This window comes from Petralouisia sp. (genome assembly GCF_056822245.1).
In genome coordinates, this window is record NZ_JBQIOP010000021.1 from 1 (window position 1) to 57671 (window position 57671).

At 41.7% G+C, this 57671-nt stretch carries 52 protein-coding genes and 2 pseudogenes (1 of these 54 running past the window's edge); 1 reads left to right on the plus strand and 53 read right to left on the minus strand.

Annotated elements, in window-relative coordinates; translation table 11 throughout:
- The first annotated feature begins 280 nt into the window (after window positions 1–280).
- On the plus strand, window positions 281–1579 hold the full coding sequence (gene fliD / locus ACTO17_RS09925) for a flagellar filament capping protein FliD (RefSeq protein WP_482557815.1): 1299 nt from the start codon (window positions 281–283) through the stop codon (window positions 1577–1579).
- A 105-nt stretch (window positions 1580–1684) separates the two neighbouring features.
- Here fliD (ACTO17_RS09925) and ACTO17_RS09930 read toward each other — a convergent pair whose 3' ends face one another.
- From ACTO17_RS09930 to ACTO17_RS10190, 53 genes and pseudogenes are all read right to left on the minus strand, one after another.
- A complete protein-coding gene (locus ACTO17_RS09930; protein ID WP_482557816.1) occupies window positions 1685–2497 on the minus strand; it encodes a flagellin in 813 nt (270 codons plus the stop codon).
- 177 nt (window positions 2498–2674) lie between these two features.
- On the minus strand, window positions 2675–3046 hold the full coding sequence (locus ACTO17_RS09935; protein WP_482557817.1) for a DUF8042 domain-containing protein: 372 nt from the start codon (window positions 3044–3046) through the stop codon (window positions 2675–2677).
- A 32-nt stretch (window positions 3047–3078) separates the two neighbouring features.
- Window positions 3079–4245: a CgeB family protein gene (locus tag ACTO17_RS09940; protein WP_482557818.1), complete on the minus strand. Its 1167-nt coding sequence runs from the start codon at window positions 4243–4245 to the stop codon at window positions 3079–3081.
- Window positions 4242–5306 (minus strand): GT-D fold domain-containing glycosyltransferase, encoded by a 1065-nt coding sequence (locus ACTO17_RS09945; RefSeq protein WP_482557819.1) that lies wholly within the window; start codon window positions 5304–5306, stop codon window positions 4242–4244. The genes ACTO17_RS09940 and ACTO17_RS09945 overlap by 4 nt, the downstream gene beginning before the upstream one ends.
- A 99-nt stretch (window positions 5307–5405) precedes the next feature.
- Complete coding sequence (locus ACTO17_RS09950) at window positions 5406–6386, minus strand: NAD-dependent 4,6-dehydratase LegB (RefSeq protein WP_482557820.1); 981 nt, start codon at window positions 6384–6386, stop codon at window positions 5406–5408.
- 28 nt (window positions 6387–6414) lie between these two features.
- Entirely contained in the window at window positions 6415–7491 is a 1077-nt protein-coding gene (locus ACTO17_RS09955) for a nucleotidyltransferase family protein (protein ID WP_482557821.1), read from the minus strand.
- Window positions 7492–7652: 161 nt separating this feature from the next.
- On the minus strand, window positions 7653–9341 hold the full coding sequence (locus tag ACTO17_RS09960) for an AAA family ATPase (RefSeq protein ID WP_482557822.1): 1689 nt from the start codon (window positions 9339–9341) through the stop codon (window positions 7653–7655).
- A gap of 39 nt (window positions 9342–9380) precedes the next feature.
- A pseudogene (locus ACTO17_RS09965) lies at window positions 9381–10064 on the minus strand (PD-(D/E)XK nuclease domain-containing protein); the annotation flags it as partial.
- Window positions 10065–10383: 319 nt separating this feature from the next.
- Window positions 10384–10943: pseudogene (locus ACTO17_RS09970) on the minus strand (Uma2 family endonuclease).
- A gap of 232 nt (window positions 10944–11175) precedes the next feature.
- Window positions 11176–11619 (minus strand): hypothetical protein, encoded by a 444-nt coding sequence (locus ACTO17_RS09975; protein WP_172537714.1) that lies wholly within the window; start codon window positions 11617–11619, stop codon window positions 11176–11178.
- A 577-nt stretch (window positions 11620–12196) separates the two neighbouring features.
- A complete protein-coding gene (locus tag ACTO17_RS09980) occupies window positions 12197–12793 on the minus strand; it encodes a class I SAM-dependent methyltransferase (RefSeq protein WP_172537713.1) in 597 nt (198 codons plus the stop codon).
- An 11-nt stretch (window positions 12794–12804) separates the two neighbouring features.
- Entirely contained in the window at window positions 12805–13785 is a 981-nt protein-coding gene (locus ACTO17_RS09985; protein ID WP_482557823.1) for an SDR family NAD(P)-dependent oxidoreductase, read from the minus strand.
- 16 nt (window positions 13786–13801) lie between these two features.
- A complete protein-coding gene (locus ACTO17_RS09990) occupies window positions 13802–15241 on the minus strand; it encodes a glycosyltransferase (RefSeq protein ID WP_482557824.1) in 1440 nt (479 codons plus the stop codon).
- A 283-nt stretch (window positions 15242–15524) separates the two neighbouring features.
- A complete protein-coding gene (locus tag ACTO17_RS09995) occupies window positions 15525–15842 on the minus strand; it encodes a transposase (RefSeq protein WP_482557825.1) in 318 nt (105 codons plus the stop codon).
- A gap of 7 nt (window positions 15843–15849) precedes the next feature.
- The gene (locus ACTO17_RS10000; protein WP_482557826.1) at window positions 15850–16539 is read right to left on the minus strand and encodes an acylneuraminate cytidylyltransferase family protein; all 690 of its coding nucleotides are present in this window, start codon (window positions 16537–16539) and stop codon (window positions 15850–15852) included.
- Between the two features lie 178 nt (window positions 16540–16717).
- On the minus strand, window positions 16718–16948 hold the full coding sequence (locus ACTO17_RS10005) for a glycosyltransferase (RefSeq protein WP_482557827.1): 231 nt from the start codon (window positions 16946–16948) through the stop codon (window positions 16718–16720).
- A 594-nt stretch (window positions 16949–17542) separates the two neighbouring features.
- Window positions 17543–18202, minus strand: coding sequence for a class I SAM-dependent methyltransferase (locus ACTO17_RS10010; RefSeq protein ID WP_482557828.1), 660 nt, complete (start codon window positions 18200–18202; stop codon window positions 17543–17545).
- Window positions 18199–19371: a UDP-N-acetylglucosamine 2-epimerase gene (neuC, locus tag ACTO17_RS10015; protein WP_482557829.1), complete on the minus strand. Its 1173-nt coding sequence runs from the start codon at window positions 19369–19371 to the stop codon at window positions 18199–18201. The genes ACTO17_RS10010 and neuC overlap by 4 nt, the downstream gene beginning before the upstream one ends.
- A 51-nt stretch (window positions 19372–19422) precedes the next feature.
- A complete protein-coding gene (locus tag ACTO17_RS10020) occupies window positions 19423–19914 on the minus strand; it encodes a class I SAM-dependent methyltransferase (protein WP_482557830.1) in 492 nt (163 codons plus the stop codon).
- Window positions 19880–20083: a hypothetical protein gene (locus ACTO17_RS10025; protein ID WP_482557831.1), complete on the minus strand. Its 204-nt coding sequence runs from the start codon at window positions 20081–20083 to the stop codon at window positions 19880–19882. The genes ACTO17_RS10020 and ACTO17_RS10025 overlap by 35 nt, the downstream gene beginning before the upstream one ends.
- A gap of 24 nt (window positions 20084–20107) precedes the next feature.
- Complete coding sequence (neuB, locus tag ACTO17_RS10030) at window positions 20108–21109, minus strand: N-acetylneuraminate synthase (protein WP_482557832.1); 1002 nt, start codon at window positions 21107–21109, stop codon at window positions 20108–20110.
- 33 nt (window positions 21110–21142) lie between these two features.
- Complete coding sequence (locus tag ACTO17_RS10035) at window positions 21143–22195, minus strand: lipid II:glycine glycyltransferase FemX (RefSeq protein WP_482557833.1); 1053 nt, start codon at window positions 22193–22195, stop codon at window positions 21143–21145.
- A 2-nt stretch (window positions 22196–22197) separates the two neighbouring features.
- Window positions 22198–23250 carry a DegT/DnrJ/EryC1/StrS family aminotransferase gene (locus ACTO17_RS10040; RefSeq protein ID WP_482557834.1) on the minus strand — a complete coding sequence of 351 codons (1053 nt, stop codon included), beginning with the start codon at window positions 23248–23250 and terminating at the stop codon, window positions 22198–22200.
- A gap of 3 nt (window positions 23251–23253) precedes the next feature.
- On the minus strand, window positions 23254–25146 hold the full coding sequence (locus ACTO17_RS10045) for a motility associated factor glycosyltransferase family protein (protein ID WP_482557835.1): 1893 nt from the start codon (window positions 25144–25146) through the stop codon (window positions 23254–23256).
- Window positions 25133–25471 (minus strand): hypothetical protein, encoded by a 339-nt coding sequence (locus tag ACTO17_RS10050; protein ID WP_482557836.1) that lies wholly within the window; start codon window positions 25469–25471, stop codon window positions 25133–25135. The genes ACTO17_RS10045 and ACTO17_RS10050 overlap by 14 nt, the downstream gene beginning before the upstream one ends.
- A gap of 121 nt (window positions 25472–25592) precedes the next feature.
- Window positions 25593–26813, minus strand: a complete 1221-nt coding sequence (locus ACTO17_RS10055; protein ID WP_482557860.1) for a flagellin N-terminal helical domain-containing protein — start codon at window positions 26811–26813, stop codon at window positions 25593–25595.
- A 252-nt stretch (window positions 26814–27065) separates the two neighbouring features.
- Complete coding sequence (locus tag ACTO17_RS10060) at window positions 27066–27989, minus strand: NAD-dependent epimerase/dehydratase family protein (RefSeq protein ID WP_482557837.1); 924 nt, start codon at window positions 27987–27989, stop codon at window positions 27066–27068.
- A gap of 34 nt (window positions 27990–28023) precedes the next feature.
- Complete coding sequence (locus ACTO17_RS10065; RefSeq protein WP_482557838.1) at window positions 28024–29823, minus strand: thiamine pyrophosphate-binding protein; 1800 nt, start codon at window positions 29821–29823, stop codon at window positions 28024–28026.
- A 25-nt stretch (window positions 29824–29848) separates the two neighbouring features.
- Window positions 29849–31201 carry a lipopolysaccharide biosynthesis protein RfbH gene (gene rfbH, locus ACTO17_RS10070; RefSeq protein ID WP_482557861.1) on the minus strand — a complete coding sequence of 451 codons (1353 nt, stop codon included), beginning with the start codon at window positions 31199–31201 and terminating at the stop codon, window positions 29849–29851.
- A 76-nt stretch (window positions 31202–31277) separates the two neighbouring features.
- Complete coding sequence (gene rfbF, locus ACTO17_RS10075; RefSeq protein ID WP_172536078.1) at window positions 31278–32060, minus strand: glucose-1-phosphate cytidylyltransferase; 783 nt, start codon at window positions 32058–32060, stop codon at window positions 31278–31280.
- Window positions 32061–32099: 39 nt separating this feature from the next.
- Window positions 32100–33170, minus strand: coding sequence for a CDP-glucose 4,6-dehydratase (gene rfbG, locus ACTO17_RS10080; protein WP_482557839.1), 1071 nt, complete (start codon window positions 33168–33170; stop codon window positions 32100–32102).
- 24 nt (window positions 33171–33194) lie between these two features.
- Window positions 33195–34847, minus strand: coding sequence for a glycosyltransferase (locus ACTO17_RS10085; protein ID WP_482557840.1), 1653 nt, complete (start codon window positions 34845–34847; stop codon window positions 33195–33197).
- Between the two features lie 39 nt (window positions 34848–34886).
- Window positions 34887–35930 carry a 4-hydroxy-2-oxovalerate aldolase gene (dmpG, locus tag ACTO17_RS10090; protein WP_482557841.1) on the minus strand — a complete coding sequence of 348 codons (1044 nt, stop codon included), beginning with the start codon at window positions 35928–35930 and terminating at the stop codon, window positions 34887–34889.
- The gene (locus ACTO17_RS10095) at window positions 35908–36786 is read right to left on the minus strand and encodes an acetaldehyde dehydrogenase (acetylating) (protein WP_482557842.1); all 879 of its coding nucleotides are present in this window, start codon (window positions 36784–36786) and stop codon (window positions 35908–35910) included. The genes dmpG and ACTO17_RS10095 overlap by 23 nt, the downstream gene beginning before the upstream one ends.
- A 606-nt stretch (window positions 36787–37392) precedes the next feature.
- Window positions 37393–37692 (minus strand): RNA polymerase sigma factor, encoded by a 300-nt coding sequence (locus tag ACTO17_RS10100; protein ID WP_482557843.1) that lies wholly within the window; start codon window positions 37690–37692, stop codon window positions 37393–37395.
- Between the two features lie 356 nt (window positions 37693–38048).
- A complete protein-coding gene (locus ACTO17_RS10105) occupies window positions 38049–38651 on the minus strand; it encodes an RNA polymerase sigma factor (protein WP_172535181.1) in 603 nt (200 codons plus the stop codon).
- 228 nt (window positions 38652–38879) lie between these two features.
- The gene (locus ACTO17_RS10110; RefSeq protein WP_172535180.1) at window positions 38880–39464 is read right to left on the minus strand and encodes an RNA polymerase sigma factor; all 585 of its coding nucleotides are present in this window, start codon (window positions 39462–39464) and stop codon (window positions 38880–38882) included.
- 164 nt (window positions 39465–39628) lie between these two features.
- Window positions 39629–39901, minus strand: coding sequence for a type II toxin-antitoxin system YafQ family toxin (locus ACTO17_RS10115; protein WP_482557844.1), 273 nt, complete (start codon window positions 39899–39901; stop codon window positions 39629–39631).
- Window positions 39902–39904: 3 nt separating this feature from the next.
- Window positions 39905–40114, minus strand: coding sequence for a hypothetical protein (locus ACTO17_RS10120; protein ID WP_482557845.1), 210 nt, complete (start codon window positions 40112–40114; stop codon window positions 39905–39907).
- Between the two features lie 71 nt (window positions 40115–40185).
- A complete protein-coding gene (locus ACTO17_RS10125; protein ID WP_172537370.1) occupies window positions 40186–40662 on the minus strand; it encodes a flagellar protein FliT in 477 nt (158 codons plus the stop codon).
- Between the two features lies 1 nt (window position 40663).
- Window positions 40664–41050 (minus strand): flagellar export chaperone FliS, encoded by a 387-nt coding sequence (gene fliS, locus ACTO17_RS10130; RefSeq protein WP_172537371.1) that lies wholly within the window; start codon window positions 41048–41050, stop codon window positions 40664–40666.
- A 15-nt stretch (window positions 41051–41065) separates the two neighbouring features.
- Window positions 41066–42595, minus strand: a complete 1530-nt coding sequence (gene fliD / locus ACTO17_RS10135; RefSeq protein WP_482557846.1) for a flagellar filament capping protein FliD — start codon at window positions 42593–42595, stop codon at window positions 41066–41068.
- Window positions 42596–42606: 11 nt separating this feature from the next.
- Window positions 42607–43038, minus strand: a complete 432-nt coding sequence (locus tag ACTO17_RS10140) for a flagellar protein FlaG (protein WP_482557847.1) — start codon at window positions 43036–43038, stop codon at window positions 42607–42609.
- 87 nt (window positions 43039–43125) lie between these two features.
- Window positions 43126–43341, minus strand: coding sequence for a carbon storage regulator CsrA (csrA, locus tag ACTO17_RS10145; protein WP_172536012.1), 216 nt, complete (start codon window positions 43339–43341; stop codon window positions 43126–43128).
- A 2-nt stretch (window positions 43342–43343) separates the two neighbouring features.
- Complete coding sequence (gene fliW, locus ACTO17_RS10150; RefSeq protein ID WP_482557848.1) at window positions 43344–43808, minus strand: flagellar assembly protein FliW; 465 nt, start codon at window positions 43806–43808, stop codon at window positions 43344–43346.
- 11 nt (window positions 43809–43819) lie between these two features.
- Window positions 43820–45349 (minus strand): flagellar hook-associated protein FlgL, encoded by a 1530-nt coding sequence (gene flgL, locus ACTO17_RS10155; RefSeq protein WP_482557849.1) that lies wholly within the window; start codon window positions 45347–45349, stop codon window positions 43820–43822.
- 14 nt (window positions 45350–45363) lie between these two features.
- On the minus strand, window positions 45364–47205 hold the full coding sequence (gene flgK / locus ACTO17_RS10160; protein WP_482557850.1) for a flagellar hook-associated protein FlgK: 1842 nt from the start codon (window positions 47203–47205) through the stop codon (window positions 45364–45366).
- A 12-nt stretch (window positions 47206–47217) separates the two neighbouring features.
- Window positions 47218–48915, minus strand: a complete 1698-nt coding sequence (gene flgK, locus ACTO17_RS10165; protein ID WP_482557851.1) for a flagellar hook-associated protein FlgK — start codon at window positions 48913–48915, stop codon at window positions 47218–47220.
- Between the two features lie 107 nt (window positions 48916–49022).
- Window positions 49023–49511 (minus strand): flagellar protein FlgN, encoded by a 489-nt coding sequence (locus ACTO17_RS10170; protein ID WP_482557852.1) that lies wholly within the window; start codon window positions 49509–49511, stop codon window positions 49023–49025.
- Window positions 49512–49550: 39 nt separating this feature from the next.
- Window positions 49551–49826 (minus strand): flagellar biosynthesis anti-sigma factor FlgM, encoded by a 276-nt coding sequence (gene flgM, locus ACTO17_RS10175; RefSeq protein WP_482557853.1) that lies wholly within the window; start codon window positions 49824–49826, stop codon window positions 49551–49553.
- Window positions 49827–50096: 270 nt separating this feature from the next.
- Entirely contained in the window at window positions 50097–51659 is a 1563-nt protein-coding gene (locus ACTO17_RS10180) for a leucine-rich repeat domain-containing protein (protein WP_482557854.1), read from the minus strand.
- A 34-nt stretch (window positions 51660–51693) separates the two neighbouring features.
- Window positions 51694–52854 carry a class B sortase gene (srtB, locus tag ACTO17_RS10185; protein WP_482557855.1) on the minus strand — a complete coding sequence of 387 codons (1161 nt, stop codon included), beginning with the start codon at window positions 52852–52854 and terminating at the stop codon, window positions 51694–51696.
- A 48-nt stretch (window positions 52855–52902) separates the two neighbouring features.
- Window positions 52903–57671 carry the 3' portion of a fibronectin type III domain-containing protein gene (locus tag ACTO17_RS10190; protein ID WP_482557856.1) on the minus strand. Its footprint extends 2911 nt past the window's final position, so 4769 of the gene's 7680 nt are visible here — the last part of the coding sequence; the start codon falls outside the window, past its right edge; it ends in the stop codon at window positions 52903–52905.

Below are 57671 nucleotides of genomic sequence, written 5' to 3' on the forward strand. Positions count from 1 at the left end.
TTCTATATGAAATCTCTATTTTTCTGTATTCCTATTGAATTTACTTTTTCAAAGCGGAATTTAATCTTACAAAGTGGAATTTACTTTTTCAATTCACCTTTAAGTAATTGGCAAGCAATTTCTTCTATATATACGAAAAAACTGCAAAAAAGCCCCTTCACAAAACAAAAAAAGCATCCGATATAGATATTGAATTATAGATTGAACGCAAAAGGTACAAGGAGTTATTTTGCGCCCCCATGCTTCGGCATGATTTCACGGATGAAAGGAGGGGATTTTTATGGCCGGCATCGATACTGCTTATAATTACTATCTGAGCACTTATGGAAAACAATCGGCTTCCCGCTACGATTCGCACAAAAAAAGCGAATTGCGCAGTATATACAACAACATCGTAAAAATCAATAAAGACTCCCCCCTCTACAAGATTAAACACTCGGGGGATGTACAGAAGTTTGCCATTGACATCAAGGAAAGCACCAGGGTGATCAAGAATGTAATTGCTTCTCTTTCTGATGCAGAGGAGGGAATCGGCAATGCATTTCAGAAAAAGATTGCCGTATCTTCCCAGGAAGATGTTGTTTCCGCTGATTTTATTGGCGACAACAAAGAATCCGAAGAAACAGACAGTTTTCTCATTGAAGTAAAACAGCTTGCCTCTTCTCAGGTTAACCTGGGGAATTTTCTGGATAAAGACAATTTATCCTTACGGCCCGGCTCTTATTCCTTTGATTTGGAAAACACTTCGTCTGCTTTTGAATTCCAGTTTACCATCAATTCAGACGATACCAATTATACCACCCAGTTAAAGCTGTCCAATCTGATCACCAATGCAGATATCGGCTTAAAAGCATCGGTGGTGGAAGATCCAAACGGCTTAAGCGCACTGCAGATTGAATCGGTTTCCACCGGAATTGCGCCGGAGGAGAATTACCTGTTTTCCATTTATCCTCAGGGAACCCGGGATTCCATTTCTGCCATTGACGCTCTTGGCATTGACCATGTGGCTCAGGAAGCCGGCAATGCAGTTTTTTTGTTAGACGGTGTGGAACGCTCCGCTTATTCCAACACATTCACCATCAACCACGCCTTTGAACTGACCCTTCGGGGGCTCAGTGAAGAAGGAAATCCGGCTGTCATCGGTTTCAAAACCAACGCTGACGCCATGGCTGAGAATATTCAGACGCTGGTAGATTCCTACAACTCTATTCTGCATACTGCCAATAAATATTCCGATTCCCAGCATCAGAGCGTGAAGCTGTACCGGGACATGAGCAGTACTGCTTTTACGTTCCAGAACAGCCTTGAGAGCATGGGGCTTCTGGTAGATGATAAGGGTGAAATCTCCATAGACAGAGCCCTGCTGACGGAATCCGTTTCGGAAGAGAATGCAGAGGAGCATTTGTCTGTGTTAAATGAATTCAAGAATCTTCTGAATGCGAAAGCTAACAACGCTTCTTTAGATCCCATGAAATATGTGGATAAAATCATTGTCACTTATAAGAATCCAGGAAAGAATCTGGTAACCCCTTATATTACTTCCATTTACTCCGGAATGATGATGGATCGGTATTGCTGATGAAAAATATAAATGAACCTATAATAAAGGCCGCATTCAGGATTGTTCTCCCAAATGCGGCCCTTTTAGTTCTGTAAATATTCCCGGGTTACGCTTCTGTCACAATTAGAAATTCATTAACCGGTTCACGCTTCCATACTGCTCCATCTGCTTCTTCTGCATCATAATCCGGTATTCCTGCAGCAGACTGTTCTTCTTCATATCAGAAACTGCCCCTGCATAATCCAGATCTTCAATCCGGCTGCGTGACGCCGTAACATTGTAAGATGCATAGGAGTTGTAATTAATGGTGTGATCCAAACGGTTGTAGGTCGCTCCAAGTCCGCTTCTTTCCGAAGAAATCTTCTCCAATGCGCTGTCAATGGCGGAAATATCAAAATCCCCTGTCACATCATAATCAGAAAGCCCCAGAGAATCCAAAACTGCATTGGGCATATTAATGTTCATGCCGCTTCCGTCCGGGCCTGACGCCACATGGGAATTCTTCATGGAACCGTCCAAAACGTTCATGTTGTTGAACTGGGTGTTCTTAGCCGCATCAGAGATATAGCCTTTGAGCTGATCAATTTCCTGCTGAATTGCCGCTCTGTCGTCGTCTCCGTAAATTGCCGTATTAGACGCCTGAATGCTCAGCTCCCGCATCCGCTGCAGGGAATCTGAAATCTTAGACAGACCGCCTTCCGCCACATTCACCATATCCTGAGAGGTGGCGGCATTGCGCGTGCCCACGTCATAGCCGTTGCTCTGTGTCAGCATCTTTGCCGCTATTGCAAGACCTGCTGCATCGTCCGCGGCTTTATTGATCCGCCTGCCGCTGGATAACTGCTGAAAATTCTTTTGAAGATTCTGATTCTGTTTGGTGTACAAACTGCGGTTCTGGTATAAATTCCGGCTGCCGCCAATGGATGAAATACTCATAAAATAACCTCCTTCCTTTTATAGCTTTTACTTCCTTATGTCAATACCTTCTGCTGTTACAATACCCATAATCAAATGATACGTGCGTTCCTGAGTATAATTTAATTATAGCAAAGGGAAAAATATTTGCAATGGATATTTGGAAAATTTTAAAAGACGCCCTGTATACAGTTCCAATTATTTCACTTCCTCCAGAACTTCTTCAGCAGCTTTTCCGAAGTTCTCAAACACCGGAAGGGTTTCTTTCATGGAAGCGGCAATCTCGCTGTCTTTCTTTCCCTCCAGAGCCTTGCTGAGCTTCAGAATACTGCTGTTAATGTCCTCTTTGTGGATGCGCTCCCTGGTCTCATTCAAAAGCGTCATCGTGCCGTTTAAGATGCCGATTTCCCAATTGATGCCTTTGACAATCTCATCCAGAAATTTGTCTGTGTCCTCTTTCCGATCCCCTTCCAGTTCCGGAATAATGTTCTTCATGCTCTTTATCAGGCGTTTGTTATAGTCCTCCAAAACCTCCAGCGCCTCTATCTGCTGTGCGCGCATATCCTCCATGATGTGCTTCCTCCTTTTCTCTTGTAAATTTATCAGCAAACAGTCTTAAGAATCTGCCTCACCCGCAGCTCCAGAGAATACTGTTCTTTTGCTTTCCGATAGCCGCTTTCGGCAATTGCCTGCCGCTCCTTTTCATGCTCCAGATAATACCGGAGCTTTTCCATCAATTCCTCTTCGCTTGCGTAAATCTCCAAATCTTTTCCAACTTCAAAATACTCTGGGATCTCACTCTGGAAGTTCGTCAGCACAAACCCCCCGGCCCCAAGAATATCCCAAAGCCTCAGAGGGAGACCCGTCCGGATAGGCTTTGAAGTGAAATTCAGATTGATTTTTGACAAATGAAAAATTTTGGGCATCTCTGTGGTGCTTTTGGCAAGCCCCCTGTAATTTGCCCTGGGCAGAGGACTGAAATCACTTGCCGTATATAAGTCCAGGCTGTATGCTTCCGACACCCGTTTCAGCAGCCGCAGACGTTCCTGCTCGGTGACCTTGTTTCCCAGATAGAGATGGGCCATTGCTGCACGGTCATTGTGGCTGGCCTTCTCCGGAAAATGATAAAAAGGCACTTTTTCCTTAAACTGCTGCAGCACCTCATCCGTAATGCATTCTTCCAGGAAATTGTAACCGTAAACCTTGGTCTGGGCCTCAATGACCCCATCCAGATAGCCTTTCAGCCAGGATTCCTCTTTCAGATGGTTATAGGGGCATTTTTCTGTATACAGAGATCCGATAAAGGAAACATCCGCAGAATATTTCTTCCTGTCTTGTTCTGTAATTGTCTCTATCAGAGAATCCAGACGCACATAATCTGCGCCCAATGGCAGGTAAAATATCCCTTTGGGATTCTCCCCGCGGAATTCCTCATACAGCGCATAGTCAAATAAAAATATGCGGTTCCAGCTGTTTCGGATGGAATGGGAATACAATTCCATCACCGGACTGTCCACAATCCAGCATACGTATGGAATATGAAAAATATTACAGACTTCAGAAACCACCGGAAAAAAATTGATGCTGAAAACAATCTGGCTTTCCTGTTTTTTCAATTCTGCGCTGACCAGATTCATCTGACCTCTGGCGTCCAGCTCCTTGTTCCTCATTTCCTCTGTAATCTCAGTGACCGTGTGGCCCAAACGCTGCATAATGGCGATAATATCCGGTTCGCAAATGCTGTTGTAGCGATAAAATAATATGTTCATTTCTGTTCCTCAATGCGTATTTCTTCTATGTCATAAAACTCCGCGATTACCTGGCTTCGGTAAACTTCATCACGGATCGGCAATAATCTCTGCTCTTCTCCGATTTCGTTATTATATTTGCCCTCTACGGAAATTCTGCGCCCTTCTCCCTGCAAAAACCACTCATATTCCAAATCAATATGTCCAATATCAACTGCCTGATAGCCTTCTTTGCACAAGTCAGCAGCCAGAACCGTTGCAGCCGCGCCCAACGCCAACAGAAACAGTTTGTCTTTGGGCTGCTTCAGGCAGCAGTCCAAAATCTCCTGATACCGGGAAAATGCATTTTCCGCAGGGCCGATCATCCGTTTCACACTTTTGGCATTGTCAAATAAATCATTTCCGACACCAAGGCCGGTATAACATCCTTCCACAAAGATACAGTCTCTGCCTTCCCAAATTCTTTTCAAATTATCAAACCGCCGTCTCGGCTCACCGGTCTGATTATCTGCATACATCACATAGGGCCTGGTCACATAAGCGTCATAATATTCTTTTTCAGGGTTAAGAAGCTCCAGATGCTCCTTACGCACCTGGGGATTCAGGTAGCATCTTATCTCCCTTTTTGCCTGTTCCGTATATTTTTCCAGGCTTCCGTAATTATCGGCAATTCCCACCAGAAGATTTTCATCCTCTGACCGAAGGGTTTCTTTCAGTTTCCGGCTCAGCTCTTCCTCCACCTGAGTTTGAAATCTATGGCGAATCCGTCCTGCAATAGCGGCAAATTCCCCGTCTCCGAACCTGGCCATGGATTTTCCATGATTCACAATTTCATCCACCGCAAGCTCCGCACTGGAAATCTTCGGAAAAAAGCCTTCCAGGGGCTGCTTCATTCTGTCATACAGCTCATATACGGCGTTTTCCTGGAAATTCAAATGCTCCTGATGGTTCTGTTCAGACCATTCCAGCAGTTGCTTCTGCCCCCGGATCAGCAATTTATTCTCTTCTTCCAATTGATACACCCTGCGCTGTAAGCCTTCCACAATACCTAAAAGGCTCAAAAACTGTTGCTCCAACTCCATGATACCACCATCCTTTAGAACTTCTGTTTTTTATCCACTATACTATTGCAGATATCTGTTTTTATCCACTATACTATTGCAGATATCTGTTTTTATCCACTATACATTGTAGATATCTGTTTTGTATGCATTCATATTATGCCGCATCCATTCAATTGTTTCTGATATTCCTTCTGCAAACGTATACTGCTGTTTCCAATCTGTCAGCTTTCGGATCTTCTCATTGGAGCCTAACAGACGGTTCACTTCGCTCTTTTTGGGCCGCAAACGCTGCTCATCGCAGATAATCTCTGCCTTTGGATTAATCTGGGAAATGATTTCCCGGGCCAAATCTCCAATGGAAATTTCCTGCTGGGTTGCAATATTGATCTCTTCTCCGATGGTTTTCTCAGACTCCGCAATGGCAATAAATCCTGCCGCTGTATCTTTCACATAATTAAAATCCCTGGTGGGCGTCAGAGACCCTAACTGAATCTTCTCTTTTCCTGCCAAAAGCTGGGAAATGATGGTGGGTATCACTGCCCTCGCTGACTGCCGGGGCCCAAAGGTGTTAAAGGGCCGTACAATGGAAACCGGCAGCTGAAAACTTCTGTAAAAGCTCTCCGCCAACCGGTCTGCTCCGATCTTGGTGGCCGAATATGGGGACTGGCCCTGGTAGGGGTGATTCTCATCAATGGGCACATACTGGGCCGTTCCGTATACCTCAGAGGTGGAAGTCACCAGAACCCGCTCTGTCTCCAACTGACGGGCTACCTGCAGGACGTTCAGCGTCCCTTTGATATTGGTATCCACATAAGAATCCGGAGAGTGATAGCTGAACGGTATGGCAATCAGCGCCGCCAGATGAAATACCGCGTCCATCCCCTTCATGGCTTCCCGCACTCCGTTGGGATCGCGGATATCTCCGGTAAAGACTTCAATTTCTTTTAACTGTTCCTGTGAAAGACTGTCCAGCCATCCCCAGGTATTAAAGGAATTATAATAGGCAAATGCTTTGACCTCATAGCCTTTTTCCAAAAGGCTTTCTGTTAAATGGCTTCCGATAAAACCATCTGCCCCGGTTACTAATACTTTTTTCATAATGGAAAATCCTTTCTTGTGTTAAATATTACTCCGCCTTCAGGCTCAGCTTCTCTTCCATGCGGCGCATTTCTTCAAATTCACCCATATCCAGAAATGACTCCTCGCTGATGGGGTACATACCCACACCCCGTTCTTCTTTCAGCAGCTTGTCTGCCAAATCTGTCATATGGAATAGGGAGCCTTTTGGTATATCTTTCAAAAGCTCCGGATTCAGAATATACATTCCGGTATTGACGAAATAAGAAAGTTTGGGCTTCTCCTCCATGGAATGGATTCTGCCGTTTTCCGTGGAATGAACTACACCGTAGGGCACCACAATATTTTTCAGTGCGGTTACCATCGTCAGTTCATTTCCTGATTCCAGATGATACCGGTAAATATCAGCATAATCGGCATGAATCAGAATGTCGCAATTTGTCACAATAAAGGGCTTATGTAATTCTCCTCTCAGCAGCGTAAGGCTTCCTGCTGTTCCCAGTGGCTTATCTTCCTCCACATAATCCAGAGTGTATTCTGAAATATTTTCTGAAAAATAAGACTTAATCATGCTCTTTCTGTAGTTCACCGTCGCATGAAAATCCCTGACCCCGTATTTGCGGAATTCATTGACAATACGTTCCATAATGGGAATATCCCCAATGGGAATCAGGGGCTTGGGAAGAATCTTCGTATAGGGATAGAGACGGGTGCCTTTGCCGCCGGCCATAATCACAACAGGTACCTCCTGCAGCGGCATGCTGTATTCTGCATTTTCATCGCCGTCACTTTCTTCTTTGAAAATAATATCCTTGATCCGATTCTCCTTTGTCACCACCGGCAAAGCGGTGATCAGATATTTTTCCATATATTCTTTGGCGCATTTCCGCTCCCTGCAGGTGATGACTTTGGGATTCCTGTTCATGATATGACGGATTTCCCCCTGCAAATCTCCTGTTTGAATCAGCCAGCGGCGGATGTCTCCATCTGTCACAACGCCAATTAATTTTTCACTATCATCTATTACAAACAAAATTCCTTTTGCATTGGAATCAATTCTCTGCATCGCTTCCACAACTATAACTGTCTGCGGAACCAAAAACCTGCCCAGTTCTTCTCGTTTCATCCGGTGAACCTCCTGTTTGGTGCACTGCCTTCCTGGCAGCTCATAGTCTATTATAGGTATATCGGCTTTATTAGGCAAGTTCTTTAACGAATTAAAACTGGCCCCTCCTGAAACACACTTTCTTCAGCGAATCAGAACTGGCTTCCCCTGAAACAATTTCCTTAACCAATCAGTACTGTTTTCCCCTGAAATGCAAATCCATAGCAGCGTATCCGTTCCTGCGGAATGCCTTTGGCCAGAAGGCCTGCGGCGTAATTCTTCTCCTCAATTTGGGCAAGGGCTGATTTGACCGTGTCCTGCAAATCCTGTTCCTTTTTGGGCTGGAATACTTTAAACTCCAAAATAAAGGCATCCTCGCCTTCTTTCAAGGGTTCCAGCATAACATCATACCGTCCGAAACCGCTTTCCCGATTAGAAGTCAGCGCATACCTTCCGGCTAATTCCACCATCAGCCCCAGTACAAAACCGTGATAGAAACGTTCCGGTTCTGATTTCGCCGGATGTTTTCCAGTATCAAAACTGCTGAATGTCTCCAGAGCAACGCGGTTCATGTATTCATTCATCGCCTCCACATCGCCCAAAAGCAACGCTTTGACAAAATCATTATAATCAGCCTTCGCTCTCGCAAACCAGTTCCGGACCATTCTGCGCAGAACCATCCGGACCTCAAGGTTTGTCAGCTCCAGTTCATATTCGTTCTCCCATTCTCCGGTTTCATAGGTGCGAATACATGTGCTTTTCACCTTCATATAACCGCTTGCCACGAAAAGGCTCCAGACTGCATCTTCCTCATGCTCCAGCATACTAAATACTATCTGCTCATCCATCAGCGTGCGGATAGAGCCTCCCTGAAGCAGCCTTTCAAAGCATTCTTTCATATTCCCGGTTCCTTCCCGGACCAGCTTTCCAATCAGGCTGTTGGAGCTGGTATTGGCCCAGTAGGCGCCTGGTTTTCTTTCGGCCAGATAATTAATAACCGACCAGGGGTTATAAATATCCTTCTTTTTTCCGAACGTAAAACCATCATACCATGTCTTTACTTCTTCTTTCCGATCCCCCATAGAAAACTCTTCCAATGCCAAAAATACTTCTTCTTCTGTAAATCCAAAGCATTCTGCATATTGATTCGAAGTGGTTGTAACTACCTTTAAATGGTTTAAATCAGAAAATATGGACTCTTTACTAACCCGTGTAATTCCTGTCAGCACCGCCCGTTCCAAATAGGTATTTGTTTTAAAACTGGAATTGAACATGCTTCGGATTAACTCTGTCAGCTCCTGCCAATACCCATACATATAGGCCTCCTGCATAGGCGTATCATATTCATCCAACAAGATAATCACTTTTTTCCCATAATAGCGGCTCAGATATTTGGCAAGGTGATGAAGCGCCATAGTGGCCTCCGTATCTTCCATATCCACTGTAACGCGCCGGAAAAACGCCTGCTCTGCCTCTTCCAACCGGCCGCTTTTCAACAGGAATGTATGATCTGTATAGAGATCCTCCAGAAGCTGGCATATCTTTCTTCGGGCATTATAATAATTGGTTTCCTTTACATTGGCAAAAGAAAGGCTGATGACCGGATAAGTTCCCTGAAGTTCACGATATCGCTCGTCCTTCCAGACAGACAGTCCTTCAAACAATTCTTTTCTCCCGGCATAAGAAACAGAAAAAAACTGCTCCAACATACTCATATTTAAAGTTTTTCCAAACCGCCTGGGACGGGCAATTAACGTTACCAGATCTCCGCTTTCCCACCATTCCCGGATAAATTCTGTCTTGTCTATATAGAAATAATTGTTTTCAATCAATCGGCTGAAATCCTGATGGCCAATTCCTACTACCCGCATTGTTTTGCTCCTTTCCTGCTCTTTCCGCTTAAATCGATTTTACCGCTTACGCCCGCCTATCAGAACCGTCTTCCCCCGAAAGGCAAATCCATAGCTGCGTATCCGATCTCTGGAGATGCCTTTGGCCAGAAGGCCTGCAGCGTAATTCTTTTCTTCGATTTGGGCAAGGGCTGCTGTTACTGTGTCCTTTAACTCTTTTTCATCCTCTGGGTCCTGCACCTTGAATTCCAAGATTATGGCGTCGTCTTCCGGTTTTCTTGGTCCAGAACCACGTCATACCAGCCGAAGCCGCTTTCCCGGTTAGAATAATGATTCATTGCTTTGACGTCTCCTAAAAGCAGCGCTTTAATAAAATCATTGTAATCAGAATCCACGCTGGCAAACCAGTTCCGGACTATTGGCCCAGTAGACCCCCCATTTTCTCTCAGCAAGATAATTAAGCACTGACCAGGGATTGTAAATATCTGTCATGTTCCCAAAAGTAAAACCGTCGTACCATTTCTTCACTTCTCCTTTCCGGTCAGACAGACCGAATTCATCCAGCGACGCAAATACCTCTTCTATAAATCCAAAACATTTTTCATACTATTCCGATGTGGTGGTGACCGCTTTCAGATGATTCAAATCAGAGAAAATAGATTCCTTGCTGATTCTGGTAATACCCGTCAAAACAGCCCACTCCAGGCTTGGATTCGTCTTAAAGGTTGCGTTAAACAACGCCCGAAAACCGCATCAATTATAAAATTCTCCGTTCATTCTGCATATACTCTTGCGTACCTGGTCAAAGGTCGTCTCTTTTACAGCGGCAAAGCTCAAAAACATCACCGGATAGGTTCCCTGCAGATTCCGGTACTCTTCCTGCCTCCAGATGGAACGGCCTTCAAATAATTCTCCTTTTGTCTACATAAAAATTGTTGGTAAGTCTTACGGTTTCAAAGTCCTGATGGCCTAGGCCTGTTTTTCTTGGCATGGGGTTCACCTTCCTTTCGGACTGCAAATTGTACGAGGAACCGTTAGCAAATTATTTGTCTCACAAGCTCCGCTAAAAATTCAGTAAACCTGCAATATCAGAAAAATTGATAACCAAATCGTCATAGACGCCAGCCTTTACAGAATCAGCATAGGTATAATCTCTTGTATTCTCTGATTCAAAATCATAAACAAGAATACGATCTTTCTCCGGATCAATAATCCAGTATTCTCTGACGCCGGCGATGCAGTATTTGAACAGTTTTGTATAATAGTCCATCCTCCTGCTGGCCGGCGATACGATTTCAATCATCCAGTCAGGAGTGCCCAGGCAGCCGCTATCTGTGAGTTTGGAAGGATCACAAATTACGGAAATATCCGGTTCCACATAGTTTTTGTCATCTTTGTGCAGAAAAACGGCAAACAGGGCAAAAACGCTTCACAGAAGCCGCCCTTTAACTTGATATAAGAATTTATGACAGAAAACAGTTCCTGGGCAATTGTTTGATACCTGCGGCTAGGAGGCGTCATATTGTAAATTTGCCCGTCTATCAGTTCGGCTCTGTAGCCTTCCGGGTGATTGTAAATATCATCAATGGTATAATATTTTTCTTGCGCTAATGTTGGGGGCATGGTATCACTTCCTTTGTTGGTTATGTGTATGGTTATAATTGCTATATTCCTATTTTGACAACTACTACATTTACTTTTCTCTGAAAATAAATAGTGGCATCTTTAATAACAGTATAATAAAATTTGAAGGATAACACAAATAATTTCGATATGTTTTGCTACAATAATTTTCAGCCGGACAGATACCCTTCTGATACGGTATTCTGCCCGGCTGGTTTCTTTGTAATTCTTTTTATTTCCTGCCTATGTAAATGTAATGGTGGAAATACCCGTCTTTATCGTCTGCTGAAAACAAACTGAACAATTTATAACTTCCAATATGCAATGTCTGAAAAGGCTGAAAAACTACTTCTTCATTTCTCGAAAATAGAGAAAGCTTTACCGCACTTTTACATTCCTTTAGAATGTCAATTTTTTCTTCCAAGTAAGTGCTGATATCCACATAATAATTTGGCACAAATCCATGTTCCGGCACTGCATAATGTGTTTCCGATGAAATCTCCATGCACAAAAATGTCTGAACTAACTCTGATGTGTGGTACTCATCCAGGCCAGCCGGATTCAGTTCCAGATTTTCCAACTCTTCCACGTCGTATCTCGACGCTGCCCGTTCCAGTTCTCTTCGTCTCTGTAGCTCTTCTTTGGTATATCCATATTCTTCTTTGGCGTTAGCCAAATTAATCCAGTAAATTTTATTTCCATTCCTGGAATACAGCAGCAGAGTTCCTCATGCACCTAATGTTTCATCATCTACATGGTGAGAAACTAACAGCAATTTCTTCATAGATATTCTCCTTCTTCTGCGGAAAATTTGTCACATTCCAATATAAAAATTACGCCCCGATATAGGGATGGTTGAGAATCCGGATCAAATTATACACGGCCCTGCTGAGCATACACCAGTCGATGGCTCCGTCCGCTTCCCCCAGACCGTACAAAAACTTGATTTTCAGACATAAATTTAGCCCCTTTCATTCATCTGTGACATTGCTGCGAGTTTTATTTTCGTAGCAATATGCAATTTTAATTTATATTGAACGCTCGCAAGAACATATCAATTTTTATCTCATTAGATTAGAGCATCCGAGTTTTCGGACAGTCTCCCCAATTATTGGGATGTTCTACCAGTTGCAATCCTATCACGCCAAGAGACAGCATGTTTCATATTTCTTCACGAATCAACTGCGGCCAACCAAAACAATAACTCACATTCTATATAGACTATACGCATTTTCTGTCCACTCTCTCTGTTTTTATTTACCACAATATCTCTTAGGCATTTGATAATCGTTTCTTTCCGCTTTCACAAAGTTCATAATTGTGGAATCATGGATATCATACACACGATAACATTCATAACCTTCAAACACTCTAATCATATCCTCTTTCGTAAAATCCCATAAATGATATTGATTATAGTGCGTGGTTTTTTTCCTTGGAAAAGAAATAATAATTTCAGGTATCCTGCAGCGCAGAACCATTTCCTTTAAAATCATCGGATTCTGCAGATGTTCCACTGTCTCTAAAGATACCAATACATCAAACGTACTGTTTATTGTTTCAGGAGAACCCAAGACAAACTCAATATTCTCCCTTTTGAAATGCCCGTTGGCATTTGCAATGGCCTGTTCGCTTTTATCAACCGCTGTTATCTTTTTAACATCGGGATTTTTAGACATCAGATAAGAGCCATATCCTCCGCCGCATGCAATATCCAAAACATTGCCATATACAAACTGCCTGACATACATATAGCGTTCGATGCCTCTGCGGATTATTATATCCTCTTCTATGGCATCAATATTTTCTTTATCAATCACAATTCGTTCCATCTCTTTCTTCTTCATCATACTCTCCTGTGTTATGCATCTTTTCTGTTATATTCTCTGTACCAGTTATAAAACTTTTCTAACCCCTCCTTTATGCGCGTTCTAGGATAAAAATCACAGACTCTTTGAATTTCTGTAATATCTGCATAAGTTTTCTCCACATCCCCGGTTCTTTTCTCACACATAACTTTACGGGCTTCCTTTCCTATCACATCTTCAATAGTTTCAATAAATGTCAGTAATTCAACCGGATTCCCACTTCCAATATTATAGATCTCATAGGCACCCTTCTTTTTGTGTTTTTTGAAATAAGAAAACAGCCCCAGCACCCCATCTACCAAATCGTCAATATATGTAAAATCCCGATACTGTTTTCCATAATTAAATACTTCGATGGGTTCATCGCAAAGAATCTTATCTGCAAATTTCCAATATGCCATATCCGGTCTTCCCAGAGGTCCATACACCGTAAAAAAACGCATCCCCAACCCATTAATTCCGAAATTATTACAATAGGTATACACCAAAACCTCATCGCTTTTTTTGGTAGCCGCATACAGGCTGACCGGAGCATCTGTTTTTAAATCCACTCTAAGTTTTTCCTCTTCTGCCTCTCCATACACAGAACTAGAAGAAGCATACATCAAATAGCCGATCTTATGCCTACGGCATAGTTCCAGAATGCGAAATGTGCCGACAATATTCGTTTCAATATACTTTTCCGGACAAGTCAGACTATACCGTACCCCTGCCTGGGCCGCTAAATGTATCACATAATCAATCGAATGGGCATTAGCAGCCTTTTCCAACTCATCCATATCACAGATATCCGCTTCATAAAAAACAAACCTGCCATACCTTTTCAAAATATTTATACGCATTCTTTTTAGACTAATATCATAATAATCATTCAAATTATCATATCCAACTACCGCATAACCTTGTTCTAACAATGCTTTTGCAACATAGAAACCAATAAATCCAGCGCTCCCCGTAATAAACACTGTTTCCATAAATTCACTCCGTCATCTATAATATTTGATCCAGAATTTTTCTTTGAGTTCCATATAAATCACTTAGCACAGCTGCCCTCTCCAAAGCTTTCTCTTTTGCAGCCTCATAATATGCAGAATCTGTCACATAACGATGAATTCGCCCTGAAAAATCTTTATAAGCATCCACTGCAAACTCCTTTCCGCAAGTGTAATATACGTCTCCGAATTTCAATGTAACCACCGGAACTCCATGGGCCAGCGCCTCAAAACTAGAGCGTCCGCCTCCGCTCCGTTTCGGATTACAATAAACATTACACAACTTTATCACCTGTCCCGCCTCTTTCAAACTTCCGGCAAAATGCAGTTTCTCTATCTTTGTAATCCTGTTTTGAATTCTGACTTTATCATTAATTAATCCAATCATCAAAAAATGAACATCCTGCTGATTCAGAATCTCTTCCATAGATGTTATAAATTCCTCTGAAATCTCCGCATCCAGACGATTTCCAACAACAGCAACAACAAAACTGTCATCTCCGATTCCAAATTCAGAACGCTGATATTTCAAAGAACTCTCTCCCAATTGATAATTCACAACTGTTTCTATTATTTTCTGATATGGTTCCAGCCGTGCAATCTGAGCCCTATCGCTTTCCTCCAACTCCCTTCCCAGCAGAAGATATTCGCACATAGATGTTGGAATATCTGTACTGCATGGAAAACTAACTGTTTTTGTAAACATACTGCACAAATCCGCAACCAGGCAAGACGCACCCACATTGTAAACCAATCCTGGCCGTAATCGATATATCTGCTGCAGCATTTTATTGATGGCATCCAAATCAGGCATGTACTCTGCGATCTGCAAAAATGGAAATTCATAATCTTTATATCTGATGCTTCTTATGTGGTTATAATCTTTCACATAATTTGGTTTTATATTTTGCGCCAACCACGGACAGGGATAAAAATGGAAACTGGCATCATTCAGAATCATTACCTGCTTCTGCAGAAATTCTGCAAGCGTATATGCATAATCCAGAGTCCGCATTGTCGGCGCATGTCCATTTCCCAGAAACTGATTTGTTACCATAATCACCAGCTCTGTATTTGTATCATCTGTCTTTTCGTAAGTGCCTGTTAGCGAACCTTTCACTTTCTCATAAATAAAACGATACAAATCATACAGATTTCCCTCTAATTCTATCTTATAATCCACAAACAGCGCGCGGTTCAAAATCCAGTATATATTCCAAAGTTCCTCCAGTTCCAGTCTCTTCATATAAAAACAACAATGAAATAATAAATTTAGACATTTCGTTTTCAACGCTGTTTCATCACTTTGAGCAGCCGCAAGACTGAACAGCCACATAATGTTCCGGCCTTCCTCTACCGTCATTTTACCCAGATCATCCAAATGTCCCAGAAAATAATCTGCAATTTTTTCAGTCTCTTTTAACTCTTCCATATTCATAAAAACATCACCCTTCCTATAATGTCAAGCCTAAAAATTTTTGTTTTCCAGGCTTTTTCTAACTTGTCACCTCATATAAACAGAGCAAAAAATGATGAACAGTCATGATACCTCGTACTGACTTCCTTCGTTCCACCTGTTCATACACTGAATGCTAGCTAAACTTTCATACAGGGTCTATACCCTATAGCGAATATTCCTACCGGCTACAGCTCTTATTTGTCCTTGATTATTTACTGACCTGATCGTTTCCACACAACACTAATTCAATAGAGGCTCTCTTTCATTGGTCTTCTGTTGACAGGGATTGCTTGCCCTGTCTCCTTCGGATTCCTTTACGGAACCCATAGCTCACCCGCAGGAGCTTACATGTGATCACAATCAGTGACTGCATCTTCTGGATCGGATTTCCTGCTCTCGCTGTATAACGGGCAAGGCTCCGTTTATATTCTTCTCCATGCGCCACCGCCAACCGTGCTGCCTGAAACAGCCAATAACTCACCCGCTTTCGCCCCCTGTGACTGATCCTGGTCTCCCCTTTGCGTTTTCCGGAACTGCAGGACACCAACCCAAGTCCGCTCACTTTCTGGAGTTCTTTCAAAATGATTTCAAAATATTTTTTTCATAAGAATCTCTGCGATGGCGAAATCAAGTTCATCGTCAATGTCTACGGAATGTTCTTTGGACATGATGTAAGCATAGCATTTCTCTTTATAAACATTTGATGCGGAACATAAATGCTCCACTTTCAAAATATAAACAGCCCCATTCTCCCGGTAATACACCGGCAGGCTTTGCCTGGGAAGATATGCCAGTATCTCATCCTCAAAATCTTTCATAGACAAATCTTCCGGCAGCGTATTGCTCCACAACGGAGAATGTTCCATTTCACATACAGATGAAATCATATTCGCCTGCTTATCTTTGAAAAACTTGAAAGCGCCTGTAATATCTTCTGATGTCCGAAGAGGAGATGTTGGCTGTAATACTGTAATAGTATCGAAATGTTCTTTGTATTCATCATACTTGTTCAACACAAAGCGCATGGCGTCCCACATCAGGGCTGTATCAGAAGAAGTCGCCATATCTCGCAAAAACGGGATATCCGCTCCATATTGTATGCCAATTTTCGCATACTCTTCCGAATCTGTGGAAACATGTATTCTGTCAAATAATTTCGTATTTTGCGCCGCTTCTATGGCATATGCCAGTAATGGTTTGCCATTTAGCAGCTTTATATTTTTATCTTTTAATCCTTTTGAACCGCTTCTTGCGGGGATAACTGCAATGTTTGTCATGTTTTACTCCTGTTTTTAGATAGAACATAAAAATCCTAAATCCTCTGAGACAATTAATACCTTATTTTTCATCCCATCTATCTCACATATTGAATGCGCAATCTCTTCCTTTAATAACTCTTTAAGTACTCCTCCATTTTCTGATAGAACCTACTTCAAATTCTTTTCCACAAACATCTCATGCGTCCCTATACCTTGTAGTAATCACTGGAATCCCATGGTACATTGCCTCGAAAGCAGCTTTGCCGCTGCCTTTTCTATTTGGCTGAATGTACACATCGATTTCCTCCTGCATTCTATTCTCTGCTGAGACAATCAGCCATTTGATTTCCACTACTTCAAACTCTTTTCTTGTGCAAAAACGCAATGCTTTCTCATCCGGCATAATATAATTAAAGACAGATTCCACCACTTTCTGCCGAGGCTGTAATCTTTTTATCTTCTTTTTGTCTATATCTCTCAACTACCTGTTGAGCACTAAATAATCTGCCGTGCTCACTGGCATAGCAGTCGTACATGCAATTATAACATTCCTCACAAAATGCCGGCATAAATCCGAGGTAACTGAACTGCCACCCACATTCAGCACAAGCCTCGGAGACAATTTTTTGATGTTATAAATAACTTCGCTATTTCATGCTAATCCGGCATAGCATTCTTTATTTTAAAATATATAGCTGCATAAACTTCTTCCAATGTCTGTCCACACTCGTCAAAGAATCCTGATACAAAATAATTTCTCTGTAGTATCCAATATAGGGTCATTGTTCTTTTAGTGGGAAAAATCTTCTTTTGCAATACTGCACAGCAGTTCAAACACCTTAACATTCAATGTTACTTCATAAGCATCCCTTGCTAATAACAATAATGCAAATATTAACTACATCCCTTACTTCATCTGTAGAAATTTTAAATAAACTATTTTTGTCATTATAAAAAAATTTATCAATCCCTCTATCCGATCTATTTCCTCCAAACTCTATTTTTTCAAATTAAATTTCTTCTATTTCTCCGCCTGCACTAAAAATTGTTCCACAACATTTCCCCTGTCCGTAAACCTTAAAGTATCTGCCACAATATTCTGAAAACCAGTTTCTTTCAACAGATTTATTAACTCATCTTCTTCATAAAAATGTGATATGCCTCTCCCCGCCAAACCGCCTTCTGCAATATCGCAAAACGTATTTTCTTCTAATTTCGTTCCCGTTCCAAATCCTGTAGTCCCCGTTGTAAAAGATACTGAAAATAATTTCCCACCCTTTTTTAACATACGATATATCTGTTGATACATTTTTAAAATATTTTCTTTTCTATTTGCATAAACAGTTGCATTATCAATAACGCAATCGAAAAAATCATTTTCATAATCCAGTTCTAAAGCATCTCTGACCCTGAGATCCGCCTGTAATTTTTCTTCTTTCAGTCTTGTTTCCACTTTATTCACTGCACTTTTAGAGCCGTCAAACCCATATGTATCAAAGCCCTCCCTGGCTAAATACCAGGTATGGCTTCCTCCGCCGCATCCAAAATCCAATATCTTCACAGCTTTCCGAGCCTCATTATAATAATTTCTTGCAACAAAACGAATCACCGGTTCTGAAGGATATTTCCCCCATTCCTGCGCCGCATGGATTTTTTCCCAAGTTTCATCAAATGATTTCATACGAACTCTCCTTCTATATCATAAAATTTCTTTTTTAAATCTATCTTTCCGGATTGTAGAAAAGTTTTCATTGTCTTCACAATATTTTCCGATGTATTCCCATTTCCATAAGGATTTTTCGTTTCTTTCGCAATTTTCCGAAACTCTTTCGACATTGCTTTTTTTATACTCTCTTTTATCGCCTGAGCCTCCGGCTTACAGTCAATAATGCTGCTTGCACGCAGTCTTCCTTTCTGCCTGTCCCCAATATTGATCGTAGGAATTCCAAAACACGGAACTTCCACAATTCCGCTAGAAGAATTGCCTATTACAAACTCTGCATTTTTTATCAGGCTTAGATAACGCTTAATCCCTAAAGAAGCATAACAAAAAATATTCTTGCATTCTTTCATACTGTCTTGGAATATTTTATTGATGATCTGCCCCTGCAAATCTGCATTGGCTAAAGTGACTATAAAGTTTATATCAGGGAATAGTCTCAGCGCAGATATTACTTCCTCCGTTTGTCTTTGTGCTGAAGCCTTTTCCAATGTAACTGGATGAAATGTCAGACTCGCATATGGCTTTTCCAGAGAAATCCCCAAAAATTTCTCCAATTCCATTTGTGAAAGATATTCCATCTTTCTGACATTTTCTACACCCACATCCCCATAATTAAACACACGTTCCGGCGCCTCTCCCAACTGGATAATTCTTCTCCGGTATGTTTCACATGCCGGAAAATGCAAATAACTCATTTTCGTAATGCAATGACGCACTGCATCATCTATGACTCCCTCTGTTACCTCACCGCCAGAAATATGGGCAATAGGAATTCCAAATATCATTGCACTGCTGCAGATGGGAAGCAATTCATAACGATCGCCCTCTACCACTATCATATCCGGCTTTTGACGAGTATACATTTCTGCAAATAATTTTGCGGCATTCGCCATCGTATGACATATATCCATTTCTGTACCATTATCTCGCAAAATTTCAATCTGCTCCGCAATAGGAAATCCATCTTCTATGATTTCCTCCACAGTTTTCCCAAAATGTTTTGATAAATGCGTTCCTGTAACTGCAAGTATCAGCTCCATCTCATCATCTTTTATAATATTCCGAATCACGCCCCGCAAAAGGCCGTATTCCGCCCGTGTTGCAGTTACTACGCAAATCCTTTTCATCTTTAACCCTCTGCTATCTCTGTCTTATATCAGCACACACTTTTAAATTTATCATTTCTCTGCCTGTACCAAAAACTGTTCGACAATATTCTCTCTATCTGTAAATCTAAGACTGTCAATAATAATTTTTTGAAAACCAATAGTTTCTAACAAACTATTTAATTCTTCCTTTTCAAAAAAATGACATGTTCCCCTTCCTTTCAAACTCCCTTCCGAAATATCTTTAAAAGTATTCTTTTCCAATTCTATACCGGTTCCGCATCCTGTTGTTCCTGTTGTAAAAGTGATAGAATATAATTTCCCGCCCTGCTTTAAAAGGCGATAAGTTTCCTGATACATTTTCACTATATTTGCATACCTGTTTGAGACTATCGTTGCACTATCAATAATGCAATTAAAAAAATCCATTTGATAGTCTAATTCCAATGCGTCCCGAACTCTTACATCCGCCTGCAGTTCTTCCGCTTTTAATCTCTCTTTGACTTTCTCAACAGCGCTCTTAGAACCGTCAACTCCATATGTATCGAACCCTTCTCTGGCCAAATACCAGGTATGGTTTTCCCCCCCCCACTCCAAAATCTAACATCTTAATGGAATGCCGTTCTTTTCCGTAATAATTTCTTGCCACGAACCGTATTACTTGTTCTGAAGGATACTTTCCCCACTCTTGTGTTGCATGAATATTTTCCCATACTTCATCAAATGATTTCATCTTTCTTCTCCCTTTATTTATATTTTATTCCGTAATTAGTTCATCTTCTTTAAAATCTTTCACAGCAGCGGTTCCAATCATCTCATACCACCGCATAGGGCTGACGCCGTCTCCCGGGCGCTTCACGGAAAGATTGTCCGCTGTTAATTTTTCGCCTTTCTTAATATCCCGCTTCGCCACAATGCTTTTCCTTGCAATAGAAATATTCTTTTTTTCAGAGGGACTGGGCTTTTTTTCACCGCTTCCCATTGCCTTTTCAATATTTCGAATGGACGCCACCATCTGTTTTAACTCTTCTGGTTCCAGGCTTGCCTTATGATCCGGCCCTTCCATATTTTTATCCAGCGTAAAATGTTTCTCTATGACGGACGCCCCTAAAGCTGCTGCAGCTATAGGAACCTCAATTCCTGCCGTATGATCTGAATATCCCACCGGAACTTGAAACACATCTTCCATTTTTCTCATTGCATGCAAATTTACATCTTCCATTGGGGTAGGATATTCTGTATTGCAGTGGAGAAGCGTAATTTGACCCGCTCCATTTTTCCGCAAGATGGAAAGAGCGCTCTCAATTTCATCCATCGTACACATTCCTGTGGATAAAATAATATCTTTTCCTGTGCCAGCTATCTTCTCTAAATACGGAAGATTTGTAATTTCTCCTGAAGGTATTTTCCAAAATGGGATTCCAATCTCCTCCAGAAAATCAATGCTTTCCAGATCAAAAGGAGTGGATAGAAACATAATTCTTTTTTCCTTACAGTACTGTTGAATAGAACGGAACTGTTCAAAAGACAGTTCCAGTTTTTTTACCATATCAAACTGACTTTCCTCATTCCCCGTACTTTCCTTCTGATATTCCGCTTTTTGAGCAAACTTTGAAATTACATTTTCTGTCACAAACGTTTGGAATTTTACACAATCCGCCCCGGCTTCCACAGCCTTATCTACTAATTGAAGGGCCAGCTTATAATCTCCGTTATGATTATCGCCTGCTTCTGCTATGATAAATACTTTTTTTTCCATTCTCTCCTCCGCTCCGTCACTTCCTTTTGTATATTAAGCTCTGTATTTAATTAAAAACTGCTTAGCGTCATCAAAAGTCTGATCTTTTTCTCTTCTTAGGGACACTAATTCATCAAATGCCTGTGGATCAAAAATATTCCTTCCAATGCAAAAATCCAACAATCCCTTCCTGTTAAAATGCTTCTTAAAAGTCAAAAGACTGTCTTCAATTCCCACTCCGCCTCCCAAATGGAATTCCTTGATCCCCTGTTCCGCCGCCCAGTCAGCAGCCGTGCTCAGCAGCAAATTAGCCGACGCCAGTTTCCGATATTCCGGTAATGTTCCCGACAAGTGATAATGCATATATTTTTTATTATAAAAAAAGATAGAAGCACTGACAGGCATTCCCTGATAAACGGCGTAAAAGTATATTATATTCTCTTTCATGTGATGATTTATATATTCAAAATATTCCCGTTTAAAATAATAATAATCTTCTGCTTCATTATTTCTCATCGTTGCTTCATATATATTCTGAAATTCTTCTGCCCTCTCACCTTTATCTTTTACAATTTCTACTCCATATTTCAGGGCTTTACGAACCATGTTTCTATTATTGGGAGTCATATTCTTAAATATAATTTCTTTGTCTGCGGTATCCATATAAACTGTCTTTTTCATATACACAGTATCGCACACGTTCTCAATCGCTCTTTGATTCTGCAATAACGGATGAAAACGGAAAAATTGAGAAATTATTTTATGATTCCTGCACCATTCGCTCAGTTCTCTTATGAAATTTTCAACCCATTCCGTTGTTATATCACCTTCTGTCAAAGGCCCTCCATACCCGTAAGGGGTCGTCCAGTCGTAATAGGCACCTGATTTTAAATAAGGAGACAGCGGTAAAAACTTCGCAATATCCTCCTGCATCATTACATAACACAGCTTTCCCCCATTTTGCTCATGATAGATTAAAACAGGCTGTCCATCGCCATGCAACTGCAAGGAACAGGCATATTCATTAAGATAATAAATATCCCAATTCCGAAAACTCTTTATTGTGCTGTTCCATTTTTTCTTTTTCTCTATTGGAATTATTTCCATAGCTATCTCCTGATTTTTACGTAATCTCTTATTAGCTCTGTTAAATACTGAATATGTTCTGCCCCATATCTTTGATCTATCGGCAGTGATAGAATTTGCTCTGACATTTCTTTTGCATCTTTATGATCCTCCAAACCGGTTCCGGCCAATGGCCAATGTACGGCGCAATAGACCCGATGCTCCGCCAAATACTGGCGAAATTCATCCCTGCCATTCAAATAAACAGGACAGGCGAGGGGAACCATCTGCTTACCTTCCAGGGCTAATTCCATTCCGCATTTCTGCAATGCATTTCGCAGCATCCGATAATTCTTTCTTCTTTTTTCTTTCAAATCATCAATTGAAAAATACTTTAATAAGCTCCGGGATAATCCAGAAATCCTATATATTTCCTTCTGTTTGTCCAACTTCTCTTCCTCTTCTGTAAAAATCTTCCGGTACAATTCATTGCAATCTGCTTTCCCTTCAATATACAGTTTTTTCAGAATCATGGCTTCCAAAAGCACCGATGGATTTTTTGCAGATATATCCGCGAAAGAAATATCCATCCGCTCATTTTCGGAATACAATACCCCACCATCCGGAACGGGAAACCATTTGCGCAGACTGCAGACACAATAGTCTCCTATGGTTCTTCTTTTTGTAAAAATACTGTGGGTAGTATCTTCAATAATAACAAAACCATACTGTCTCCTGTTTCTATTTAACCAATTTAAAAACGTCTCATCCTGCATCTGCCCAAAATAATGCATAAGATAAACAGCGGTGACGTTCTCTGAAAGTTTACTGTCCAAATCCTCTGTATCAACAGTAAAATCTCTCTTGATTTTATAAAATACGATTGAAAAATTTTCCCGATATACCTTTACCACAGATTCGCAGATATAAGAGGGCAGCAGAATGATTCCCGAAGTTAACACTTGATTCAGGACAGCTAAAGCACTGCGCCCGCTGTCCATGTACCAAGTATGATACAACTCTAAATAACGAAATATGTTGTTTTCTGTATTATGCAAGCTGGAGATATCTAATTCAAAATTACTGCCAAGCTCCATAAATTATTCCTCATCCCTGGGCGGAGCATTTACTTCCTCCATCCCATCTGTAAAGATTTCTTCTGCAAACTCTTTAAATACCTTGGCCATCTCCGCTACATTCTTCATATAAAGAATTCCCTTTCTTGCCATTTCTTTTCCTTCTTCCCGGATAGAATCCTTTACCAAAAACTGCTCATTACTTAAAATATACTGGGCATTATTCATGGTGATCATCACCAATTGATAGGTACTTTTCTTCCCAATATCCTCCATCTTCCGCTCAATTTTCTTTAATAAATTCAAATATTCCTTTTGATCAATCATTCTCCTCTTGCATATTTTATCCAATTTTTGATATAGTTTTACTATTTTCTGCGAATTTTCTGATAGTTTCTGGAACTCTCCGCCCAAACCTTTCAGATACTTTACAGCCCACTCTTTCGCCCCCTCATCCAACATGAACGGCAGCTTTCCGAGACATTCCTGAATATTCACCTCTTTGGTACATTCTTTTTGAATTGCCTCCCGCAAAGTCATAATCTCTGTATTTTGGATCTTTGCTCCGCCTTCAGTGGCATTAATTACGCGGAAATTCTTTCTATGATTCTGGCATCCTTCTATGTACATATTGTACCAATCAATAAACACCTTAAAATCATTTCTTGTTGGAACTTTTTCCTCATAATTTCCCTCCACCATCCTAAAACGACTGGTGTTAACCTGCTCCATAACTTCATGAAAAGTTCCGTCCGCATGGGATTTATTGTCTGTATAAGCCAAATCCTGCCCTACTAGAATAACTGTATCAATTCCAATTTTATATAATAACGAAAATACGCTTGTGGCAACCGACCCGCCGCAGGATACATCCCCTATCTTCTGACCGCTTTTCAAAAATATTCTTTCTGCAAATTGGTATCCTTCATTAAAGAAGAACTTCATGCCTCTATGATACTCCAATATTTCCGGCGCCGCATTTAACGTAGTTAAAAGGGGAATTTCCCTTGACTCTTCTATATTAACAAGATCCAACGGTTTCATTGCATCAACAATTGCATACATATCCGGTTTTATCCCCGCCTGCAGCAAAGGCTTCATTGCAGTATCCACCGCAACAATAAACGCTTTCCCTTTTGCTTTCTTTAATTCCTGAATATTTTTATTGAGGGAAGGCCCAGCTGCCACCAGAATTCCCGGAATATCCCGCGGAATTGCCTCCAGAAGCTGGGTGGTTTTATAGCCGTTACATAAATGTCTCGCATTGTAAAATAAATTTTTTACCATAATAGCTGAAAAAATATTTTTAGTATTAAAATCCATTGTTTCCCTTAATGCAATATCACGGCATGTTTTCATAAACTCGACTGTTTCCTCTGGAAATAACTTCCCATAATTGGGAAGAACAATATTTTTGGAAAAACTCAGCATCTCATATATCAAAACAGTTTGCAAAATTCCTTCCATATGTTTTTTATCCATATCCTTCAAACCATCCACCCAAAACACAATCAGATGTTTTTTCATCCATGACTCTAATTCTACCATTTTTAAAAACTTCAAAAAAATCTGGATAGATGGTTCATATATAATAATTGTAATTCTGTTTTCTGTATGTTCCGCTAACTGTTTTAAATAGGACGGGTTTCCGGTTCCTACCATCAAAACCGTTGCATTAGGCTGAAGTTCTCCCAAGGTTTCCACCCAAATCTGAGCTGGTTCCACCGTATTCCGCTTACCATTTAAATAATAGGCCTTATCCTCCTTCTCTATTTTTAAAATCGTCTCCCCGCTATAAGCTGTTTCCTCTATAATTTTCAATTTTGGTTTCATTGTTTTTCTAGCTTCTTCAATCATTGTATCCATTCCCGGATAATGTTCTGCCAATACTTTCAGATTCTTTTCATAGACTGTCATCCGTTCCTTCCTCCTGCTCTTCTTCAACAAATAATTGAAGATACTCCATCAAACCGTAAGCTACCGCATCATGAAGCAATACTATATCTTCCTGTTTCATCGCCTGTAAAATATCATCTAAAATTACAATAATATTCTGGCACATTCCCTGGTATAGTCCTTCTTCTATCCCAAATCTATTTCCATCCAGAAACCATAACACAAATTCTTGTATTTCCGGTATTATTTTCTTTACTTGTTCTACGTTGCTCTGCATACGATAAATCAAATATAAAGCAGAGATATCTCTTAATTTTTGGTACAAATTTTGTATTCTCTCTTCCATGCTTTTCTCCAAGAATTTAATCATTAATTTATATTTTATGAATAAAGGAGCTGGCATTGCCAACTCCTCTATACTCTTTCATATCATAATTTAAAATTAGATCGTTTCTAATTACAGCTAATTACTGTAACAAGGATAATACACCCTGAGTAGACTGATTAGCCTGTGCCAACATGGACTGTCCAGCCTGAGCAAGAATATTGTTCTTGCTGTATTCAACCATTTCAGAAGCCATATCAAGGTCACGAATACGAGACTCTGCTGCCTGTGTATTCTCAGCAACATTATCCAAGTTTGCAATGGTATGCTCTAACCTGTTCTGAATCGCACCAAGTGCAGATCTCTGAGAAGATACCTTATTAATTGCATTCTGTACAGCAGTAATTGTCGCATTTGCAACTGCATAAGAGTCTACCTTGGGCTTATCATAAGTGAAAGAAGCGCCAGAAGCTGCAACTGTAGGTCCGTTTGCAACAACATTTGTCTTGTCAATATAATCTGCAAAGCTACCAGCCATTGCGTTGCTCATAGCTACTTTAGCTGCACTGATATCATTCGCCATAGCCCAACTAACTTTTGTGGAATAATTTGTTGTAAGAGAGATACCATTTGTGCTAAATTCACCGTAATATACATCTGTTCCGCTCATATACGGTGCATATTGATCTTCGGAAGCAGCATTTATAATTGCTGTTGAAAATGCCTGAGTTGCCAAAGCCTGATTGCTTGCTGCATCTTTAGAAGCATCCCACTGATAAGTCATTCCTTTATATGTTACAGAAAGTGGTTTGCTACCTGTCTGAGTCACACCAGATTCGAAACCTTTGATTTCTCTCAATCCCAGTGTCTCAGCATTCATATTGTCAATGCTGATCTGAATCTTCTGATTTGCATTTGCGCCAACCTGAAGATTTCTGGTTGTAAAAGTCCCATCTAACAAATTCTGCTTATTGAACTGAGTTGTGGTGGAGATTCTGTCTAATTCCTGTGTCAGCTGATCCAATTCTTCATTGATAGCTTCACGGTCAATGTTTTCATTCGTATCATTAGCACCCTGAACTGCCAGTTCATTCATTCTCTGAAGGATAGAATGAGCTTCATTTAACGCACCTTCAGCAGTCTGGATTAAGGATACGCCGTCCTGTGCATTGGTAGACGCACGGTTCAAACCGCGAACCTGGCTTCTCATTTTCTCAGAAATCTTTAAACCTGCCGCATCATCGCCTGCACGGTTAATTCTGTAGCCAGATGATAATTTTTCAGAAGATTTTGCCTGAGCACTTGTTGTAACGCCTAACTGACGGTTAGAATTGATAGCTGTAATGTTGTGTTGTACGACCATTGCCATAAGATTTTCCTCCTTGAATATACTGCAGCTTCCATGCTGCAAAATTATTATTTAATATAATCACCTCTGCATTTGCTTCAGTGTTTATATTCTGATAAAACAGTCTTTTCATATTTCCAAATAATCCCTAGGTTAATTACTTGAAAACCACAATGCAATCTTTTATATGCTGCATCTTTGACTTACATTATTTTTATCGGTTGTTTTTAAAAAGACTTTATAGTCATTTTTGAAATTATTATAAAATTATATTTTTGATTCACTATTTTTTCGCCAGCGTATGACTTTGTCACAGCCATCTTTAAAAGACACTTGCGGATGATATCCAATATCTTGAACCAGACTTTCAATATTCGCCTGCAATCCAATGATACAGTCATTATCCACTTTCCTTGCAAATTCACAATTTTCATCTGTCCCGCACAAATCCTTCAATTCCATAATAAATTCCTTCAACGGTCTGGATTCACCGCTGGCTATGCAATATACCCGATTTTCATTGACCAGTTCCCCAATCAGATAAAACATCCGGCCCGCATCATCTTCATACAGATAATCCCACATTTGCTCTGCAGAAGAAAATCTGGCCGTTTCTCCTTTCAGAAACCTGTCAATCGCATAATTAATCATAGTTTCTTCTCTGTCATAACATCCATACACACTGAAAATCCTTGCCCAAATATGCGTCAAATTATGTTGTTTACACAATTTTCCGCTCAATATTCCTGCACTATACTTCGCCATGCCGTAAGCAGTCTGAGGATTTACAGGAGTATCCGGAGCAATCACAGTATCAACCTTACCGTATTCCGCCTGTGACCCTGCACCGATGAATTTTTTGCACCCAAGCCTTTTCGCCAGATTTACCGCATCTAAAGTATACTTAATGTTTGGCTCCTGCAGCATAGGATTATCCCGTTCCTCCTTTGAGGTATGTCCCCAGGCCATATGATAAAACACATCATAGGAACCTGATATATGATCCATGGAATCCAGACGTCCCAAATCACACTCATAAACTTTCAATAGTTTTGATTCAGGCAGACGGTTCATATGAGGAGAGTGCTTCCGTACAACCGCGAGCACTTCTGTTTCTCTCTTTATAGCTTCCCGTATCAGTGCAGATCCTATCATACTGGTTGCACCGGTTACAATTATTTTTTTCATCATTATCCATTTCCTTAATACAGTTCCATTATATACCCTAAAGTTCTTCCACAGGCTCCACTATCATATGACTCTCAAATTCTTCTCTTGGCAAAAATGGATACATATCCTCAATAGGAGCGGACACTAATCTTCCATCTTCCAATTGCCTCGAACTCACAGACGGCATAACTTCCTGATCACGTATAATTTTCACTTCACATAATACTGGCCCTGCCTTTGACATAATTTCCGGAATTTTTTTCTCTATATCCTGAATTTTTTCAATTCTGAAATAGTCTATCCCATATGCAGCGGCTATTTTTTCTATATCTGGAAATGACACGCCTGACGCGCTGTCTGTACCAATAAACCTGCCATTAAAAAATTTATTTTGTGTCGCACGGATCGATAAGTAGCCATCATTATTCCATACAAACAACTTCACTGGTAATTTATAATGCACCAATGTCTGAAGCTCTTGTATATTCATTTGAAAACTTCCATCCCCTGTAATTCCCAGCACTTCCCGATTCTTTCTCGCAACACAGACCCCTATTGCTCCCGGCAGTGTGAAACCCATCTCTGCCTGAGCGCCGCTGGCAATATACCGCTGTCTCTTATCACTGGTTTTTATCCCTTGTGCAGGAACATATGCCACAGAACCTGCATCTGCAACCAATGCTGAATCCCCTTTGAAATACTTCGATAACTCTTCTACGAACAGGTACATATTGATTCCCTGAGAATCATCTTCATAATATTCTTTTAAACAAACCGGATATAAATTTTTCCATTCCAGGCATTTTTCCGCCCATTTATTATAATTACACTCCGTACACTCTAACAGCATTTTCTGCAGCACATCTTTTGCGTCTGCCTGGATCACCTGCTCAATATGAACTGTGTTTTTCAAATGCTCATATTGATCAATATCAATCGCAATTACTTTCGCCTCTCTGGCAAAATACTCATATTCCTGTCCCGTACTGCTTACACTCAGCCTGCTGCCAATCGCAATTACCAAATCAGCATTTTGCAAAGCAAAATTAGCAGAGCGCATCCCTTTATTTCCTATCCTTCCAATATTTAGCTCATCCATGGTAGGCATCACATCCATGCCAAGTCTTGAACACACAACAGGAATTCTATGCTTATGTACAAATTCTGAAAATTCCTCCACTGCGCCTGCCAACCGGATTCCATGGCCTGCAACGATAACCGGGCGTTTCGCATGTTTCAGATCATGTATTAGTCCCTCCACTTCTTTGGGATGAATCTTTTTCTTCAATGGTTTTAGTTCTTTTGGATCAAAATGGCGCAGGTTCTCTTCCTCTATCTCCGCTGACTGAATATCCATAGGTATATCAATCCAAACCGGCCCGGGTCTTCCATCCTTTGCCAAATATAACGCCTTTTCCAAATGATATAAAATATCTTCTGTATGTTCAACCATTACAGCATACTTTGTGATTGAACTGACAATCGATATGATATCTGCCTCCTGAACTCCCACCTGACGAATCGGCAGGTTGATATATCCCAACGTTTCCTTACGTTTACACTGCCCTGAAATAAACACACACGGAACATTATCCTGCCATGCGTGGAGCACTCCCGTAACCGCATTTGTACCTCCACACCCGGTTGTCACATATGCGCAGCCAATCCCTTTATATTTTGCGTAAGCAACCGCAGCCATTGCCACAGCCTGCTCATGATGACAGCATATTTTATTTAATTTCCTGTTACATGCAAGACCATCTGTAAGGAACATCACCCCTCCGCCGGAAATCATAAAAACATCTTCTATTCCGCTGTTATAAATATGGTTTGCCACCAAATCACATACTCTCATATTTACCTCCTGCCAAAAAATGTATTTACTTACAACTGTATTTATTTACCGCATCGCTAATTACCTGCGACATATCATCTATCATCTCATCCGTCATTCCCGGATAAACTCCCACCCAAAAAGTATCCCTCATGATCCGATCTGTATTTTCCAGATTGCCAACCACACGGTATCCTCTCTGTTCTTTTCGCATCTGATCAAAACAAGGATGTTTCACCAGATTTCCTGCAAACAGCATACGGGTCTGGATTCCTCTTTCCTCTAAGAAAGAAACCATTTTATTCCGGTCAACGCCCTCCCTGCAGGTAATCAAAAAGCCAAACCAACTGGGAATGGAATTTTCACAAGCCTCCGGGAGAATCAGCCATTCTTCCAAACCTGCAAGATTTGATTTCAGCCGTTCAAAATTATGAATCCGCCTTTTCACAAATCCCGGAAATTTCTTAAGCTGCGCACATCCGATCGCTGCCTGCATATCGGTAGCTTTTAAATTATATCCAAAATGGGAGTAAACATATTTATGATCATATCCTCTGGGAAGCTCCCCATACTGCCTGTCAAATCTGTGCCCGCACAGATTGTCTTTCCCGGATGGACATACGCAGTCACGCCCCCAGTCGCGGAAAGAACGTATGCATTTATGAAGCAGCGGATGATTCGTATAGACTGCCCCGCCTTCTCCCATCGTCATGTGATGAGGCGGATAAAAAGATGAAGTTCCAATATCTCCGATTGTACCTGTGAATCTCTCTTTGCCATCCAAAATATATTTACTGCCAAGGGCATCGCAGTTATCTTCAATCAGCCATAAATGATGTTTGTCACAAAACGACTTCACTGCGGACAAATCAAAGGGATTCCCCAACGTATGCGCCGCCATCACCACCTTCGTCTTATCTGAAAGAGCCTCTTCCAGCTGCGCAGTATCCAAGTTATATTGAGGAATCGTAACATCAATAAATACTGGGATCACTCCATATTGTATGGCAGGCGCAACAGTTGTTGGAAACCCTGCTGCCACTGTTATCATCTCATCCCCCGGCCGAACCTGCCGTTCTCCCAGCAAGGGCGATGTCAAGGCCATAAACGCATTTAAATTTGCAGATGAGCCGGAATTAACCAGAGAACAATACTGCACTCCGAGATATTCTGCAAAAGATTGTTCAAATTCATCTGTATACTTCCCGGCGGTCAGCCAGAATTCCAACGCTGCGTTCACCAGATTGCACATTTCTTCCTTGTCATACACTCTGGCCGCATAGGGAATTCGATCCCCGGTTTGATAGTTCTTCTTGTTATGATATGTTTTGCAATATTCTGCAACTATATCCAAAACCTCTTTTCTTGCTTCAGGTTCTGTCATACTATTGAATGCCAACATTTACCTGTTCCTCAACCTTTCTATCTGTTTCAGGAGCACTGCTCCCCTTCTGCCATGCCATCTTTTCTTCCGTTCAGTTTTTCCAAACTTTCCAAGGGGCTTGTCCCAGATCCCAAACTTTTTCTAATATGTCTTTTTCCCTCTTATTATCCATACACTGCCAAAACCCTTTATGGGTGTAAGACATCAACTGGCCTTCCGATGCCAACCGTTCAAAAGGCTCTCTTTCAAACACCGTCTGATCACCATCCAAATAGCTGAAAATTTCAGGCTGGAACACCATATATCCAGCATTAATCAATACACCGTCATTTTTATTCTTTTCACGGAAAGACCGAACTGTATTATCTCCGCCGATATCCATAATTCCCTTCTGCTGTTCAATCATAACCGCCGTTAAAGTGGCAATTTTCCCATGTGACTTATGATATTCAGATAATTTGCCTATATCAACATCGCAGACACCGTCTCCATATGTCACCATGAACGGCTCCTCCCCTATATAGGACTGAATCCGTTTAATTCTGCCGCCAGTCATGGTATTCAGCCCGGTATCCACAACGGTTACCTTCCAGGGTTCATAGAAATGATCGTGAATCGTCACATCTCTGCTTCCCTTTGTAAAATCAAATGTCACATCGCTGTTATGTAAAAAATAGTCCGAAAACCAATCTTTTACCATATGCTGCTTATATCCCGCACAAATTACAAAATCATAAAACCCATAATGCGAATAGCATTTCATAATATGCCATAAAATCGGCTTTCCCCCAATTTCAATCATGGGCTTTGGCTTTAACTGGCTTTCTTCACTGAACCGCGTTCCATATCCGCCGGCTAATATAACAACTTTCATGCATATTTCTCCTTGTAAGCTTATCCTATGTTCCTGTTTTCAGCTATTCCATATAGATGATTCTGACCAAAACTCTTTTAATTGCCTGTCCACACATTCACTGACAGATTCTTTGTTCACATAAGCTTTCGTCCACTCCACTGTTTTTTCCACAGCTTTCTCAATATTCCATATTGGGCTCCAGTGAAATCTGCTCTTTATTTTGGAACAATCTAACTTCAAAAATCCCGCCTCATGTGGGCCATCCAGTAATTGGGATTCCCAGGAGATCTCAGACCCCCACTTTTCACAAAATAGCTGCACCAGCTCTCCTGTGGTGATACAATCCTTTTCCTCCGGCCCTACATTATAGCAGCCTGCATATTCCGGATGAATGGCCTGCTGCCATGCCACCATCAAATAAGCGTGCAATGGCTCCAGTACATGCTGATAGGGCCTGATGGAATACGGGTTACGGACAATAATCTTTTCCTGCCTCTGCACGGCCCTCACACAGTCAGGTATAATGCGATCTTTTGAAAAATCTCCTCCTCCAATCACATTGCCGGCGCGCATGGTAGAAACCGCTACTCCCTGTTCTTTGAAAAATGATCGAATATAACTATGTGTTGCCAACTCTGAACAGGATTTGGAATTGGAATAGGGATCGTATCCATCTAACCGATCATTTTCCCGGTAGCCCCATTCCCATTCCTGGTTATCATATACTTTGTCTGTTGTAACATTCACCACAGATCTTACGCTTTCGGACTGCCGTACGCATTCTAACAGGTTTACCGTACCCTGCACATTTATTTCGTAAGTTTCTTTGGGATTGATGTAGGATTCCCGGACAATTGGCTGCGCCGCTAAATGAAACACAATTTCTGGCTTCTCCTGAATGAAAATTTGTTTTAAATGAGTATAGTCCCGTATGTCGCCTATAATAGAACGTCCTCTCTTCTCAAATTCTGCTGAATCCAAAAGGGGAACATGTGTCGGATGTAAGGAATATCCAATCACTTCTGCACCCATACTGCTAAGTATTCTGCTAAGCCAGCTTCCCTTAAAACCAGTATGTCCTGTCACTAATACTCGCTTTCCATGAAAAAACTTCGCATCTTTTGCCATATATTTTCTTACCTTCCAAAATAATCATCCTTTTATTTTTTCTCGAAATTCTAAAAATACTTCATTAATTTTACGCTGAAGATCTTCTCTCTCTTCTGATGTAGTATACCGCTCCAACAAGTCAATGTTTTTTTCAACCCGTCTCTTTGCATCTTCTAAAACTTCTTCCTTAGCAGCATAATTTTCATTAAAATAACCAGGATAATAAATCAGCGCAAGATCCAGCAAATGAAAAAACTTCCAACACCGTTCTATGTATAAAATGCAAAGCATACTGCCAGTAATTCCGCTTTCAATATACAATTTCACAGTATCCACATACTGCCGTTCCCTGGAATCGAGCGTCATGTAAGGTTTTAAGCCTTCATCTTTTTCTCCTTCCCCTTCAAGCCATAGCGGAGGCTGTCCACACTCTAATAAGTCACTGACTAAAGCCAATTTAAAATTCAGTATACAATGTGGATAAAAATCAACCATTATATTTAATGCATGCTGCCGCATATATTCCAAGAGAGCCCTGCAACGAATCATTTCCATGTTATATCCAATTCCAGTCATATAATTTTGGTTTATTCCTGCCAAAATTGCCTTAAAACCATGATATTGTACGTTTTCTTTCTCAAGCGGAGCAAAATTATTCATTCCAATCCCCCCTGTAAAGAAAACTCCGCATTCTTGATTTTTTTTGAATATGTTCAGATAATGCGGCAGATTCTTAACCAACATCATATCCTCATCACTGCTCAAAACAGCATATTTTCCTTTTGCCGCCTCCAATGCTCTGATAACATTCTCTAAAAACCCCCTATTACAATGATTGCGCTGATACCTTACTCTCGTATCACGCATTTGCTGAATCGTCTGATACTCCTCCTTATACAGTTCTGAACCATTATCAGAGATAATAATCTCTATCTCGCTGTCATAATTAGATCGACAAATCTCTTCTACCGCAGACAATGCTTTTCCTCCGCGATTATAACTTGGGATAAGAATAGAAAGAAATACGTTTTCTCTCTTTTGCAATGAATACTTAATCCGTTTTCTATGTATATGATTTAAAATATAATCATACTGCTCATCAGGCGCCAATACTTTTTTAGGCAGATAAAAATCTGAATACTCCTCGAAAAATAATTTCATGGTTTCTGTTTTATCAAAAATTACTGCATTCTTCATATAAAGCTCATGGAACCGAGGCAGCTTAAAAAATGAAGCAAGCCTTGGTGCCTGCTCATTTAATATAATATACACTGTATCCCAGGTTCTTTCTTTCATAAAAGGCAATATCTGCCTGAAGTCCCAATAATCTGCAATCAAAATACTTTCAAAATCAATCTCTTCTGACATAATAGATGTGTCATCCAGTTGGAAAAAACCAATAAATTCTTCTGAAGGACGATGGAATAAATAATATTTTGAATCTGATACAGGAATAAAATCAATTTCTAATTCTTCATAGGGTACCGTTAATAAATTTTCCCTATTTTCCTCATAATTTTTTCTAAATTCTGTTTCATTCGGCATAATAAAACAGGCATATAAGTGATCCAGAATTTCCTTTCGATATACTCCATATGCATATGCTTTTATGAAACTTTCAACAGCCTTTTCATATTGCTGGCTTTCAAAATATGCTGTCGCCGCCTGGTAATAGGCATCTCCTATTTCATTCATATTATCGTTTCCTCCAATTTTTAATCCATTTGCTTTTTCCTATTTATAAAACAACTTTTTCCGTTTCAGTTTCTCCGCAACCTCTAAAATAACATCATCTTCTCCTGCTACCACATTCCGTTTCCCCAGTTCTAAAAATATATCTCTCCCAGAAACATGGTACTCCTGCGCTATTTTTAATACCTTATGTTTTACGGTAGACACCACTCCCGCATAGCCGCTTACAATGCTGATATCATTTACAGGCGTTTTATACTCCCACATCGGCTGCACGATCTTTTCACTTATTTCTAATATTTTGTTTAAATTTACACCAGTCTCAATTCCTTCCTTCTCAAACAATGCAGCCAAAGCTTCCAACTGGCAGTTTCCCGCTCCAGAACCAAATCCCCGTAACGTACCATCCACAATATCCGCACCCGACTGATAAGCCACATAGGACAGTGCAACTGCCATCCCAAAATTATTGTGAGAATGAAATCCTACCGTAATATTCAAGTTAGATGATATATACTCTACCACCTCTCTTACCTGTTCTAATGTAGAGGTTCCTGCAGAATCCATTAAAATAATGCCTTTTGCGCCATAACTTTCAACCTTCCTGGCCTCTTCTAACAGTTTCTCTTTAGATGCCATATGATACATCATCAAAACACCATAACTTTCGATCTCTCTTGATGCCAAATATGAAATGTGAGGTTTGGTTGTATCCGCTTCCGTACAATGGCATGCCACACAAAATATTTTTGCTCCAGCTTCTATCGCTGGAATAATCTGATTTTTAATTGTTCCAAATCCAACTGTAATAAATGCTCCTAAAGAAGTTTTCTTTAGTTCTTCTCCTGCAATTTTCAGCATATCTATTTCATCTAACTTACTTAATCCCATTTGAATAGAAGATGCTCCCAAACCGTTTCCATGGCCAATCATGCATACATAATTTCCGCATCCATCAATCGCCTTGCAATAATCTCTAATCTGTTTTTCTGTCAAATTTTGTTTCACAGCATGGGAACCATCCCGTAACGTAGAGTCAAAAAATAATGGTTTTCTCAAAATTTTACCGCTCCTTAACCAAAACATTATTGTAGTATCTTTCTGCCATTTCTATGGCCGCACAAGTGATAATATCAAGGTTCCCCGCATATTCGGGGAGAAAATCCCCATTCCCGGAAACCTCAACCGTAATTGCCAATATATGATCTATAAATGAAGGTTCCACAATTATTTTATATCCCGGAACATATTTCTTTACCTGCTGCTCTGTCCTTTTTACAACCTCGCATATCGTACTGAGTTCTCCCTGTTCCACTTCAAAATAAATTGTATTTCTCATATTTACCGGAGGTTCATTGGGATTGATAATCATAATAGATTTCGTTTTATTAATACCGGTAAAAGTTTTCATTGCACCAGATGTTGTCTCTATAAATTCATCTATATTCTCTCTGGTGGCTCTGCCTGCTGATTTCGCTGATATGGTTGATACCGTTTCAATATACGACACTCTGCAGCCTGATTGTACAATCGCGTATGCTAACGGGATTGTGGCTTGTCCCCCGCAAGTTATCATATTTACTTCTCTGCACTGCACGCATTCTTCCCCATTGATATATGGAACACATCTTTTCCCGGTCTCAGTAGGCGTTAAATTAATAACATATTTATTCATTCCCTCCAACAATTTAAAATGATTCATATGCGCTTTCGCACTGGTAGCATCAATAATAATATCAATGTTATTTTGATTGCCTGCTAATGCCTCAATTCCATCAACTGAAGTACAAATCCCCAAATCAGAGGCCGTTTTAATATTTAATGAATCTGGATTGTGACCGGCAAAGACAGTGCATTCCAGTGATTTTGTCTTCAAAATTTTCATTAATAAATCTGTTCCTATATTACCTGTTCCGAGTATTCCTATTCTCGCCTTTTTCACAACTAATACCTCAAACTATTATTTTCATATTCTATTTTCTTATCGTTTATCTAATAGGTAATCAAAGATATAAATCAGAAATGCCCGTTTTTTGAATAAAAAAAGAGAAACAGACGCTAATCCATTCCTCTTACCCTCAATGGTATGTCGCCTCCATGCGTTCTGATGATTTCCTATCTTCATTCTATATCGGTAAAACCTAATTAATATCTTAGCAAAATAAAAAAATAACTTCTCCCAGATTTACAGAGCTTCACATTTTTTTCTATTTTTTCCAAAATATCCCCAAAAAGTGTCATATTTCGCCCTTCTCGTTTGTTATTATATGTGTGGCGGGTATTTATATAAGTTTTTTCCGGGGAGCTGGAAAAAACAATGAAGAGCCAGAACAGATTCTCTCACCAGCTCTGGCTCTTCGCTCCTTTTTGCCCCTGCCATCTAAGAAACTGTTAAAGAATAACTACTGTACCTGGCTTGTATAAGTACCCATCTTTGCAAGTTATTTTTTAACAGTTCTTGACAATAATTCCTGACAGGTACTCCCCCACCTCCTGTCAGGATTATTTTACTTTTACAATGTAATTCAGAAGGTTTTATCTTTTAGGCTCAGCTCTCTTCCATGCTGAGAATGCCCTGCATCTCACGCTGTTTCAGCAGATTACGCGATTTATTCTTCACCACGGTATCCATATAAAACCAGACTTTGCCGGGTTCTGAATTGGGCATTCTATCTGCGTTCCGGGCCAGTGATAAAAATGTCTCCTGCACCATATCCTCGGCGTCTTGCGTATTATGCAGGATCATGTATGCTTTATGGTATATCTCATTTCTATGGGTCTGATAAAATTTTGCAAAAACCTCTCTCCCATGCTCTGTTTCCAACAGTGTCAGATATTGTGTCAGCATTATTCCCGTTCCTCTTTCTTTCTCTTTTGTATCCCGTGTGATTGTTCTGGTTGCCAGACGATTTGCAAGCAGATGCTCACTTTTTTCGTTACATTTTTATTTTACACATGATTTTTACGACTTTCAATCCTATATGGGAAAATCCGCAAAATGCGTTTTTTATTTATTATAAACAAGTGAAAATGGCAGTTATTAATTATTCGATGTACCAGATATTGCAGAATGCCCGAAAGCCAGGCTCCATTTAGGACAAAGCAAAACTGCCGGGAAAAAGGTTCGTTCCCGGATATACTGTGACTCTTTCCAACTCGCAGCATTCCATGACAGACAACCTTTCTTTCCCGGCAGCTTCACGCCTATTTCTTGCTTCGTTTCTTCCTGTTTTTCGTTCCCTGACTCCCTTTTTCATTCCAGAGGCCGTTTTCTTCCAGTATGGACTGCAGTTTGTCCTTGGCGCGCTTGGAAATATGTCTCACATTGTCCGCCGTCAGCTCCAATTCCACTGCAATCTCTTTCGGCTTCATCTGATAATAGTACTGCAGAATCAGCACTTCCCTGTGAGGATGCTTCAGCCTTTTCAGCAAACCGGCCACTGCCTCATGAACTTCAAATTCTTCCATCAGTATATCAGGGCCTTTTTCCATGATTTCATCCTGCATCCAGGTCTCGTCCAGGCCGGGCGTTTCCTGTATTTTCCGCCGTTTCAGCAGATTCAGCGACCGGTTTTTCACGATGGTCTCCATATAGAACCAGACCTTGTGAGGTTTCTCGTTAATCACTTTATCCACATTCCGAATCAGCGACAAAAACGTCTCCTGCACCATATCCTCCGCATCTTCTGCATTGTGCACGATATTATATGCCTTAAAATACAGCTCTGTGCGGTGCTTCTTATAAATATCCGTGAAAAAATCCTTTTCATGATCCGATTCTAACAGCGCCAGATATTGTAGCAGCATGTTCCCCCTTCATCTTCCTTTCTCTTTTGTAAGTCTGTAATAACCGTGTACTGACAGACAGTACCGTTATGTGATCGCCTGTTACATCTTAAATTTTACACAGGATTTCCATGACTTTCAATCCCATAACGAGAGAATCCGCAAAATGCGTTTTCTGTTCACGATAGAATTTTTTCCTCTTGTATCATGAGAGATTTATTGCTTTTTCCCTCCTGTATCGGGGGAACTTTACTGCTTATCCTTATCATCCTTGTCATTTTTCTCATTCCACAACCCATTTTCTTCCAATATGGACTGCAGCTTTTTCTTAGCTCTCATTGAAATATGCCTGACGTTGTCCGGTGTTGTTTCCATCTCTTCTGCAATTTCCTGAACGCTCAGCTCATGGTAATACTGCAGAGCCAATACCTGCTGATAAGGACGTTTTAATTTTTTCAGGAGTCCGGTCATCGCTTCCTGAAGCTCAAATTCCTCTATCAAATCATCTGGTCCCTTCTCTATCACTTCTCCCTGCATCCACTCTTCATCCAGACCAGGGTCCTCCTGAATCTTCCTTCGCTTCAGAAGGTTAAAAGATTTATTTTTTACTGTAGTATCAATGTAATGCCATATTTTATGGGGTTCATTGTCGATCAATTTATCCACATGCTTAATCAGCGTCAAAAATGATTCATGTACAATGTCTTCTGCATCTGAAGAATCATGCACAATATTATAGGATGTAAAAAACATCGCATTTCTGTGTTCTTTATAAATTTTTGTGAAAAAATCTTTTTGCTTCTCTGTTTTCAGCAGTACTAAATATTGAAACATAATCCCTCCGCTATCCTTCTCCTTTGTATCGTTGCCTGTATCTTACTAGATTTTACACATTGCTTCAGGTATTTTCAATCCCGATACAGGCAATTTTTATTTTAAAATTCCTGGATTCCGAGAATTTCTGCATATGGATCAGGGCAGTACTGTATTTTCATAAATTACATACGGAACAAATCTGCGCGGGTTCCCATTCTGTACAATAAAAGTTCCTTCCCATCCCTGCGGTAAATGAGCAGCCAATCCGAGTCTATGCGGCATTCCCGATATCCTGCATAGTCCCCTGTCAGATTGTGATCTGCATTTTTAGAAGGCAGCATACCCGGTATTCTGAGAACTTCAATAATCTGCTGCAATATAGTCATTTTACACCGCCGTTTTACGCGTCTCCTGAAATCCTGCTTAAATTTCGAGGAATATCTAACATCAAGCATCCATTAATCCTCCATCAATACTGCAAAAAGGTCCTCGGTTGTACCGCTGAATTTATAACCGCCGCCTCTTTCCAGCTCCGCAAATGCCTGACGGGTATCTGCATTGGGGATTTCATCCGGCACCGACGCTCCCTGCAAATAGGAAATCACATAGGGTAAACGGCTTTCCGGTATTCTGTCGATCAATTTTTTTGCCAGTTCTCTGTTGTTCATAATACCCCCCATCAGACGCAGACAGCAGTTAAAACCCCTCTGCCGGATATTCTCCGGAAAAGGGGTTGCTTTTATTTCTTACTGTCCATAAACTGGGCATCAATATAATTTAGTTTTGCCATATTCTTATAGTACTGATTCGCCGCAGCAGAAGTGTTCTTTCTGCTTCTGACTTTCCTACGCTCCTGAGCGAAACGGGATTCCACCAATCTGCGGTTACGAATTTCTGCACTTTGTATGCTTACAGACTTCTCCGTTATTTCTGTAATCAGCTGCTTCATAAGCTGAATCTCTTCCTTATGTTTCTGCTTCTCTGTCTCAATTGCAGTTTTCACTCTGCCGTACAATTCTTCAAAGCCCTGATCCAGAAAATCAATCTGTTCTACCAGTTCACTTTTGGACTTAACATTTTCCTCAAAGGCATCTGCATCCAGTTCTTCCTGCTCTAATATCTTCTGCTGTTCTTTATTCTTCTCGATAATTCCGTCCAGAATCCTCACTTTTTTCTGAAGGCTCTGAATCATCATATCCAAATAATTATTATCCATACTAATTAGCCTTTGCAATCTTGTTCTGTTCCATAACTTCCTTCCAGGTATCCCGCATGGTACGAAGATGCGTCAGAACTTCTTCGAGAATCTCTTTGTCTTTCTTCAAATTCGCTTCCAACAATCGCTCCATCAGATAGTTATAAACATTTTCAAAATCCTGGGCCACCGGATACTTGTGATCCAACGTTGACAGAAACTCAGCAATAATATTTTCTACCTTGGTTATGTTATTATGGGCTTTCTCGATATCTTTTTCTTCAATAGCGGCAATTGCAATATTGCAGAACTTAATCGCTCCTTCATAAAGCATCAATGTCAGCTCCGCCGGAGAAGCTGTTAAAATCTTGTTCTTCGCATAGGCATCATACCCTCTGTTTGCTATCACCTCATGTCCTCCTTATCAGCCACCTAACAGTGAAGAAAGTGAATTTGTCTGAGATTGCAGTTTTGCTAATGCAGTCTCCATAGCTGAGAATTTCTTATAGTAGTAATCTTCCATGTCCTTCAGTTTATCTTCCCATTTCTTGATGGTCTTGGTGTACTCATCGTACTCACTCTGCATCTGTTTATCATTGTAAACCTTATAAGCGCTGCTTAATGTGGTGCTTCCCATCTTTTCATGCAGATTGTCATACACGCTGGTGGCAAGCTGTGTGAAGAATTCTGCCACTGCATCGGGATCTTCCTCAATCATCTTGCGCAGCTGATCATCATTGGAAGAAGAAACGGAATCATCTGCATCGCCGTCAATATGATATGCATAAGACTCATTCTCTGCAGAATTAAAGTAACCTGCCGTCTTAATTCCAAAAGATGCAAGACTGTAATTCTTGCCGTTTATTTCAAAAACCTTCGACATATGAGAAGACATTCCGCTCATAACAGAACGCAGGGTATCATCCCTTCTCAAAATGGAATCTTTAATCTTAGTCTCCCATTTCTCCACTTCCTTATCGGACATGGCATCCTTCTCATCATCGGTCAGCGGTTCGTATCCCTTAGCTGTAGGCGCATTGTATCCTTTCTCCATGGCATTCATGACTTCGTTGTATTCCTTCAGGAAGTCCTTTATCATGTTGTAAATGCCGTCTACATCTGTGGAAGTGCTGATGGTCATCTCTTCGCTGACACCGGTTGCTGTAATATTCAGTCCATTGATGGAGAACTTATTGCTCTCTCCGGTAAATACTGCGCCGTTCAGAACGATTTCCGCATTTTCAGCCGCATCTTTGATGGCAAACTTCGCATCCTTATCCGGAGTCACGTTCGCCTCTTTAAAGTTCGCCTCTGTTGCCAGTCCCAGACTGTTCAGCATATTTAAAGACGCCTGATCTTCTGCCACAAAATTAAAGTCATGGCTTGTGCCAGTCTCTGAAGAGGACAGGAAAAATCTCTGTTGACTTGTGTCAAAACTAGCGGTAATTCCCTGTTCGTTTAACGCCTTGGTAAAATCTTTTACCGTCATGCTGTCTGTTACTTCTACGGTCTTAGTCTCATTGCCCACCTTCAGCTTCAGAGTGCCGCTCTTTATGCCTAATTTAGATAATTGCGTATTGTTTTCAATCTTCTCGCCGTCAGAAGCCTTCAATTCCTGTCCGGTGAGATAACCTGCCCTGGCAAGCTTATTCACTTTCAAAGTCTGAGTTCCATTCATTACGCTGGAAGATGCAGAAACGGTTGCTTTGGTGCTGTCAGAAACCGTTGTGATCTTCTTATTGGTAAAGTTACCAATACGGCGCATATTGGATAAGGATTTACTGTAGAAATTGTAAATCTTCGTATTCATCTCTTTCCATGCGTCCTGCTTCCAGGAAAGCTTGGTCTGTGCCTTTGTATATTTATCCTGTTTCGTACGGTATGCTGAAACCAGTTCCTGTACGATGGAATCTGTATCAAGACCTGAATTCAGTCCGGAAATCCTAATTGCCATTGCGCTTCCTCCTATCCCCGTTCATCAATCATGATGCCGGCCAATTCCCATACTTTTGCTATCATATCCAGTGTTTCCTCTGGCGGGAACTCACGGATTACTTCTTTGGTTCCCTTATCTACTACCTTAATGGTCACCCGGTTGGTTGCATCATGAATCCCGAAAATCACTTCGGAACTCTTCGCCTTCCGGTTTATTTCTTCCACTGCACGCTTCATGCCGTTCTTTTTCTTCATTTCATTGGAGTCCACCGGGTTCTGCTTCTCTTCTTCCGAGATCAACGGACTGTCTGAGATTGCCGGCCTTGGCGCTGCCTTCTCTGTCTTGGGCGCTGCAGAACTTATCACGGGCTCCTGCTTTACCGCTGTTTCCAGCTTTACAGCCACCTCCGACCCACTTCCCTGATAAGGCGCGGATGGTGTATTTACCTTTCGAACTTCCATAATATCACCTCCATGTGAAACCTGACCGATTTTTTCTTCTATATATATCGGCCATCTGGCGGAAAAAATTAAGAACCATCATTTATATTATAAAATTTCCTTCAGAGCCGCAAGGCTTTCTGCCGATGATGCAGCCTCGTTTTCTTTCTGAATCTGAAGATATACTTCTTTTCGGTATACAGGAACCTCTTTGGGTGCGCTGATGCCGACTTTTACCTGATCTCCCCGCAGCTCCAGAATACTGATTTCGATGTCATTATTTAAAATGATGGATTCTCCTTTTTTTCTGGTTAATGCCAGCATTCTTATTCACCCGCCTTTTCTTTTTTTGCCTGTAAAATCTCGTAGATTGCAAATTTCACCGGAAAGTCATCTTCCACAATCACCTGATGCGCTTTCCGTTCCTCTGAATTAATTACTATGGGCGCTTTCAAGTTCACACTCAGCTTTGTGATATCTTCTGTTGCTGTAACTGTTACCAGAACGTAGGTATTTTCCTCCGTAAGATTCCCCAAATGCTTTAACACTTCATCCTCTACCTGGGGATTATAATCTTCTTTTACTAACAGGGGGTCCATCACCGGCAGGGCAAAGGCCGGTTCATCCAGAGACTGGAGCCAGGAAATGCCTTTCCTGGTTCCATCCTCTCCCTCATCATATACAAGTATAAATTTCTGGCAGTCGGGAAAACCGATAATTCCTTTTTCAAAGAAAATAACCTTCTCCTCGTCCACCTCTATTTCTCCAAATAATCTGGTTTCTAACTCCATGCCGTCCCTCCTTACAGATAATTCAGCAAAGTCTGTCCGTTTGCCTTGGCAGATGCCTGCAGGGACGCCTGATATGCATTATATGCCGCCGTATATTCAATGATAATATCAGACAATTCCATATCTTCATTTCTGGACTTTAACTGCTCGAAGGTGGTCTGCTGATTGGACATTCTGTTCTCTGTCAGTTTCAGACGGTTTTCACGGCTTCCCAAATCCGTTTTGGCAAGTTTTACCCGATCCATGTGCCCCTGGAATTTGGTAATGCCGCCGGCAAAAAGCTTCTGCATATTGTCATCTGCATAAACAGCTTCTTTCTCAGCCGCTTCTATCCATTCTTTCAGTTTCTCCTGAGAAGCTTCGTCAGAATACTGCTGTTCCTTCTGCATTGCCTTCAGCTTCTCTACCTTATCATGGGCTGCAATGGAAGCCTGAACTGCGTTGGTAATATCGTCCACATCGCGGCCTATGCTGGCATCCAGTACGTTGCTGGCCTGGGTATTCACCGTTAACTGCTGATTAAAGGCAACTGTGAATTTGATTTCCTGATTTTCTTTTACATAGGTCAGCGTGTTGTTGGGATCAGTAATGTTTTGGCAGTCAAAATAATGCTCGGGTCTTACTTCGCCTTCAGCGAAGCCTTGCTTCTGGTAGGTGATGCTGAGCTGCATTTTTTCGCTGCTGATGTGGTTGGCAACCTCTTTTCCAAATATAAGCTCTCCAGTTTCCTTGAAAAATAAAACCTGATCATCTCCTACTTTGCAGCCTTCAGCCACCCACTGATCATAAGATTTATCAGTTGTTACTCCCGCCGTTCTGTTACCATTATCATATTCCAGTCCATCCAAACTCTGGAGTTTGCCATTTGCATCCACATATTTTATATCACCTTTATTGATATCCCCAAGCCCTTCATAAGACAACTGAATCCTCTTAAGTACATGCTCTTCAGGCATATCCCCAACTGCCACGCCCGCCTGCACTTCATCCACTGTATTCGGCACTGTCACAAGATTGCTGTAATACCGTTTCTCCTCCATATCCTCAAAGGAAATAGGCTCCGTGATCTCGTATTTAATGTCCTTATCTTCTTTCAGGAATGTAAGCTGACTATTGGTCTTAAATCCGGTAAACACAGTTCTGCCGGCACAATCTGTATTGCCTTCCGCATACACCTGCTCCCGCAGAGAACGGAGATCCTTCAGAATCGCTGCACGGTCCTCCTGTGTCTTAACATCTGTGGACGCATCCACACATTTGGTATAAATATCCCTCAGAATATCCTCCATATTCTTCAGAGCGCCTTCTGTTACCTCGAACCAAGATTGGGCGTCCGGAATATTTCTCTCATAATACTGGTTCAGCTCGCTCAAATTGCTTCTGAGGCGAAGGGCGCGGATTGCAATAATTGGGTCATCCGACGGGCGGATAATCTTCTTCTGTGTTGTCATCTGTGTATTCAGCGTATCAACATTCACTTTATTATTGTTCATATTCTTCATACTGTTTCTGCTGATCATGCTGTTGGTTACTCTCATCATGGCTGAGCCTCCTTCTATACGCCGGTTTCCAGAATCAGACGGTCATACATTTCTGTCATAGTCTGTATCATTCTGGAGGCCAGATTATATGCATTCTGAAACTTCAACATATCAAGGGCTTCTTCATCCTCGTCTACGCCGGAAATTGACATTCGTTTCTGAATAATTGTTTCATTAATGTTCGTATAACTTTCCAGAAAATGCTTTGATTTCTGTGTATCTACCGTATTATCACTGATCAGACACGCCAAAAACTGGTCAGCGCCCACTCCCCGGAACATAGTTACTTCACTTTTCAGTGTAAGCATTTTCTCCACAATATCCTGACTGGCCACATCATCTTCCAAATCGCTCTGATACATAGTCACCAGCAGCCGGGGGTCCAGTTCCAAATCTTTATCCACTTTCACGCTGGACGCTGTCAGCAGATAATAATAATTGCCTGTGGAAGTCATAGTGTCATCCATATCCTGCATTCCATGGTAACCGTCAAAATTATATTCCGTTCCGTCTGTAGGATCTTTCGCCACAAAGAAGGATTTGCCGGCTTCTCCATTTAAATCTACCCCTGACTTGTGTATCAGGTTAAACTGCTTTGCAAATTCCCTGATAAAATTATTTGCCTGGGCCTGATAATAGGGGATTCCCATGGCATCAATATCGCTTCCTACCATCCCGCTCCGGTTCTTTAACGCATTCTCTTCTTCCACAGAAAGGGTTGTCTTCAGCTGGAATTCATAGGTCTGAGTTTTGGCATCGTAAGTGAATCCGGAATACGCAAAATTCTTATTTCCCAATGTAATCACACCCTCAGAAGGCATGGTCATTCCATTAATTGAGGTAATACTGGGATTCTTAATACTTACAATGCTTCCGCCGTTTCCTGGCTTGAAAGAATCAATCCTTCCCTGAAAAGCTTCGTTATTGTTGCCGTCACGGATATCAAACAGCGCTTTCAGCCTTCCGGTGCAGTTGCTCCCGGATGCATTGAATTCCATTCCGGTATGGCTCCATCGAATTTCATACAGCCCTTCTGCGTCGGACTGGTTTACTTTATAATCCCTTGCCTGGCATTCCAGTGTATTGTATTCAAAATTCTCAACCAATGTCTGCCCGTTGATTTTCAGCACATAATTGGTTGCCCCTGTATACACATCCGGATAATTGCTATTGGCTACCGGAGACTCGATTACTTCTACCGGCACAAGCTCTGAAAGCTGATCCACCAGCAATGCCCGCTGATCCCTCAGCTCATTGGCGTTGGTTCCCTGAAGTTCGATTACATTAATCTGCTTATTCAGCAAAGCAATCTTCTGGCCGATGGAATTAATATTAGCCACCTGGGCGGCAATTTCCTGATTAAAATCCTCCTGAACTCTGGTAAGCCCCACGCTCATGCTGTTAAAAAAATTAACGAAATTCTGCGATTTGCTGATAAATGCTTTTCTGGCGTCCAGGATCTCCGGCGTCTTTTTCAAATCTTCCAAAGCGCCAAACATTTCATTTAAAATTGTTGTAAAACCTTTCGACGAATCATCATCCAGTAAATAGTCTTCAATCTGCTGCATTCCATATAATTTCGTATCATACATGCCGACTCTGGCATTGTTTTCCCAATATTTCACATCGTAATAAAAATCACGTTTCTGTATAATCTCCGTAGTGGTAACGCCGCTGCCCGCCATCCCGTAACGCTGATTGGTACGGAGGGCCTCTGCTGCCACCCGGACAGCCTCCTGCCTGGTATAGCCCTTGGTATTCACATTGGAGATATTATTAGCAACTGTATTTGTGGCCGCATGAAAAGAATTTAATGCGGAACCCGCTATCGTTAATCCAAAAAATGTTGATGGCATAGTCTCCTCCTGTTATAACTGCGTTACAAGATGCTCCAGCATCTCAGAAATCACATTGATAAACCGGCTGGCTGCATTATACGCGCTCTGGTACTTAATCATGTTCTGCAATTCCTCATCGGAAGATACGCCGAACACCTGCTGTCTGCTGTTCTCAATGCTGGCCACTTCTCCGCTCAGGTCTGTGGCAAGTCCTCCGAACACGTCTCCTTTGGCGCCAATGCCGTTTATCATCCTCTGATAGTACTCTTTGAAAGAACATGGATTGGTATCGTTGGCATTCACAGTATATTTCTTCTCATCCCAAAGATTAACCAACTTATGGGCCAATCCCCAGTCCGGATCTCCGTTTTTGTCCAAATGAGGCAGCCCCGATTCAATTTCCAATAAGTCAGGATTCACAGTAACGCCCTGGGTGGTATACATTTTAGAGGTGTCCTGAGGATCTTCCTCATTATACACATAGTAAATCTTCCCTGTTCCCTGTTCCGCTACTGCAGTATAACGATCGCAGCCCCGTCTGGTAAACAGCTCCCGGCCCGGCTTCTCGCCATCCTGGCCAAGGCAGGCATTCTCTTCATCCCATACCCGGACATTCGTATAGGGCGTTCCGTCTGCTCCAACAAAACTGGCCGTAGTAGTGGGGCTGAATACATCATTGATGGCTGTTATAATTTCATGAACCATCTGATCCAATTCCGCCTCAGCAGAAACCATCACAGACATTCCTGCCCCATTGTTATATTTATCTGCCGAAACGCCGGTAACATCCCGGTAATTGCCGATTTTCTCACCTCTTGTAAGCACCAGCGCCTTTAACTGCCCGATATCTGTGTTCAGTTCCGGAGAAATATCTATACTGTAATCAAACACAGGCGTATACTTTTCCCGGGGCATATCTGACAGCTGCGGCCACACCGGTGTCACAAAACCGGTCAGTTCATCTGTAACTGATCCCACCTCAAATACGTGCACTTCATCCAGAAATTCTACATTTTCCAATCTTACACGCACTGCGCCGTTGACATCCTCCCGAACCTCTATCTTAGCCAGCGCAGATAATTCATCCAATGCATTGTCTCTCTCATCCCGCAGCGTCATGGCTGTTTCCACACCGCCGGATTCAATCCGCATAATCTCCTGGTTCAGTTCCTGAATGGTATGCCCCAGTTCATTGATACGGTCAATGCCTTCCCGAATCTTGATATTGATTCTCTTCTGGTATTCCTTCATATTCTGATAAATACCCTGGGAACGCTCAATAAATAATGTTGCCTTCTGAACCACCAGATTCTGATTCACCTCTGTGTTAGGCCCCTTTGAGAATTCCTCAAAGGAATCCCAGAAATCTTCCAGTATATTCTGATACTGCATTCCTTCTAATTCCTGGAAAATATCCTCCACATCCTGCACCGCCAGATAATTTGCCTCATAAAATGCCTGGCGTCCATTCTCCCTGCGGTAATATTTATCCAGAAACATGTCTCTGGTATGTACCACATCGGCAATGGCAAGGCCAAGCCCCGCCTGCTGCTTGCTGATGGCTGAATTCTTAAATGTTACATAGCTTCTGTCTGCAAACAGCACCTGCTGCCTTACATAGCCTTTGGTGTCCGCATTTGCCAGGTTATTCGCCGTCGTATTCAGGGCATTCTGACTGTTCTGCAGCCCGGATGCCCCAATATACAGACTTCCCATTCCATTTGCCATAACTTGCTTTCTCCTTCTATTTCCGCGTCCCTGCTATGAATTTCTATCCCTAATCTGTTTTCGTTTTCATCTGCGGTGAATTGATTGCCTGCGCTTTTTGCAATTCTTTACTGCTTCGCATCAAATCCGCTGCTTCCCAGCAAATCACCTGTATTATTTGCCCGCTTGTCATAGTTGGCAGTAACCGGCGCCTGTCTCATACTTTTAAACAATGTAAGGTCAAACTCTGCCATCTCGATTGCCTGCTGCAACAATACCTCATTCTGATTATTAATCTCAGCCATTTGTTCTAATGTGGTGTGCAGCTTCTCTTTTAACTCCCGAAGCTGCTGCTGTTCTTTTGGCTGTTTATTTAAAAAGGCTATCATATTAGTAACCGTCAGTTCCTCTGGCTTCTTACTAAGTACGATAGACATATCATTGACAACTTCTTCTCTTTTTTTCTCCAGATTCTTCAGAATACTTGTGATATCCTGCTCCCTGCTGGTAATCTCCTCAAGAGCGGGGATATTTCCGTCAATAATGATCTGTCTCTTCTCCCGGGACAATTCTGTAAGGCGTTCATATTCCCCGTTCTCTTTCTCTAATACATCCATAAAATCTTCCATTAAACTGGCCACGTGAAAACCTCATTTCTAAAAATATGCTTCATATTTTTCTATCAGTTTCGCTGCAAAGTCTCCTGTTTCCACTTTATAATTCCCGGATGCAATACTGCTTTTTAAGGCGGCAACCTTATCATTCCTGATATCAGACGCTTCTGCTACTGCCTGTTTCGCAACCTGGTAGTCTCTGCCGGCTCTGGAAATCTGCACTTCATCCTTCTTACCGGCGCTCCCGCTGCCTTTAGTCCTGGAAGCTTTGCTGGTATTGTACACCTGACTGATTTGACTATATGCTTCTATACGCATAAAGGCATCTCCTTTCTTCTCTGCATCTTGCAGTTTATATTCACAGTGTTAACTGTTTCCTGATTTGTTATCTATTTTATTTATCGGTTGTTTAAAAAGAAACTTTAGGAAATATTGGGAAAGTATAATCATAAATAAACGACACAACTTCCCCACCCGGTAATTTACCTTCAAAAATTACTTTCCGAATGTTCTGTAAGCGCTCTTTTTCAAAAAAGGTACTGCAAAACCTGCTCGTTCTGCAGGTATTGCAGTACCTTTTCTCATTATCTATTCCGCATCCGCGCTTTTCTTCTTCCTGCTGACTACCAGATAGCCTCCGGCAAAGAACACTCCAAGACAAAGTACATATCTTGCGTCAAATGCAACTCCTGTTTTGGGAGTTCCGCTTCCTACCTGTGCCGTCCCCATGTTTCTGGAAACAGATGTCCGGGAACCGGCGCTGGTGCCTCCGCCGCTGCCGGTCTGTGTAGTGCTTCCGCCGTTACTTCCGCCTCCGGCAGCTCCCGGAGATGGCTTCGGGGTAGCGGAGGGTTTATCCGTAGGCTTCGGGGTCTGAGACGGCTTATCGGTTGGTTCCGGAGTCGGTGTAGGCGTCTCTGTGGGCTCTGCTCCAACTGTACCGATACTCTCAAAAATATATCCGTTTTCATCTGCAAACTTCTCTGCCTGGGAACCTGTGTATCCGCGGATCACATCCGGCGTCCAGGAGGACTGAGAACCAATGGATGTGGTATTGGGCAGAATCGTTACCGCCTTAATTCCGCTGCCGGTAAATGCATCCACCTCAATGGTGGTTACTGATGCCGGTACATCCAGGCTGTATACATAAGGGCAATCACTGAATGCCGAAGAAGCTATGGACGTCATACTGTCCGGCAATGTCAGAGAGGACTTCCCAATGGGGCAATACAACAGCTGAGTCAGACTGGTGTCATACACGGCACCGTCTGAAGAAGCATAACTTCCGTTCCCGCTCTCCACATTCACTTCCGCCAGATTACTGCAGCCGTCAAAAGCGCTGAAATCTATGGAAGAAACTGAAGCCGGAATGCTGATGCTTCCGATTCCGCTGCAGTTCCCAAATGCCTGAGAACCGATACTTCCCACAGAACCCGGAATATTGATACTTCCAAGGCTGCTGCAGCCGTATAATGTCAATTCTGGAATAGAGGACATTCCGCCGGAAAGACTAACAGAAGTCAGACCGCTGCATCCTGCCAGAACTCCGCTTCCCATAGAAGATACTGAATCTGGAATGTTAATCTCAGAAAGTCCCACACAGTTATTAAAAGCGCTGCTTCCAATCTCCGTCACAGAACCCGGAATACTGATACTTCCAAGGCTTCCGCAGCCGTTAAACGCCTGTGCGCCGATGGAAGTCACCCCATCCGGAATATTTACCGTGCCAAGGCTGCTGCAGCCGTCAAAGGTCTCTGAGCCGATGGAAGTCAGTCCCGCCGGCAATTCCACATATCCAAGGGAGGAGCATCCATAGAAAGCCCCGCTTCCAAGACTTGCAGCCCCGCCGAATACTGCGTTGGTCAAACCTGTGCATCCGGAAAAAGCATAACTTCCCACACTGGTAACGTTGGCCGGAATTGTCACACTGGAAATGCTTGTATTTCCGGCAAAAGCATAGTCTGCAATGGCTGTTGCAGAAGCCGGGATACTGACATCTCCGCCTGGTCCGTTATAGCCGGTAATCGTACTTCCTTCCATAATAAACGCACTGACATCTTCCTCCGCCATAGCCGGCAGCGCCGGGGACAGCGCGAAGGTTAAGGCCAGTATCAATATTACATTGAAACATTTGCCAAATAATTTCCTCATTCTCTTGTCCTCCTTGAAACTGGTATCTGCGCCGTTACGGCGAGCACTTCTTTGCCAGTAAAACTAACCTTCCATCTTCTGTATAATTATTGCAGGTTGAAAGTGTCAACAATTTATCTCCATACGAGGCATTCAAATCCCCGTCCATTATATTCATTTTCTTCATATTTTCCAGAAAACTGCTGAAGTTTTCTTCGCTTCCTGCATTGATAAAATCATAATAACGGAATCCCTTTTCTTCCTCGGCAGGCACTTTTGCCAGACAAACCGCTATGATTTCATACTGCGCCTTCTCGTAAATCGTATTGAACTGGATCATCTTATGTTCCTGGAAGAATGCCGGATCAAGATAGTTCTTTAATTCTCCGAACATCAGACCGCTCTTCATATTATGTCCATATACAATCAGGTTGTCGTCCTGCTGTTCATAATCATTCCTGGAATCTAAAAAGATAGATCCATTGATATCTTCTTCCCCATCGTAGTTATGGGTCAGATAAAAATCACTGCTTTCCGGTACAGCCTGCATCACCGGATAGTCAATTCCTGTTCCTGGTATGCTGAGCCACCCGCAAAAATCTGAATTCTGCTGATGCAGCTGCTGGTATTCCCGCAAAACCGCCGGCCCTTCCGGCTTCTCTACGGTTTCCTGCGCCAGTTCTGCACCGTATACATTATTGTCTACTGTCCCCGACTGGGCCAGAACAGGCTCTTCTTCCTCTTCTCCGTTCAATGTTTCCAGGAATCGGGCGGAGAGCCAGTCTGACGCAGCGGAAATCTCCTGTTCATCCTTAATTCTTTCCAGTTCTCTGGTCTTTTGCTGATCGTGAAACTCACTGCCCAGAAATACCAGAAAGCATACTACTGCGCCTGTCATGCAGATGGCGCCGACCACCTGGCCAGGCGACAGGCCCTTTATCTTACGGGCCACCCGGTCAGTGAAGGTGGTTCTGGAAACGACCTTATAATCTTCTGCCACCATATCCGAGAGGTAAAGGAGATAATCATCTCCAATCGCACTTTTAAATATGATCTTTCCCTCTCGAATCAGTGAATAAAGCTTTTGGGCCACTCCAGTTTCATTGATATCCATTTTCTTGGAAATGTATCTGATTTTCTCTATGTCATCTAAAGCTTCCTGATATTTCTCATAGGAATCAAACTGAAATTTTCCAATGCAATATACTCTGCCCATGATATCAACTCCCATCCTTCCCTGCTTATTCTTTCAGCGATTCTTCGCTTATTTCTTTGCCTTTACTGACTTCACAGCGGAATAACTGCTGTAATAATTCTTTTTGTTGATCTTCTTGCATACGCGGATCTTGTAGTAATACTTCTTGCCGCCTGTTGCTTTCTTATCAGTATACGAGGTTTTCTTGGTTGTTGCAAGCTTTTTATATTTTCCTTTCTTGCTGGTGCTTCGGTAAACCTGATACTGAGTCGCTCCTTTGACCTTCTTCCACTTCACGGTCACCTGTTTCTTCTTTGTAGATTTCAGGCTGCTGATCTTAGTGGAATTAGGCGCTGTCACTGCTTTCACGCTTGTAAACGGCCCATAATAATATTGTCCGTCCTTGTTGACATAGGCTCTTACCCGGAATGTCTGTGAGGTTCCTGCGCTTAATTTGGAAACAGTTCCCTTGGTAGTTGTTGGTTTATTAACTCTTGCTGCCCGTCTGTTCTTGGAATTGTAAATCTCATATCCGCTGACCACGTCATTCTTCGTCCAGGAAATGGTGACGCTCTTATTGGTATACTTGGAAACCTTCACACCGGTAACCTCAGGAACTTTAATGCTGTAATTTATGGTCTGGGTTCCGGTATAATTTCCTTCTCCCTTAACAATCACGCTTGCCATTCCAGGCGTTGCACTGTTGACATATACTACGCTGTAATCCTTGCCGCTCTGCAGTGTGGTGCTGCCGCTGGTGACAGTGATTGGCGGATTCTGTTCTTTTCCGTTAAATATCTGATCGCTGACAGGGCTGATCTTTGCTCTTCCCAACTGCTGAGGACTGATCTTAAAGGATGCTGTTGTGCCTCCGGTATACTTGCCCTTGCCTGTAATGGTAATGACTGCGGTTCCTGCATTGATATTTTCAGAATACGCAATGTCATAATCCACTCCGCTGACCAGAAGGTTGCCGTCATCCTCTACTCTGACCGGAGGAGTAATGGCCGCGCCTGTATAGGTGTACACAGATGCAACGCCCCGGACAGAAGTTTCTGCTGACAATTCTCTTGCAATGTCAAATTTCACAACTTTTGTGCCGAAATACCAGTCTTCTGTTCCTGTAATGGTAATAGATGCTGTTCCCCGGTCTACGTTGTTGCTGTATTCCACACGGTAATCTGTTCCTTCCACCATGGCCTTCCCGCCGATGCTTACCTGCGGAACCGGCGTTACGGGACTTCCGGTATATTCCTGAGTAGGAATGGGAGCCACATCTACCAGATTCATATTTCCATGGATACGGAACTTCGTCTCAATGGTGCCTGTGTAATTACCGATACCGGTAATTGTCGCAGTTGCTTCCCCTACCATGGTATTGTTTACAGCAGTTACCCGGTAATCTGTGTTTGGTATTAAGATAACCGGATTGTTGGTTTCTTCTCCTTCCTTCAGAGCCGGCTGGAACTTAAGCTCTACGCCTGGAACAATTGGCCGGCCGCTGTACCATTGAGGCTCAATGCTGCTCAATGTCATAGCGCTGTCTATACTGCCTTCTGAACCGATGCTCTTGGGAGTAATGGTAAACTCTCTCTCCACTGCTCCCATGTCCTCAAAGGCGCCTGTGCCTGTTATAATTACTTTTGCAGTCCCTGCTTTCAGATTGTCAGTATATCTTACCTCATAGTCATTCTCATTCAGCGGGAAAGGCGTCTCTATCTGGGGCGATACCAGGCTTACCTGTACTTCTGGCATAATGGGGCTATTCGTAAATTCCTGTTCCGGAATCTCTTCTATTGTAAGAACTCCGTCAGGCGGAATAATCCGGAATGTCACTTTCTTAGTGCCTGTATAATTACCTTTACCGGCAATATCTACAGTTCCTTCGTCTGCAATCTCTGTCTCTCCTGTCTGACTGCCTTCAACTACCTGATAATCCTTCTCTGGCTCCAGGGCTTTTCCCGTTAATATCCCCGTATCCTTCACCGTAATAATCGGAATAACAGCTCCACCGCTATTGTACATCGCTACAGCAGTTGCCACAATTTCATCCTTTGTTATATCTCTTGGCTTAATGTCAAAATTGATTTTGTGAGTTCCGTCATATCCGCCTTTGCCTGTAAACGTAATCGTCGGTTGAGGCGGCTGTTCTTCCCCTTCTGCCGGAGCTTCCACTTTCATTGGAACATCTACGTTATTCTCATACTCTAAATCGTAATCTGTTCCCGGAACTAACACAACTTTCTTACTGCCATCATTATAAGACACTTCAACTTCCGGCGTCTGCGCTGCTCCATTATAAATTATGCTGTCCTGATCCTTAATCTCATAAGTAAGGGTTTCCATCTGTCTGAGAATAATATTAAACTCGAACCATCGTTCTCCTTTGTAATTCTTCCCGACACCTTCGATAAGAACTTTGGCTACCCCTTTCTCATTAACTGGGCCTATATTATTATCCCATTTTTTAATTCTGTAGTCTCCGCTAATATAAGTTCCGTTGTTATTTTCCCTGACAGGAGCCATTTTCAACTGCGGCTGATATGGGTCATACTTTTTATCCGGATCATCTGCATCTACGTTTTCCATATCTTTTTTATTATTATTATACAGATTAATTTCCGGCTTTTGTTCGTTTCCATTGTAGATATATGCATTCTTATACTCTCCAGACACTATGCTGCCTACAAATTCTATCGCAATTCCAGGATCATTTATGTCTTTTGGCACAATTGTATACTCTTTCTTAATGGAACCTTTGTAATAACCAACACCCTGTACTACAACCGTTGCTTTTGCTCCGTCTTCGGTAACTTCTATATTATTCTGACTGTATTCACTCAAGCCATACTTTTGATAGTTTTTCTCTGTAATAATTACAAAATCCTTATCCTCTCCTTCCTCGAGAATATACGCCTCATCCCGGCTTTCGGCATATATACCTGACATATCTTCAAATATTAAATCCGGATAAGTTGCCACTTTGCCATAAGGAACTTCCTCCTCATAACTTAATTCTATATATCTTCCTGGCGGAACTGGATTCGCATTATCCACCTCTGTGATACTGGCCATAATTTTAAAATGTTTATCATAAGAACCTGCGTAATTGCTTATCTCCGGAGCCTCAATATGAATCTTAGCATCACCAATCTTAACATTGTCTATATACTCAATATTGTAGTCCTGACCTTCTACCAACTCTGTAAAGTTTACACCATCGCCACTCCACTTAATAGCGAGAGCATCATTCTTTTCCGGATTTGCAATTCCTTTGCCTTCTTTTGGAAAAGTAATAAATGTTCTGGTATAATCGCATTCCCACTCTCCTTTATCATTTTCAGTACCTATGTAACCATTAGGATCTGCTATTTGGTCTTTATCCAATATTGTGCCCTTGTCTGCAATTCTGCTATTTGTAATTGGAAATGCTGCCGTGTCAATCTTCTCTTCTAACGGACGAGGCGTTATTTTAAAATTCTGAGAAACTTTTCCGCAATAATTGCCATCATACTTCTGCTGAGCATCCCTTCTAGCCTCCACAGTAAAAATCGGATGCAGCCGTTTTCCACTCATATCAGCATTTTCAAACGTCCAAACATTCAGATTATTCTCAGCCCAGATGCGATAATCATAGTCCCCTGAAGGCTCTGTCTCACCAGTCTGCTTTTCACCATCCAACTGAACCTGTTTGCAGAAAATCGCCGGTTCCGGAGTAATATAGGTTTCATTGTACTCATAGCCTGCTTGCAGATTCTCAATCTTCCACGGATATTCTTCTGAATCATCAGGAGTCTCCGCTGTGTCCGGAATATCCGGAGTGTCTGGAACATCCGAGTCCTCTGGTACAATTAAATCTTCCGGTCGAATTGTAGCCAGATCTCTCTGATAAATCTTAAAGCCTTCCGCCTTTGTTCCATAAGTAGCTCCTGTATACTTCCCTGCCTCATCTTGTTTGGCACTAACAGTCGCTTGCCCAAAGTTATTTCCTTCTGGATCGAGAGCTGATTCTGCTTCTTTTCCTGGATACGGATGTGTTGCGCTTTCATTATTAGTGTAAGCAACTGTATAGGTATCTGCTTCCAACGCTTCGGGTTCCTGTTCTACACCAGCTATTTCCTGTGTATACCACACTGTTACCTCTGGTCTGTTAGCAGCTTCCTCCCCTTCATTTGCCGGGGTAAACGTACAATCTTTTACTTTAACCTCTGTGTGTGTTCCGCCCAAATCCGCCAGTATCTGGAAATCTTCTCTTATTTCGCCATCAAAGTTTCCCATTCCATGAACAACTAATGTTGCGGTACCAGGTTTCGTATTATTTTCATATGTTACGTAGTAATCTTGACCTAACACCAGATCTACCGGAGTTTGCGCTGCATTTTCCATATTAACCGGAGTGAATGTTATCTTCAGCTTACTGGGGTCCCAGATGACATTATCTGTCTTTTCACCATTTTGACCCAATTCCATCATTGCATTTCCCGTATAAGCAGAAGCATATTCATCTGGATATTTTATTTGATCCAGTACAACATAGCCAGCCTCTGTGCCCGTAATGTTTACTCTTGTGTCAGCATCCGGATCTTCTTTAAACACATATGGCGATATCGTATAATCTTTTTCTGTATAACCCTTATAATTGGTATTACCTGTAATGCGGACTTTGTAATCTCCAACTCCAAACAGACTGGCATCACTCGTATCCACTATCTCAGTAGGCGTTTGATCCTCTCCATTACAATCATAATAACTTAAATCATAACCGGTACTCGTTTCTACCGGATTACCTGAATGAGTAATCTCAGGCTCTGGCGTAATGGGGCAGCCTGAATATATAT

Bases quoted from the DNA above. Each gene is read 5' to 3' on its own strand.
- ACTO17_RS10180 (WP_482557854.1), bottom strand. From the start codon at position 51,659: ATGAGGAAATTATTTGGCAAATGTTTCAATGTAATATTGATACTGGCC.
- flgL (WP_482557849.1), bottom strand. From the start codon at position 45,349: ATGATGAGAGTAACCAACAGCATGATCAGCAGAAACAGTATGAAGAAT.
- ACTO17_RS10125 (WP_172537370.1), bottom strand. From the start codon at position 40,662: ATGGATAATAATTATTTGGATATGATGATTCAGAGCCTTCAGAAAAAA.
- ACTO17_RS10000 (WP_482557826.1), bottom strand. From the start codon at position 16,539: ATGACAAACATTGCAGTTATCCCCGCAAGAAGCGGTTCAAAAGGATTA.
- fliW (WP_482557848.1), bottom strand. From the start codon at position 43,808: ATGGAGTTAGAAACCAGATTATTTGGAGAAATAGAGGTGGACGAGGAG.
- ACTO17_RS10100 (WP_482557843.1), bottom strand. From the start codon at position 37,692: ATGCTGACACAATATCTGACACTGTTGGAAACAGAGCATGGGAGAGAG.
- fliD (WP_482557846.1), bottom strand. From the start codon at position 42,595: ATGGCAATTAGGATTTCCGGACTGAATTCAGGTCTTGATACAGATTCC.
- flgK (WP_482557851.1), bottom strand. From the start codon at position 48,915: ATGGCAAATGGAATGGGAAGTCTGTATATTGGGGCATCCGGGCTGCAG.
- ACTO17_RS10105 (WP_172535181.1), bottom strand. From the start codon at position 38,651: ATGCTGCTACAATATCTGGCGCTGTTAGAATCGGATCATGAAAAGGAT.
- ACTO17_RS10060 (WP_482557837.1), bottom strand. From the start codon at position 27,989: ATGATGAAAAAAATAATTGTAACCGGTGCAACCAGTATGATAGGATCT.
- ACTO17_RS09935 (WP_482557817.1), bottom strand. From the start codon at position 3,046: ATGGAGGATATGCGCGCACAGCAGATAGAGGCGCTGGAGGTTTTGGAG.
- ACTO17_RS10055 (WP_482557860.1), bottom strand. From the start codon at position 26,813: ATGGTCGTACAACACAACATTACAGCTATCAATTCTAACCGTCAGTTA.
- srtB (WP_482557855.1), bottom strand. From the start codon at position 52,854: ATGGGCAGAGTATATTGCATTGGAAAATTTCAGTTTGATTCCTATGAG.
- ACTO17_RS10110 (WP_172535180.1), bottom strand. From the start codon at position 39,464: ATGTTTCAATATTTAGTACTGCTGAAAACAGAGAAGCAAAAAGATTTT.
- rfbF (WP_172536078.1), bottom strand. From the start codon at position 32,060: ATGAAAGTTGTTATATTAGCCGGCGGATATGGAACGCGGTTCAGTGAA.
- ACTO17_RS10120 (WP_482557845.1), bottom strand. From the start codon at position 40,114: ATGAACAACAGAGAACTGGCAAAAAAATTGATCGACAGAATACCGGAA.
- fliD (WP_482557815.1), top strand. From the start codon at position 281: ATGGCCGGCATCGATACTGCTTATAATTACTATCTGAGCACTTATGGA.
- ACTO17_RS10035 (WP_482557833.1), bottom strand. From the start codon at position 22,195: ATGGAAATAATTCCAATAGAGAAAAAGAAAAAATGGAACAGCACAATA.
- ACTO17_RS09950 (WP_482557820.1), bottom strand. From the start codon at position 6,386: ATGAAAAAAGTATTAGTAACCGGGGCAGATGGTTTTATCGGAAGCCAT.
- ACTO17_RS09985 (WP_482557823.1), bottom strand. From the start codon at position 13,785: ATGGAAACAGTGTTTATTACGGGGAGCGCTGGATTTATTGGTTTCTAT.
- ACTO17_RS10085 (WP_482557840.1), bottom strand. From the start codon at position 34,847: ATGAATGAAATAGGAGATGCCTATTACCAGGCGGCGACAGCATATTTT.
- ACTO17_RS09960 (WP_482557822.1), bottom strand. From the start codon at position 9,341: ATGCGGGTAGTAGGAATTGGCCATCAGGATTTCAGCCGATTGATTGAA.
- ACTO17_RS10170 (WP_482557852.1), bottom strand. From the start codon at position 49,511: ATGGATGTATTAGAGAAAGAGAACGGGGAATATGAACGCCTTACAGAA.
- ACTO17_RS10140 (WP_482557847.1), bottom strand. From the start codon at position 43,038: ATGGAAGTTCGAAAGGTAAATACACCATCCGCGCCTTATCAGGGAAGT.
- ACTO17_RS10040 (WP_482557834.1), bottom strand. From the start codon at position 23,250: ATGGAGCTTGGCAGTAATTTTGAATTAGATATCTCCAGCTTGCATAAT.
- ACTO17_RS09980 (WP_172537713.1), bottom strand. From the start codon at position 12,793: ATGATGAAGAAGAAAGAGATGGAACGAATTGTGATTGATAAAGAAAAT.
- ACTO17_RS10010 (WP_482557828.1), bottom strand. From the start codon at position 18,202: ATGAAATCATTTGATGAAACTTGGGAAAAAATCCATGCGGCGCAGGAA.
- ACTO17_RS10050 (WP_482557836.1), bottom strand. From the start codon at position 25,471: ATGGAAGAGAGAATACAAAATTTGTACCAAAAATTAAGAGATATCTCT.
- ACTO17_RS10045 (WP_482557835.1), bottom strand. From the start codon at position 25,146: ATGACAGTCTATGAAAAGAATCTGAAAGTATTGGCAGAACATTATCCG.
- rfbG (WP_482557839.1), bottom strand. From the start codon at position 33,170: ATGGCAAAAGATGCGAAGTTTTTTCATGGAAAGCGAGTATTAGTGACA.
- ACTO17_RS09930 (WP_482557816.1), bottom strand. From the start codon at position 2,497: ATGAGTATTTCATCCATTGGCGGCAGCCGGAATTTATACCAGAACCGC.
- ACTO17_RS10115 (WP_482557844.1), bottom strand. From the start codon at position 39,901: ATGCTTGATGTTAGATATTCCTCGAAATTTAAGCAGGATTTCAGGAGA.
- dmpG (WP_482557841.1), bottom strand. From the start codon at position 35,930: ATGTTTTGGTTAAGGAGCGGTAAAATTTTGAGAAAACCATTATTTTTT.
- ACTO17_RS09990 (WP_482557824.1), bottom strand. From the start codon at position 15,241: ATGAATATGGAAGAGTTAAAAGAGACTGAAAAAATTGCAGATTATTTT.
- flgK (WP_482557850.1), bottom strand. From the start codon at position 47,205: ATGCCATCAACATTTTTTGGATTAACGATAGCGGGTTCCGCATTAAAT.
- ACTO17_RS09955 (WP_482557821.1), bottom strand. From the start codon at position 7,491: ATGAAACGAGAAGAACTGGGCAGGTTTTTGGTTCCGCAGACAGTTATA.
- csrA (WP_172536012.1), bottom strand. From the start codon at position 43,341: ATGCTGGCATTAACCAGAAAAAAAGGAGAATCCATCATTTTAAATAAT.
- flgM (WP_482557853.1), bottom strand. From the start codon at position 49,826: ATGCGTATAGAAGCATATAGTCAAATCAGTCAGGTGTACAATACCAGC.
- ACTO17_RS09940 (WP_482557818.1), bottom strand. From the start codon at position 4,245: ATGAACATATTATTTTATCGCTACAACAGCATTTGCGAACCGGATATT.
- ACTO17_RS09945 (WP_482557819.1), bottom strand. From the start codon at position 5,306: ATGGAGTTGGAGCAACAGTTTTTGAGCCTTTTAGGTATTGTGGAAGGC.
- ACTO17_RS10025 (WP_482557831.1), bottom strand. From the start codon at position 20,083: ATGAAATCATTTGATGAAGTATGGGAAAATATTCATGCAACACAAGAG.
- neuC (WP_482557829.1), bottom strand. From the start codon at position 19,371: ATGAAAAGGATTTGCGTAGTAACTGCAACACGGGCGGAATACGGCCTT.
- neuB (WP_482557832.1), bottom strand. From the start codon at position 21,109: ATGGAAAAAAAAGTATTTATCATAGCAGAAGCAGGCGATAATCATAAC.
- ACTO17_RS10065 (WP_482557838.1), bottom strand. From the start codon at position 29,823: ATGAGAGTATGTGATTTGGTGGCAAACCATATTTATAACAGCGGAATA.